Source organism: Leucobacter sp. Ag1 (assembly GCF_000980875.1).
GTDB classification, from domain to species: Bacteria; Actinomycetota; Actinomycetes; order Actinomycetales; family Microbacteriaceae; genus Leucobacter; species Leucobacter iarius.
Window position 1 is genome coordinate 1 of the sequence record NZ_LAYO01000093.1, and the last position, 57,671, is coordinate 57,671.

The following is a 57,671-nucleotide window of genomic DNA, read 5'->3' on the forward strand; positions in this document are numbered from 1 at the left end:
CCGGTGCCCGGAATCGAAGGAGAGCACGAGCATCTCACCGATCTGCGGTTTCGGCGGCGCGGGAGCGATCGGGGCGTCGACCGCGACGACCCCGGCCGGCAGCGGAGCGGACGCCGGTGCCGGTGCCGGTGCCGCACCCCCGTGCGGCGCGACGGGTGGAGCCGGCTGCGCCGGAGCGAACGGAGCGATCGGCGCGGACGGAACGGCCGGAGCCGTCGCGACCGGCTGAGGCGGGTGGGCACCGGCGGCGGGCACCGCGGCCTCCGCCACGGGCGCGCTCTGCGCCCACACCTCGGCGTTGCGCGACCAGGCCTCCCGCTCGGCCTCCGACGGGACGCGGACGACGAGCGTGCGCCCGGCGCGGTCGGCCCAGCTGCGCCCCATGCGCGTCGGATCCGCCGCGCTCGTGGCGACCACGATCCACCCGCCGATCAGGGCGACCAGGCTCGCGGCCCCGGTGATCAGGCCGCGCACGAGGTTCCGCCCGACACCGGGCGAGAAGGGGGCGTCGTCGCGGGCGGTGCGCTGCCGCAGCAGGAGGTTGCCGAGCGTGGCGCCAGTGCGCGCTTCGAGCACGAGCTGGATCACCGCGACCTCGAGCAGCACGAGGACGCCGAGCAGCGCGCTGCGGGTGAGGCCGCCCACGACCGCCGCGATCACCAGGGTCACCGCCGCATCGATGGAGAACGCGGCGATCCGAGCGCCGGTGCTCGCGGGACGCGCCCACGCACGGGAACGCGCCAGGGCGTTCGAGAGACGGGCCGACGGATCGGGCCGGCTCCCGCGGGGAGCCGCGGCGTCGCGCCCCGCCTCCCGAGCGAGCCGCTGCCGGGTCCGCTGGGTCTGCTGAGCGGTCTGCGATACGGGCGCCTGCACGGGGTTCGAGCGCCGACGCGGACCGGCCGGATTCGGCGTGTAATCGGACATCAGGTGAGCACCCCTCGCAGCAGATCCAACGTGCCCGCGGCGAGCAGTCCGGCCGGGAGCACCAGTGCGATCGCGAGACTATCGACGATGTCGCCCGTCCGCGACCACCCGAGCGAGCGTTCGCCGCGCGCGAGCGGCAGCACCGCGGCCGCGGCGACGAGCGCGGCGAACAGCAGCGCGCCGGCTCCGATCGCGGCTCCCGCCGCCGAGGCCTGCGGCACGACGACCGCTGCGAGCAGGAGGAGCCCGATCACCGCCGCGGCCCGGGGCGGGATGCGCAGCGCGGGCGCCGCCGTGCGCCGGGAGGTGAGCAGCAGCGCCAGCACCGCAAGCAGCACGTAGACCATCGCGGAGATCCGGGCGACCGGATCGGGACCGACCAGCGCCGGCGCCGCGGCGGGCAGCCCGGCCCCGGCGAGCACCGCGAGCATCAGGATCGCCGAGTCGAGACGGGCTTCGGCTGCGGCGACGATCTCGCGCACGCGCTGCTCGTCGATCCGGTCGATCGAGACGGGGACGCGGCCCCGCACCGTCCACCGGAGCACCATGAAACGGCCGTAGTCGATGTGATAGCCCGGCTCCACGCCGACGAGGAGGCTGGGCGCGGCCCGGATGCCGACCACCGCGATCGCGGACGCCGCGATCAGCAGCTGATTCGGCGCCCATCCGAGCATCGGGCCGGTCAGCGCCAGAGCCGCGAACAGCGCCGCGATCACAACGACGGGGGCCGCCGCCGCGCGGGCGCGCGCCGTCCGCGCGACGACCATCAGCAGGGCGGCGAGCACCGCCATCGCCGCGCCCGCGACCGCGAAGGCGAGCACCGGTGCGTCCACGAGGATCGTCAGCGCGCCCAGGCACGACCCGATCCCCGCGAGCACCAGGGAGGCGGCGGCGCCGATGTCGCCGGTTCCGCCGCGCGCGACGCCGAACACCATCGAGACCAGCGCGGCGAGCGCGAGCACGCCGGCCGTCGGCCACCGCAGCCGCTCGTCTCCGACGGCGAGCATCGCGGCGACGATCCCGAAACCGACCAGCGCCCAGGGCAGCGGGTTCACGGATCCGCCGGCCGTCGCGCGGTCGATCCGCCGGGCGGGCGTCGCCGCGGGTCCGGCGACGGCGTACAGGCCGCCCTCGAGCAGCTGCGCGGCGGGGGTGCCGAGATCCACCGGGGATCCGTCCGGTCCCTGGACCCGGGAGCCGGCCCCGAGGTGCACGCCGATGGACGCGAGAGCCCCGACGAGCGCCTCGCCGCGCGGCATCGCGAGGTCGTGACGCCGTCCGGCCACATCGATCACGATGCGACGCAACTGCGGCATGGGGTCGGTCACGCGACTCAGTGTAGCGTCGGGTCCGACGGGATCGGGGCCGGATCCGTATGCCGGAACCGGATCCCGCCCCGCCATCCGGCCCGAGAAACCGGGTTAGGATACTTGCGCGCGGAGCAGCCGATTTCGTGTCGACATCACACAGGAGGTACGCGTGAGCGTTGAGGCAGTCGACCCGAGTGCCGTCGTGCGGCTCTCGGTCGTTCACGCCGAGCGCCGCATCGACCTGGCCGTGCCCGGGCGCCTCCCCCTGCTCGAGGTGCTCCCCGGCGTCGCCCGCGGCCTCGGCGTGCTCGACGCCACGCTGCTGCACGGAGGCTATCGACTCACCCGCTCGGACGGCACGGAGCTCGATCCGACCCGCGGCGCGATCGCGCAGGGCATCGACCAGGGCGAGATCCTGACCCTGACCCGGGGCCAGCTCGTCGCGGTACCGCGTCGCTACGACGACGTGGTCGAGGCGGTGGTCGACGCGACCTCCGCGCATCACGCCGCCTGGCGCCCCGAGGACGCGGCCCGCACGGCCGTCGCGATCAGCCTCACCCTCGTCGGCCTCAGCGCGATCATGCTCGCCCTGCAGCCCGCGGGCTCGCTCCTGCCCGCGATCATCGCCGGAACGGGCACGATCGTCCTGCTCGCCCTCACGGCCGCGCTCGGCCGGCTGGCCCAGCCGGAAGCCGGGCTGGCGTTCGGGATCGCCGCAGCGGGATTCGCCGGCCTCACCGGATACCTCCTGGTCCCGGGCGGATCCCTCTGGGGGTTCCCGCTCGCGGCGGCCGGACTCGGGGGCATCGTCGGCGGCGGCGCGGCGTTCCTGCTCGCGGCGAAACCGGCCGAGATCCTCGCGCTCCCGATCGCGCTCGGCATCGCGGTCGGCCTGCCTGCGGGGATCGTCGGCCTCACGGGGGTCGACCCGACCGGGCCCTACGCCGTGATGGTGGCGTGCGCCGGGCTGCTCGCGGGCGCGCTGCCCTGGCTGACGCTCAGCAGCACCCGGATCCGGGTCATCTCGCCGACGACGGAGCTCGAGATGTTCGACCCGCCGCAGCCCATCGATCCCGAGCGCGTCGCCGCCCGGGTCGACGCCGGGCATCGGCTGCTCGTGGCCCTGCGCGTCGCCTTCGCCCTCTCTGTCCTGATCGCCGCACCCCTCGTCTCGGGCTCGGGCTGGATCGGCACGATCCTCGTGCTGACGTGCGGGACCGTGCTGATGTTCCAGTCCCGCCAGTCCGCACGCCGCGCCTCCGTCATCGTCCTCCTCGCCGGCGGGACCGCGATCCTCGCCGTCGGCGGGCTCGCGGCGATCCTCGACCAGCGCGAGCAGGCGCCCCTGCTGCTGATCGCGCTGCTGGTCGCGACGGGCATCGTCACCGGGCTGACCCTGCTCAGCACCCGGGTCCGCATGCGCCTCACCGCGCTCGGCGACACCGTCGAGGTGATCCTGCTGGCGCTGCTGCTCCCGCTCGGTGCACTCACCGCTGGGCTCGCGTAGGCATGGCGACCAAGAAGGACCTGCTCGAGGCGCAGAGTTTCAGCAAGGCGCGACTGCTCTCGGCGTTCGTCGGCGGCGCCCCCGGCGGTAAGGAGCTCGAACCCGCCAAGCCGCTGCGCGCCGTGTTCGCGGGCATCGCGCTCACGGCCATGGTGATCCTCGCCGGCGTGTTCATCGGCCTCAAACAACCCTCGCTCCCGAGCGGCTGGCAGAACAACCGCCTGATCGTGGCGAGCGACACCGGTGCGCGCTACGTCAGCGTCGACGGCACCCTGCACCCCGTGATCAACACGGTCAGCGCGCGCATGCTGATCCCCGCGAACGAGTTCGCCATCATCAGCGTCAAGCAGCAGTCCCTCGACGGGATCCCCATCGGCGGGACGCTCGGGATCCTCGGCGCACCGGACACGCTTCCGAAGGCGAGCGCCCTCGACGGGACGGGCTGGCGCGCCTGCTCGACGGCGGAGACCACCGAGGTGCGCGTCGGCGGCCAGCCGCGGACCGCCGCCCGCGACGCGGAGGGCATCGTCGTCGAGGCCGACGGCAAGACCTACGTGGTCACCGCAGGCACCAGCCTGCTCGTTCCGGCGGAGCACCGCACCGCTGTGCTCCGGGCCATCGGCCTGGACACCGCGACCCCTGTCCCGGTGCGCGGCGAATGGCTGGCCCTCTTCGCGAAGGGCGACGACCTCTCCCCCATCGTGCGCGCGGGCGGCGGCACGGTCGCCGGCGTCGGCCTGCCCGCGGGATCCGTGATCCACTCCGCCGGAACCAGTGAAGCCAAGCAGTACCTGCTCACCGGCGACGGGAAGCTCGCCCCGCTCAGCCCGCTGGCGTATCGGCTCTACCGCCTGGGCCTCGGAACCGGGCCCGGCGGTGGCTCGCTCGGGGAACCCGTCGAACTGAGCCCGGCCCAGATCGCACCGCTGCCGACGGCAGATCCGGTCGCGCCCGAGGGCTGGCCGGAGGACGGTCTCGTGCCGCTCGCCGGCGTCTCGGCGCCCTGCGCCACGCTCGCGGGTGAGCGCTCCGATCAGCGCACGGTCCTCGCCGCGGCCGGCGGATCGCGCAACGCCTCCTCTGACGCGGCGGCAGGCAGCACCGAGGTCACCGTGGCGAAGGACGGCGGAGCGCTCGTGCGCGGCGGCTCGGCCGGTACGCTGACCCTCGTCGACGGCAGCGGCACCGCGTACGCGATCCCGGGATCCGTGAAGACCGGTGCCGCCCGGCTCGGCTACCGCAGCACCGATGTCGACGTGCTCCCCGCGCCGTGGCTCCAGCTGCTGCAGGCGGGACCGGCGCTCACGCCCGAGGCTGCCGGTGCGACGCCGGAGGGCCAGTAGGACCGCGGCGTGGACCGGAAGCAGACCCGTCTGAGGATCGCCGCCGCGCTCGTCGCGCTGCCGATCCTCGGCACCGCGCTCACGGGACCCGCCTCCCCGCTGGCGGTGCTGTCCCCGCTGGCACCCGTTCCGGCGTCGGCGGCGGACGAGTGCACCATCGGGGTCATGGCGCGCCTGCCCGGACCGCCCGTGGCGTTCGCCGAGATGGGGCTCCCGGCCGACGGACGACGGTACACGGGCGCCGGCATCACCGTCGCGATCGTCGACTCCGGGGTCGACGCCTCCCGCCCGCAGCTCACCGGCGCCTTCGCCCGGGGCAGCGAATCGCTGATCTCGGACGGCGAGCGCTCCGACGGGCTCGGAGATTCCCAGGGCCACGGTACGGCGCTCGCCGGGATCATCGCGGCTCGCCCCAGCCCCACCTCCGGCGTGGTCGGCATCGCGCCCGACGCACGGATCATCTCGCTGCGCGTGTTCCGGGACGACAGCCAGCAGAGCATCGACAAGGGCCTCGGACCGGACGCCGGACGGATCGCCACGGCGATCCGGAAGGCCACCGACCGCGGCGCACGCGTGATCACCGTCGCACTCAGCGACGACGTCGACACCCCCGCGCTGCGCGATGCGACGAACTACGCGACGTCGCGCGGCGCGCTGGTCGTCGCGAGCGCGGGCAACCGCGACACGACCAAGCAGACCGAGGATTCGCCTCGATTCCCGGCAGCCTATCCCGATGCGCTCGCCGTGACGGCGGTCGGCCCCACCGGCCTCGCCACGGCCTCGTCGATCCACGGACCGCACATCGACGTCGCGGCCCCGGGCCAGAACGTGCTCACCACATCGAGAGAGGGCGGGGACTGCCGCTACGCGACGGAGTCCCCATCGTCGAGCTTCGCGACGGCCTACGCGGCGGGTGCTGCGGCCCTCGTCGCCCAGGCCTACCCGAGCGAGACCCCGCAGCAGTGGGCCTACCGGCTCGAGGCGACGGCGGATCGTCCCGACCCCGACGCGCGCGATGACCGGATCGGCTGGGGCACGATCCGACCGGCCGCGGCCCTCGGTCTGCGGCCGAGCAGCAGCACCCGGGGCCCGGTCAGTCCGTTCGTCGACACCAGCGGTGCGGCACGCGCCTCCGTGTCCACTCGGGTCACCGCGCACGAGACGCGCGCCGACGACATCACCTTCGTCGCGGCGCTCGTCCTCGGTGCCGGAGGTCTCATCGCGGTGTTCGCGCTGGCCGCACGGACCCGGCGCCGCCCGGGCGAGGGACGGCGGGACGGCGGCACCGCGGCCTGACTAGCCGAAGGCGAGGACCGCGACCCCCCAGAGGCCGAGCACCGAGACGACGACCGCGACGCCGAGCCCGATGATCGTGCCGAGCCCGAAGCGCCGGTTCGCGCGAGCGGTCGAACGCAGCCCGTCACGCTCGGCCGAGAGCGGCTCCGGCACCGACGCCGGCGGCGGACCGAAACGCTCCGAGAGGGTGCCGCCCTGGCTCGCGTCCGCCTCGCTGAGGCTCCGCACCGGGCTCAGGACCGGGATGCCCGGGGCGACGCCCCGCCGCGGCAGGGTGTGCTCCTCGGGCGGGGTCGGCGCGTCGGGGATCCGCAGCTTCGCGTCGAGCGGCGACTTGAACATGCGCGCGACGACGTCGGCCGGCAGCTGCCCCGCGGACGGCTCCTCGATGGGCGGTGCCGGGTTCGCCGTCCCGCTGCGGGTCGACCGCCCCGAGTCCTCCCCGATCGGCGCGGACCGCGACGTCCGATCGGGTTGCGGCGCCTGATCCGGTTGAGGCGTCTGATCGGATCGCGGGGGCCGCGCGACGACGATCGTCCCATCGTCGTCGCCCACCGGAGCGGGGCCCGCGCTCCGCGGCGGGCGAGCCGCCACGATCGTCGCGTCGTCCGGCGCCGCCGGTTCTACCGGCGCCGCCGGCGCTGCGGGTTCTGCGGGTTCTGCGGGTTCTGCGGGTTCTGCCGATGCTCCGGCGGGTCCCGCGCCCTCCGCCGCGATGCGGGCGCGCGGCGCGACCACGGTCGCGTCGAGCTCGTCCTCGCCGTTCTGGCCGGCGCCCGGGCCGAGTCCGCTCGGGCCGGCGCCGGTTCCGGCTCCTGCGCGTTCTTCCGTCATCGTCGGTTCCCTCCGCGCGGTCGTCGTGAGCGCCGGGCCCGTGCGCGACGCGATTCGGGCAGCAGCGAGCGCAGCGAGAACCGCGCGCGCATCCGCCCCCAGAACCCGATGCGCTGGCGCCGTTCGAGCAGGGCCTCGTCGACCACGGCCCAGACCTGCTCGGCCTCCGCGTCGCCGATGCCCTCGCGGGCGTAGACCGCGCGGTCCACGGTCCAGGCGGCCCAGTCACCGCCGGGCACCCCGAGCTCTTCGGCGATGTCGCGGCGGCTCCTCCGGGATCGGGGTGCGGCGCCGCTGTCGGCGTACCCGTCGACGAGTTCGTCCCAGGCGCCGAGCGCGCGCACCTCGGGGGCGGCGGTCTGCCGCCTGCGGCGGACGCGCAGCCGCTTCGCGACGGGGACGAAGAGCAGTGGCAGGGCGAGCAGCGCCAGTGCCAGCGCTGAGAGCCCCACGCCCTTCAGGATCGGCCAGAGCGCCGCGAAGCTGCTGCGCTGCGGGTCGGGCACGGGATCGGTGGAGTCGCTGCTCGATCCGCTCGGCGGGTCCGCGACCGTCGCATTGCGGTCCTCGGGCACCGTCGGGAACTCGGGGAGCTGCTCGCCGCGGTCGAGCGTGACCGGCGGCATCGCGACCTGCGGGCTCGTGTCGATCGGGGCCCAGTCGCCGCCGTCGCCGCGCACCTCGATCCACGCGGCGAGATTCTCACCGGTGCAGGCCTCGGCGCACGCCGGGACTCCGGGTACTCCGGCCCGTTCGCCACCGAGCCGCACCCCGAGCACGACCCGGGAGTCGTAGCCCATGGCGCGGGCGATGAGCGCGGCTGCGGCCGAGAACTGCTCGTCGTCGCCGATGCCCGAGACGAGCGCGCGCTCGTCGCTCGTCTCGCCCGCGGCCGCCTGCTGTTCGTTCAGCTGTTGGAAGAGCTGCTCGATCCGAGCGATCGAATGCCCGCCGGCGCTCGGCACGAAGCGCGTGCCGTACTGCGGCGCGAGCGCGGCGATCCAGTTCCGTTCGCCCTCGCCGTCGGTGAGCGAGTGGCTGAGGTAGCCGCGCTGGCGCAGCCGGTCGATGGCCTCGAGGAGTCCGTCGCGGTCGGCGGGGAGCCGCTGCTCGTCGAGCCAGCGCTTCAGCTGCGGCGTGCGTTCGAGGTCGATGAGCGGCTTCGCGTCTGCGGGACGCTCGGCGGGCTTGACGTCGCCGGCGGTGCTCATCCGGGCCGAGTACTCGTCGCCCGCGCGCAGACCGCTGCCACCGGGCACCGCGATCGCGGCCCAGCTGCCGCGGTTGATGTAGAGGCTGTCGCTCAGCTCGGATGCCCGCGGCCCGAGGAAGGCGGGCGGTTCGGCGAGCGGTGGCGCGACCGGCAGCCAGATCCCCCGGTAGCCGTCGATCCGGATCCGGACCTCGGCCGGTTCCGCGATGGGGTCGCCGCTCGGGAACCGGGTGAACCGACCGTCCCCGCCCGGGTCCACGAAGAAGTCGACCCCGTCGTAATCGTCGAGCACGGCCATGCGCAGCCGGGTCGGCAGCGTCCCGTTCCCCGACACGGTGAACAGGGTCCGTTCGAACTCGTCGTCCCGCTTCGCCGACCGGTAGGAGGCGAGGGGGCTGGTCTGCTGACGTACGACGAGCTGCGGGTCGATGCTGTCGCGCGGCACCGTGCGGTCCGCGCCGACGGCCGGCGCGATCAGCGCCCCCGCCCCGAGCGCGACGACCGCGATCACCGCGGCGCTGAGCGCGCGCATCGCGGTGTTGCGCCGCACCCCGCCGGAGCGCTCCGCGGGTTGGCCGAGGCGGCCCAGCCTGAGCGCAGCACGGCGTTCGATGCCGGACGACCACGCGACCCAGACCGCACCGATCACGCAGGCCCCGGCCCACAGGGCGAGCTCCTTCGGCGCCTGGATCCGCAGCGGTCCGAGGCCGAGGGGAGCGCTCACCTGAGAGGCGCCGAACACGACGCCGAAGAGGACGGGCACGAGGACGGGCAGCGCCGCGAACGGGGCCGTGCGGCGCCCGGAGAGCGCGAGCGCGACGATCGCCCCGGTGGTGACCATCGTGACGACGAGCAGCGGGACGAGCACCGCCTGGTAGCTGCCGACGGGCAGCGTCAGGGTGAGCAGTTGCTTCCAGCCGAGCGCGACCGAGGCGAGACCGTCGCTCAGCCCGCGCACCCAGCCGGCGGGACCTGTGGACAAGGCGCCGGGGACGGCGAGCGGCACGACGGCCGCGACGAACGAGACGATCAGCGCCACCGGGGTCATGAGGCCCCAGCCCCACCGGCGTCCGCACCACACGATCCCGGCGGCGAGCGCCCAGCCGACCCCCGCCACCAGCCAGACCTGCGGGGTCCGGTAGATCGGCATCGCCGAGGCGGCACCGAGCGCGGCAGCGGCCGCGCTCAGCAGCAGCGCGCCGAGCGAGATCGCCGCGGACGGTCGTCTCGACGCGTTGGCACGTCGTGCGCGTCGCCGCGAGGCGGACCGCGCTTCCCCGCTCACGCGAAGCCTCCGCGCACCATGAGCTGCGGCAGGTCGTCGAGCGCGCCGACGGTGAACATGGTCCCGGCGTCGAACAGTCGGGCTGCGGGGTCGGCGAGCCGTTCGCAGCGCACCACGAGCACATCGACGTCCTCGGCGAACGCGGCGGCCGCGCGACGCAGGCGCGACGGGTCGGGGACCGATCCGGTGACGAGCATCACGATCGAGAGCGGACGCCGCGACTCGGCGAGGTGGCGCGCCAGGCGTTCGATCGGCAGCGGATCCTCGGCGGCTTCGAGCTCCGCCCAGGCGTCGAGCAGCTGGGTCGGCGTCTGCGCGGGCAGTTCTTCGAGCCCGTCGATGCTCGGGCGGATCCGGCCGGGGGCCCACTGGGAGGCGATGAAGCGTTCGCGGCCCTCGCGCACCGCGAGCAGGCCGAGGGAGGCCGCCGCGCTGACGCCGAGCTCGAACTCCTCGTCGTCGCTGTAGGAGGTGCGGTCGGCGTCGAAGAGGATCGCGGCCCGCGCGGTCTGGGACTCCTCGTACTGCCGCACCATCAGGGTGCCGGTCTTCGCGGTCGACTTCCAGTGCACGTGTCGGAGCGCATCGCCGTGCACGTATTCGCGGACGGCGTGGAACGAGAGGTCGGAGTCGGTGAGCCGGCGGCTCGACGCCCCTTCGAGATCGCGCACGAGTCCGACGGACCCTGGCGGGAGCAGCACCGTGCGCGGGTGCACGTGGATGAGGTGGCGGTCGCGCCAGGTGATCTCGCGGCGCACGAGCCCGAGCGGGTCGCGGCGCGCGAGCTTCAGCGGCCCGACGCCGATGACTCCGCGCGCGGTCGTCGCGATCTCCACGGGGATCGTCGTCTCGCCGTGCGGTCCGATGAACGGGATCGCGATCTCGCGCAGCGCTTCACCGACGGGCAGTTCCGCGGTCGCGGGGAGCGCGGGCCGGGCACCCGCGTTCTCGACCTCGATGCCGAGGCGTACCCGCCCGCCCGCGGTCACCCGGGTGCGGTCGACGGCGATGCGGATCAGGTAGGCGCGGGATCCCAGCAGGAACGGGAGGCCGAGCAGCAGCAGGACGCCGAAGACCGCGGCGACGAACCAGGCCTCGATCCAACCGAGGGTCGCGGCGAGCACGAGCGAGAGGATCGCGGCGCCCAGCACGAAGTAGCCGGTCGGCGTGATGGTCTCGACCGTCCGACGCATGCGGCGTCGATTGCGGCGCCACCAGCGGCGCGCGCGACGGCGCCCCGCGCCGAGGTATCCCGTCGAGCGCTGGGTGTCGCCGAAGCGCGTGCTGGTGCTGCCCCGGGTCGCCGTGCCGGTGTCGGAGATCGGGGCGCGTGAGGTGTTCTGTCTCACACCGAGCCGTTCTCCTGGGGTGCGGCGACGTCGAGCAGGATCTGGCCGAGCACCTGCGCCGCCGTCACCCCGTCGAACTCGGCCTCGGGCTCGAGCACGAGGCGGTGCGTCAGTACCGGCATGGCGAGGTCGCGGACGTCGTCGGGAGTGACGAAGTGCCGACCGCTCGCGGCCGCCCAGGCGGAGGCGAGGCGCACGAGCGACAGTGCACCGCGCACGCTCGCGCCGAGACGCACCTCGTTCGCACGACGGGTGGCTTCGACGAGGCGCACCGCGTACTCGGCGACGAGCGGGCTGACGTGCACGCGGTTGATCAGGTCCTGCGCCTGGGTCACCATGCCCGTCGTGACGACCGGTGAGAGGGGCTGCTGATGCGAGCGGTCGCCCTGCAGGATCCGGGTCATCGCCGCCTGGTCGGGGTAGCCGATGGAGGTCTTCACCATGAACCGGTCGAGCTGGGCCTCGGGCAGCCGGTAGGTGCCCGCCTGCTCGACCGGGTTCTGGGTCGCGATGACGAGGAACGGGCTGCCGACGTCGTGCGAGGTGCGGTCGACCGTGACCCGGCCCTCCTCCATCACTTCGAGCAGCGCCGACTGGGTCTTCGGGCTGGCGCGGTTGATCTCGTCGGCCAGCACGACGTTCGCGAAGATCGGGCCCGGATGGAATTCGAAGGCGCCCGCGCGCTGGTCGAAGACCGACATGCCGGTGATGTCGCTCGGCAGCAGGTCCGGGGTGAACTGCACGCGCGAGAACGAGCCCTGGATGACTTCGCCGAGCGCGCGGGCGAGCGCCGTCTTGCCCGTCCCCGGCACGTCCTCGAGCAGCACGTGGCCTCCTGCGAGCACGCAGGCGATCACCAGCTCGACCACGCGGCGCTTGCCGTGGATCGACTGCTCGATCGCGTCCGCCGTGGTCGAGAACAGGCGCGCGACCCACTGGGCCTGCTCGGGTGAGATCGCCGTCGAGTCGGTCTGGGGCTGCGTGTTCATGCTGGGCCTTCTGCTGGGGAGAGGTGGGGTGAATCGAGACTACGGGGTGGTGCAGACGTTGAGGGTGGCCTGTTGCAGTGCTTGGAACGAGCCGCCCCAGGTGATGGTCAACGGGATCAGCCCGTTGGCAGGCGTTCCTGCCTTCACCGTCGCGTCCGGGGCTGCTGCCGCCGAAATCGTGAGGTACCCCTTGAGCTCGTCCGAGCTCGGATTTCCGGCGGATCCGTTCGTCAACGGGATGCATTGGCCGTTCGGCTTCGCCGTCACGATGGTCGGCGCGTTCCGCCATCTGACGTTCGCCTCGGCGGAGCAGGGGCTGTCGCCGTAGCACTGCTTGACTTTGAACTCCGCGGCCGAGGCAGGATCGATCGTGAACTCCTCGGTTCCCGTGTTGCTGTATATGAGCTTCGTGTCGGCTTCTTTCCCCTGCAGATCGAGCTTCGGAGTGCCATCGGGATTCTTGAGGAGGTCATAGATGACGCCGTCACCTGCCGCGGCCGGCGCGTTCGCGATCGTGTAGGTCACCTGCGGGGCTTGCAGCTGGCGCCCGATGAAGACCGGGTCGGACGTCCCGGAGCTCATACCGTAGTCGCTGCGTAGGCAGGCCATGGCGCTGATGAAGCTGTACTTCCGCAACCCGTCGAAGTCGGGGCTGCTCTGCCCATCTGCGAAACAATTCTTGGGGCCCTGGATCGCGTTCTTCCCGATCGTATAGCTCGCCGTGACGACCTCGGACGACTGTGCTCCGCTCCCGGAGTAGCTGACGTGCGCGGAGGTGTCGCCCGTGCTCGCGAGAGACACGGCGCCTATCACGGGCGCGCCGATCACCGTGCCGTCCTTGCGCGTCGCTTCACCCGTCCCGCTACCGCCTCCAATGTTGGGCAGATCGAACCGAGTGACCGGAGTCACCGTGAACGAGATCTCCCCCGCAGCCTGATCCGGGAAGTCCTTGGTGCCACCGGGTCCGGCGAGAGACCCTGCGTCCTGGCCGTTGAGTTGCAGCGCGAACTGCTTCGTGTCGTCGGACCCGCTCACGGTCAGGCGGACCCCGCCCCGGTCGGTCCTCGTGTTCTGCGGGTTCTTGATCGGAGTCACCGTCACGGTCGGAGCCTTCGGCGGATCGTACGCCCACGCCGTCACGGCGGTCGAGGCCTGCGAGGATCCGACCGCGTTGACCGCCTGCGCGGTGAACTGGTGCTTCTGGCCGTTGCTCAGGTCGCCGGCCGTGCACTGGTAGGTCGCGGGTCCGACCGCGGCGCAGGATCCCGATCCGCCGCCCAAGAGGGTCACGCTCGTGACCGCCGGGTGCGCCTGCTGCGAGCCGAGCGTCACGGTGAAGCTCGCGCTGCTCGCCGTGTACCCGGTCTGCTGGATGCTGGGCGTGCCCGGCAGCCCCTGCGCATCGAACTCGACCGTGCCCTCGCCGGTGCGCCCCTGCGCATCGCGCACGGTGAACCCGACCCGGCAGGTGCCGCCGATGCCGCGCGCGTTCGGCCAGGACACGGAGATGCCCGAGTCGCCCACCCGAGAGAAGGAACCGAAGGTGCAGGAGTCGCCGTTCACCGAGGCGAGCTTGAGGCCGCCTCCCGTCTTGCCCGCGAACGGGTCGTGCTCGCCGGCGACGCCGACGAGCTGCGCCTGGCAGGAGCTGCCCACGGTGCACTGCAGCGCGACGGTCCCGCCGCGCGGCAGGTCGCGCGGGGCCTGGCCGACCTGCAGGGTCAGCGGGGCTCGCGAGTCGCCCGCCCCGCTGACGGCGATGGACACCGTCTCCTGCGTGCCGGGTACCGCGTCCGCGCGCGCCGTCACGCGCAGCGAACTGCCGTTCTGCTGCACCTCGAACAGCGAGGTACCGCCCGACTCCGCGAAGCTCAGCTTGCCCGTGTCACCCTTGCGCCCGCCCTCCCAGGTCACCATGTCGGTGAGCGAGATGGTCTGCGTCGCGCCGGGATCGACGGTGCGGGTGAGCGCCTGCGCCTGCGCCACCGGCTGCTTGGGCACGATCACGACCGGAACCGGAAGCGCGGTCCAGCGGTCCTGACCGACCAGTCGGGCATCGATGAGGCAGCTGTCGGTCCACGGAGCCTCTCCGCCGGCCGAGTACCGGAGCCGGTCGCCCGAGACCGCCTGACAGCTCGCCTGCGCGCGTCCGACCACGAAGGAGCCCTTGCGCAGCTCGACCCGATCGCTCGGTCCGACGTCGACGAGGTCCGTCACATCGACCTCGGTCTGCTGGTTCTCGTCGACCGTGAGCGGCTTCAGGCCGGGCTTCAGCGTCAACGGCAGCTCGTCGAGCGGCAGGATCACGAGCAGGCCGTAGGTCGCGACCTGCTTGCCCGAGGCGTCCGCTCCGCTGAGCTTGAACACCACGGTGTCGCCCTCCGCGCGGTACTGCCCGAGGATCCGGGAGCCCTTCACCCGGTAGTCGGCGGCCCCGCTCCCCCAGATCGAGAGCTTCAGCTTCGACACGTCGCCCGTGGCCCAGCGGGTCTTGCCGGTGAGCACATCGACGCCCTTCGATGCGAGATCGGCCCGGTCGCGGACGTTGAGCACGGTGTCGCTCACCGCGGGCGCCTGCGCTCCGACGTGCTCGGAGGTCTGCACCACGATCAGTCCGTCCGCCGTGCTCTTGGTCTTGGCCGAGCGGACCGTGTAGCGGAACGAGTCGGTGCCGAGCTCGCGGCCGGGCTCGATCGAGACCCGGCCCTGCTTCATCTCGGAAAGGTCGAGGCGCCCGGCGAGCGCCCGGTACGCGGGGTTCGTCTTCCCGCCCGGAAGATTCGGGGTCACGGAGGTGAGTTCGAGCGTGCCGCCCGACTGATCGACATCGTTGTCGAGCGGACTCAGAACGACCGCGTCGCCGCCCGGACCCACACGGAGCGAATCCGTCGTCGCGACGATGCCCGCAGCTTCCTGCTCGGGCAGCACGACGACGCCGAGCTTGCCGGTGCCGCGGGCGCCCGAGGGATCGACGACGGTGTACTTGAGCTGCTTCGTGCCCGATTTGGCGCCGGCCGCGGCGGAGACTTCGATCCCGGTGCCCGTGTCGTTCAGGGCCGCCACGATGCCGGATCCTTCTTCGGTCTGCACACCGGTGAGGCGCACCCGGTCGCCGTCGGGGTCGACGCCCGAGAGCGGGACCGCGACCTGGGCCGTGGCCCCCGCTGCGACTCGCGCGGTGAGCGCCGCCGGCTGCGGATCCCGGTTCGCTCCGGTCGGCAGCACGGTCACGATCACGGCGCCGACGTCGCCGGAGGTCGGATCGCTCGCCCCGTACGCGGTGTAGCTGAGCCGGTACGTGCCGGGCTTCTTGGGCGCGAGGTAACGGAGCACGTTGCCCGAGGCGAACGCGAGTTCGCCCTTGGTTCCCGAGCCGACGATCTCGGGCTGCAGGACCAGGCGCTCACCCGGAGCGGCCACATCGTTGTCGAGCACGCGGATATCGACCACCGAACCGGCGCGAACGGTCGCGGTATCCGCGACGGCGATCACCCCCGAGGGTGCGTTCGCCGCGACCTGGAACACGGTCAGCTTGCCCGTCGCGGTCGTGCCGCCCTCGGCCACCGTGACATCGACAGCGCCGATACGGCCGGGCGCTCCGTCCGGGGTGCTTCCGGACACGTGCACCTTGGAGTGGTCGATCACGGAGGCCTGGAGCTCTCCACCGCCCGACTTCGCGCTCTGCACCGCGAGCGAGCGGGACCCGGCCCCGGGGATCGCGTCGAGGATCTCGACGGTCGTGTCGGTGAGAGGACGCACGAACGCGCGCAGTTCGGGAAGCGCGAGCGGCGGACCGGCCGGGGTCGCCGTGACGCGGAGCTGGCCCGTGACCTCGGTCCCGGTGGCCGTATCGCGGACCATCACCGAGACGGTCGTGCTGCCGGCCTGCGAGGCCTGCAGATCGATCGTGCCGTTCGACGTGTGCGGGGTGACGCGCAGATTGGGGCTCGGCGAGGTCGCGTCCAGCAGCGCGAAGCTGCCCGAACCGCCCGCCACCCGCTCGAGCGGCCGCACGGTCATGGTCTGGCCCACCCGCACCGTCGTCGCCGACGCGGTGAACTCGGCCGCCGCTCCCGGCTGCGCCGAAACGCCCAGGTTCCTGCGGGTCTGCTTGCCGCGGCTGTCGGTGACGGTGACCCGGAGCGTCATCTCGGCCGCCCCGGCGTTGGGGTCGGTGTGCCGCAGCGCAAGACGCCCGTCCGCGGTCACCATGGCGCGCAGCGGATCCTCCTTGCGCAGCGGCTCGACGCTCGTGAGAGTCATCACGTCGCCCTCGGGATCGACCCAGCCGTCGAGCAGCGGGGCGACGAGCGTGCCGCCGGGGGCGAGCGGAGGCACACGCCACTCGCGTCGGCAGCCATCGACCGGGCACCACGCCGGCGCGGTGTTCTCGGCCTCGGGCGCGACCCGCAGGGTCACCGTCGCCGGGTTCGAGGTCAGCGCGCCGTCGGTCACTCGGTAGGTGAACGTCGCGGTTCCGCTCGCCTTCGCGGCGACGCGGACCATGAGGGACTGCCCGTCGGGCATCAGCTCGAGCGAACCGAACGGCTTCGGCAGGCTGCTCGCGCCGAGGGAGTCCGGCACGACCGTCAGCACATCGCGCTTGTTGGGATCGAAGTCGTTGAGCAGGACCGGGAGCGGCGCCGATGCGCCGGCTCGCACCCCGAAGGTGTCGTTCACCGCGGTCGGGGGTTGCTGATCGGTCACGTCGGTCACGACGACCGAGCCGCGATCCTGCTTGGGCGGATCCGAGATGCTCCACTGGGAGAGCGGGATCCGCTTGCCGTCGGGCAGCGTCCAGAGCATGCCCGTGCGCATCTCGTTGAGCACGGCCCGGGAGCCGTTGCTCCGGATGGTCGGCTGGAGGTCGCCGGATTCGCGGGCGGCGTCGTCGAACGCCAGCGGCTTGTCGCCCTCGTTCGAGTTCCACAGCGTGCCCGCGCGCTGCCCCAGCCAGGCCGCGTAGACCGCGCCCTCGACCGCCGTCGGCTGCGCCGGCGCACCGTTCGCCTGCAGCACGCGCTTCGCCGTGCCGCCGGAGGACACCGCGAGGAGTCCGCCGGTGTCGGCGATGAGCACCGCATCGACCGCGGCGTCCTGGCCGCTCCGGCGTTCGCCGGCCGAGACCCGCTTCCGCTGCTCGGGATCGAGGCTGCCCTGCAGCACGCCGGAACCCTCGAGCTTCACCGTGGTCTCGCCGCCGCCCGAGCGCCACAGTCGCCCGCTCTCGCCGTCGAGCAGCACCCAGTCGTCGCCGAGCAGCGCGAGCTGCGGGGACTGGAGCTTCCCCGCCGCATCGGGCACCGGGTCCGCGCGGCCGACGGGTTCGCCGGCGGCGATGTCGAATCTGAGCACCGAGCCGTCGGAGCTGGAATATGCGCCGATCACGCCCGCCGAGGTGAGCGTGATCGCCGCAGCACGATAGCCGGCGTCCGCTCCGGCGGAAGGCTTCTTCTGCCCCTCACCGGAAGGATCGACGCGAACCAGCGACGACAATCGCCGCTCCAGATCCGCGGTGTCCGCAGTGCTCACGGCTGCGGCGTTCGCACCGAGCCCATCCGTTTCGGACGGCGCGAGCTCGCCCGCGTAGACGGCCCCGGACTCGGTGCGGATCGCGACGAAGCGGCCGGCGCTCACGATGTCGCGAGTGCCCTCGGGCATGCGCACCGACTCCGCGGAATCCTGGGACTGCGCGGACTGGTTCGAGGCCGGCTGCGCCGACTTCGGGGGCTGCTCCCCGCCGCTCGTCGCGGGCTTGACGTCGAGGTCGACCGGGTTGGAGGGGTCGAGGCTCCAGGCCCTGCCGTTCCCGTTCGAGAGCACGGCGCCGCGACCGCCGCTCTGGATGATCCCGCTCGGGTCCGAGACCTTGCGGACGAGATCGAGCTCCCCGGTATCGGTGTTCACCCGGGCGTACTGGCCCGATTCGCGCGCGACCCAGACCCCCGGTTCCTCACGCGGAGTCTGCCTCGCGTCGTATCCGCTCGCGATCACGGCGACCGTCACGACCAACGCGGTCACGACACCGCCGGCGATCCACCACTGCAGTCGACGGGGACCGCGCCGCTCGCCCGAACCCGCCGAGGTCATCCGGCACCGCCGGTCAGCGCCCACACCACGACCGCGATCGCGGCGACGCCGGCGAGCGCGGCCCCGGCACCGATCAGCCCGGCGCGCAGGGGCGAAGCGGGCCGGTCGAGCAGCAGGCCGTCGTCATCGGTGCCGCGCTTCTGCGCGAGCATGTCGGCTCGGGCCTCGGCGCGGGTCGCGCGACCGACGGAGGTCACCACAGGGCCACGGGTGCCGGTCTCGACCGATTCGGTGCGCGGCACCCAGGCGTCGGGAGTCACCTCGAGCGGAGTGACGTCGAAGCCGTAGGCGCGCTGCAGCGCCTGCAGCGCCTCGCCGAACTCGGCCATCGACGCGTAGCGCTCGTGCGGCAGCCTCCGCAGCGCACGCGCGATGACCTCGTCGAAGTGTTCGTAGCCCTGCGCCCCCGGGATCCCCTGGTAGACCGCTTTGGCGATCCGCTCCGACAGCTTCGCACGCGTGTTCTGCGCACGATCCGCGAGCTCGAACGGCGAGCGCCCCGAGGCGAACGAGTACAGGGTCGCGCCCAGCGACCACACCTCCGTCGCAACACTGCCGCTGCTCTCGAGCTGCACGACCTCGGGTGCGGACCACGGGATCGACATCGCGAGCTCGCCCTCCGCCTGCCGACCACCCAGCACGTGCGCGATACCGAAGTCGGACAGGGCGGGCTTGCCCAGCGTCGTGAGCAGCACATTGGACGGTTTGATGTCGCGATGCAGAACCCCGGAACGGTGCGCCGTCTCGAGCGCCCCGGCGATGCGCACTCCGGCGTCGAGCACGTCGACGAGCCGCGCCGGCTTGCCCTTGGTCAGCTGTCCGAGAGACCCCGGGCAGAACTCCATCGCAAGATAGGGGTGCCCTTCGAGCGAGATGCTCGCCTCGTAGATCGACACCACCGAGGGGTGGCTGCTGAGGCGGGCCATCACGTCCGCCTCGCTCTCGAACGTCGCCCGCAGCTCGGCACCGGCGCCGTCGCCCGCGACCGACCCGTTCAGCACCTTGATCGCGACCAGGCGGCGAGGCATGTCCTGCTCGTAGAGGAACACCTGCGCGAATCCGCCGGCGCCCAGCGGACGCACGTAGCTGAAGCCCGGAATCGCCGGTGCGTTGATCGATGCGCGCGCGCTCACGACAGCCACCGTCCGTGACCGCAGCGGGGAATGCGAGACATCATCAACTCATACTAAACGGTACCGGGAGTCCGGCAGCGCCCGCCGGGAATCTGTGGAAAAGCCGGAGGCCCCGGCAGTCGAAACTGCCGGGGCCTCCGATTCCGATCGCACGTCCTGCGGACGCGCCTCGATCAGATGTTGTTGACGTCGAGCGGGATGCCCGGGCCGAACGTGGTCGAGACGGCACCCTTGATCAGGTACTTGCCCTTCGACGACGCCGGCTTCAGACGCACGATCTCCTCGAGCACCGAAGCGATGTTGTCGTTCAGCTGCTCGGCCGAGAACGAGGCCTTGCCGACGATGAAGTGCACGTTGGCGTGCTTGTCGACGCGGAACTCGATCTTGCCGCCCTTGATGTCGGTCACGGCCTGAGCCGCGTTCGGGGTGACGGTGCCGGTCTTGGGGTTCGGCATCAGACCGCGGGGGCCGAGCACCTTACCCAGACGACCGACCTTGCCCATGAGCTCGGGGGTCGAGACGGCCGAGTCGAAGTCGGTGTAGCCTGCGGCCACCTTCTCGATCAGCTCGTCGCCGCCGACCTCGTCGGCACCGGCAGCGAGAGCCGCCTCAGCCGCGGGGCCGGTCGCGAACACGATGACGCGCGCCGTCTTGCCGGTGCCGTGGGGCAGGCTGACGGTGCCGCGGACCATCTGGTCCGCCTTGCGGGGATCCACACCGAGCTTGACGGCGACCTCGACGGTCGAGTCGGTCTTGGTGGAACCGGTCTCCTTCGCCAGGGCCACGGCCTCGGCGGGGGAGTAGAACTTGCCTGCTTCGATCTTCTCGGCAGCGGCGCGGTACGCCTTGGACTTCTGTGCCATTTCCGTACCCCTTAGCCTTCGACCGTGATGCCCATGGAGCGAGCGGTGCCCGCGATGATCTTCGAAGCCGCGTCGATGTCGTTCGCGTTGAGATCGGCCTGCTTCTGCTCGGCGATCTGACGAACCTGCTCGGCGGTGACCTTCGCGACCTTGACGGTGTGCGGGGTGCCCGAACCCTTCTGCACGCCGGCTGCCTTCTTCAGGAGCTCGGCGGCCGGCGGGGTCTTCAGGACGAACGTGAACGAACGGTCCTCGTAGACGGTGATCTCGACGGGGACGATGTTGCCCCGCTGGGATTCCGTGGCCGCGTTGTAGGCCTTGCAGAATTCCATGATGTTGACGCCGTGCTGACCCAGCGCAGGACCCACGGGGGGTGCGGGGTTGGCGGCGCCGGCTGCGATCTGAAGCTTGATCAGACCGGTAACCTTCTTGGCCTTTGCCATGATGTTTCCTTTCCTCGAACGCGCGCGCTTCCGCACGTGCTCTCCCGCGACTTCCGGCCGTTCCGGAACGCGGTGCGCGGTTCGCATCGGCGCTCGCTGCTTCGGGAAGCAGGATCACGCGGACGCAAACCACAACAGTGTAGCAGGGATCGGGGGTGCGAGCGAGGTCGCGGCGGTCGGACGCAGTCCACCAGCGGGCCGCCCGCCAAACGCGAACGCCCCGCTGCTCGGGAGCAGCGGGGCGTTCGGCGAATGCGGACCTCGAGGGTCAGACCATCTTGGTGACCTGGTCGAAGCTGAGCTCGACCGGAGTCTCGCGCTCGAACAGGGAGACGAGCACGGTGAGCTTGCCGCTCGCCGGGTTGATCTCGCTGATCGTGCCGGGCAGGCCCTCGAAGGAGCCCGACTTGATCGTGATGGTCTCGCCGACCTCGAAGTCGATCTCGACGTTGCCCTGCGCAGCGGCGGTGGCCGCGGCCTTGCCCTTGGCGGTCGCGACCGGCTCGAGCTCGACGGTGCTCTTGAGCATCTCGAAGGCTTCCTTGAAGCGCAGCGGCACGGGGTTGTGCGCGTTGCCGACGAAGCCGGTCACGCCCGGGGTGTGGCGCACGACGGACCAGGAGTTCTCGTTGAGGTGCATACGGACCAGCACGTAGCCGGGGATCCGCACGCGGGTCACCATCTTGCGCTGACCGTTCTTGACCTCCATGACCTCTTCCATGGGGACCTGGATCTCGAAGATGTCGTCGACGGCGCCCATGGTCTCGCGGCGGTTCCAGAGGTTCGACTTGACCTTGCGCTCGTAGCCCGCATAGCTGTGCACGACGTACCACTTGCCCGGCTTGACCCGCAGCTCGCGCTTGAACGCGGCGTAGGGGTCCTCGGCATCCGCTTCTGCGTCCGCAGCGGCCTCGCCGTCCGCGGTGGACTCGGCGATAGCGGTCGCCGCGGCATCGGCCTCGGCCGGCCGGTCGATCTCGAGCGCGTCCTCGACCACGGCGTCCGCCTCGGGGTCAGCGGAGCGGGCCAGCGCGTCGAGGGCAGCGTCGAGGTCGGACTCGGGGGTGTTGTTCTCGGTCGTCATCTGACTTTCTTGCTCTCTCGCGAAAAACGAAATCTCTGGGATCGGAGCGCTAGTTGAGCGGAGTTCCGAAGATGAACAGGGTGGCCGCACCCGCCGCCAGGTCGAGGACCCAGACGAGCGCCATCATCACGACGACGAAGCCGATCACCACGAGGGTGTAGTTGATGAGCTCCTTGCGGGTCGGCGTGACGACCTTCTTCAGCTCGGCGACGACCTGCCGGAGGAACAGGAGAATCCGACCGAACCAGCCGCGCTTGGCACTGTCGGCCTTGGCGCGCTCGACGAGGCCGCCACCGGACTCTTCGATTTCACTGCTGCTCACGGATTCCCGTCCTTTCATCGCCCCGTCGCTTTCGCGACCGCGATGCGACGAGGTGTGGCAGGGCGGACAGGACTCGAACCTGCAACCTGCGGTTTTGGAGACCGCTGCGCTACCAATTGCGCCACCGCCCTATGGAGTGCTTATCCGCCGAATTTCCGACCCCTTCGGGCATAGGAAATTCTGGCAGAAGTCAACTACCGCTGATGAGTCTACGGGATCACCGCCCGGATGTCGAACGCGGCACCGTCATCCCGGGCGCGCCGCGCACCGATCGAGGGCCCGGATCCGGCTCTCCCAGCGAACGCATGCGAACGGACCGCACCCTCCGCCGTAGGATGGATACGTGAGCCACATCTCCCGTCTTTCAAAGAAGATCGGCGCCATCGCCGAGTCCGCAACGCTCAAGGTCGACGCGAAGGCGAAAGCCCTCCAGGCCGCGGGTCGTCCCGTCATCAGCTACGCCGCGGGCGAACCCGATTTCGCGACTCCCGCGCACATCGTCGACGCGGCCCGTGCCGCGCTCGACGACCCGAAGAACTTCCGCTATACCGCGGCCGCGGGCCTGCCCGAGCTGCGCGAGGCGATCGCGGCCAAGACGCTCCGCGACTCCGGGCTCGAAATCCCTGCATCGCAGATCATCGTGACGAACGGTGGCAAGCAGGCCGTCTACGAGTCATTCCAGGCGCTGCTCGATCCGGGCGACGAGGTGCTGCTCCCCGCGCCCTACTGGACCACCTACCCCGAGGCCATCCGCCTCGCCGACGGTGTGCCCGTCGAGGTCTTCGCGGGCTCCGAGCAGGGCTACAAGGTGACCGTCGAGCAGCTCGAGGCCGCACGCACCGATCGCACCAAGGTGCTGCTCTTCGTCTCCCCGTCCAACCCGACCGGCGCCGTCTACTCCCCCGAGGAGACGAAGGCGATCGGCGAGTGGGCCGACGCCAACGGCCTCTGGGTCATCTCGGACGAGATCTACCAGAACCTCACCTACGACGGCGTGCGCGCCGTCTCGATCGTCGAGGCCGTCCCGGCGCTCGCCGATCGCACGATCCTCGTGAACGGCGTCGCCAAGACCTACGCCATGACCGGCTGGCGCCTCGGCTGGATGCTCGGCCCCGCGGACGTGATCAAGGGCGCCGCGAACCTGCAGTCGCACCTCAGCTCGAACATCAACAACATCGCGCAGCGCGCGGCGATCGCGGCGCTGAACGGCCCTCAGGAGCCGATCGAGCAGATGCGCCAGGCCTTCGACCGTCGCCGCAAGACGATCATCGCCGAGCTCAACAAGGTCGACGGCTTCCACGCCCCGACCCCCGAGGGCGCGTTCTACGCCTACGTCGACGTCGCGGGCGCGCTCGGGCGCGAGATCGACGGCGTCACGCCGACCACCTCGCTCGAGCTGGCCGACCTGATCCTCGACCGGGCCGAGGTCGCGGCGGTCCCCGGTGAGGCCTTCGGCCCGTCCGGCTTCCTCCGCTTCAGCTACGCGCTCGGCGACGATGCACTGCTCGAGGGCGTCCAGCGCATCCAGAAGCTGCTCGGCACGAACTGACGCGAGCGCATCATGCGTCGGCTCGAAGGGCGGCAGGATCCTCGGATCCTGCCGCCCTTCGGCGTTCCGATCGCAGCGCACGGCCTCCGGTCGCGCCGGGGCCATCTGCTCTCGCTGCTGCTCGTGCTCCTGCTGCTGGTCGCCGTATTCGCGGTGCACGAGACGCTCGCCAGGGTCACCCCGGCGGCCGGGGCGACCGGCACCACGACCCAGGGCGCGACCGTACGGATCGCCGCTCCCCTGCCCGGTCCCGACCCCTCGACCCCGATCGCGGAGACCTGGCGCGCCCCGGCCGACCTGCCGAAGCACGGCGCGGTCGTGCCCCTGAACGGCGCGCTCCAGATCCCGTCGACCGCCGGTTTCTCCGCACGCTCCGCGTCGCTCTACCTGCCGCCCGCCGCGCTGACGCGGGACCCGCCGTCGCTGCCCCTCGTCGTCTTCATGATGGGACAACCCGGATCCCCGGATCCCGGACCGATCAGCGAGGCCATGGACCGCCTCGCCGCGGAGCACCACGGCCTCGCCCCGATCGTCATCGTCGCCGACCAGCTCGGCGCGATCGACAACAACCCCGCCTGCGTCGACTCGGCCGCCTTCGGCGGCGTCGAGGAGTACTTCACCACCGATATCCCGCGCTGGGCCCGGGCGCACCTCCGGATCCTCTCGAACGCGTCGTCCTGGACGATCGCGGGCTTTTCGAACGGCGGCGGCTGCGCGCTGGACTGGGGCCTCGCGCACCCCGAGCTGTGGGGCAACGTCGTCAGCCTGTCCGGCGAGTCCTATCAGGGGACGGAGTTCCCCGAGCAGGTGCTGCAGCAGGTGTTCCGCGGCGACGAGGCCGCGTACGAGGCGGCGAAGCCCGCGACGAAAGCGGCGGAGAACACCGGCGGCTACGCCGGGCACGTCGCGGTGTTCACGGCGGGCGATCAGGACGCCCAGTTCACGGAGCAGACGCAGCTCGCCGCGCAGATCGCCCGCGACGCGGGGTTCGAGACCTCGTGGTTCGCGATCCCCGACGCGGACCACAGCGGCGCCCTCGTGCCCGGGCTCCTGAAGGCGTTCCCGGTACTGTTCCCGCGCATCGGGCTCACCGCGGCCCACTGAGCCGCGAAGCGCGGCGCAAACCGCGGGATCAGTGCGCGCGCAGCACCTGGTCGAGCACCTGCTCCATCGACTGATCCTGCCGGAACAGCAGCCAGTCGAGGCAGGCGCCCGCGAGCGCGCCGAAGAAGGCCGCGCCCGCGATCTCAGTCACCTCGTCCGCCGTGGGGTCCCCGGCGACCCGGCGGGCCTCGCGCAGCACGTCCCGGAACCGCACCACCACGGACGACCTCGCCAGATCCATGGCCGAAGCCCACGGCCGATCCGTGCGGAACACCTCGGAGGCCATCAGCTTCGCGAGGTCCAGGTTGCCGCGCAGCGTCTCGAGCGTGGCGCCCGCGACCGCGCGCGGCGCATCCGCCGGGGCGACACCCTCTCGCGCGGCGTCGATGGCCTCCGCCAAGTGCTCGAACCCGCCCTGGATCACAGCCTCGAAGATCGCGTCCTTCGACGCGAAGTTGTAGTACAGGCTGCCCTTCGCAACCCCGGCGGCCTCCGCGATCTGATCCATCGAGGCGCCGCTGATGCCGTGCTCGGCGGCCACGCGCACCGCCGCGTCGCGGATGAGCTGCTTCGTGTTCACGCGTGCCATGCGTCCATCCTCCCCTACCGCGGGTGCCGCCGTGCCTCCGTGCGGAGATCCGCACGATCCCGGATCCGATTCCCGTGGAATCTCCGATCTCGTGCGGATCTCCGCGCGAGGGCCGCAACCCCTCCCGCTAGATCGCGAGCTCCGGGTGCAGACGCTTGATCGTCCACACCTTCTGCCGACGCGCGGCGACCGCACTGATCGCGAGCGAACCGATGAGCACCGCGAGCATCACCAGGAGCGACCCCCAGAATCGACCGTCGATGCCGCCGCCGATCAGCTGCCGCAGACCGTCGACCACGTAGGACGCGGGCATGAACGGGTGCAGCACCTGGAAGAATCCGGGCGTCGTCTCGACCGGGTACGTGCCGCCCGACGACGAGAGCATCAGCATGAGCAGCACGAGGCTGACCACGCGGCCCGTCGCCGTACCGAGCACCGCGATGAACATCTGCTGCAGCGCGAGGAACGCGAACGTCGTCAGCAGCATGAACAGGCTCATGCCGATCCAGTGCACCGGCCGCAGGCCGATCCCGAACACCAGCACCGACATCATGATGATCACCTGGCCGACGCCGATCAGCGCCGCAGGACCGAAGCCGGTGAGCACCGAGCGCAGACCCGAGACGTTCGACGCCAGCGGGCGGCGCGGCATCGGGCGCAGGATCAGCCACGTGATGAGCGCACCGACGAAGGACGCGAGCGCGATGAAGAACGGGGCGAAACCGCCGCCGAAGCCCTGCACGCCGTTCTCGGTCGTCTCGTCGAGCTTGACCGGAGCGGCCATCGTCTCGGAGATCTTCGCGGTCTGCCCCTCTGCGAAGGTCGGAGCCTCGGCGGCGCCGTCCTTGAGCTTCGACGCGAAGGTGCCCGCGCCGTCGTCGACCTTCGTCGCGCCCTTCACGAGGTCCTTCGACTTCGAGCTGGCCTCCTGCGCGCCGTCGTTGAGCTTCGTCGCGCCGGCGGCGAGCTCGGGCGTCTTCGACGCCAGCTGCCCGGCGCCGTCCGAAAGCTTCTGAGTGCCGGCGGCGAGCTGCCCCGCACCCGACGCGAGCTCCGGGCTCTTCGCCGCGACCTGCTGCGCGCCGGCCGCGAGCTCGCCCGACTTCTGTGCGAGGGTGCCCGCACCGGCCTGGAGCTGCTGCAATCCGGCCTCGAGCTGCTTGGCGCCGGTCTGGGCCTGGGCCGCCTTGTCGGGGAGGACCGAAGCTCCGGTGTTCAGCTCCGTGAGTCCAGCAGTGAGTCGCTGAGCGCCGGTCGAAGCTGTTCCCAACCCGGCCGCCACCTGCTTGGATCCTGCTGAGAGCCCGCTCAATGAACCACCTTGCGCAGCGAGTGCCGCTTCCAACTGGGCGAGCGTCATATCGGGATTGCTTTGAGCCAGCCCCGCGATCTGCTCCAACGCACCGGAGACGGTACCCGCCCCCGTCTGCAGCCCCGAAAGGCCGGTGGAAAGCTGCTGAGAGCCTTGCAACGCGCTCTGAGTTCCCGCAGAGAGCCTCGGCGCCTGCTGTGCCAGCTCGTCCATCCCTGCGCGCAGCTGCGTCGCGCCCGCAGCTGCGGCCGGGAGCTTCTCGCTCAGCGTCTTCGCACCCGCGGACAGCTGCGTCGCCCCGTCGGATACCTTGCCGGTGCCCTCGGCGAGCGCCTGGCTGCCCGCGGCGAGCTTCGCGCTGCCGTCGCGAGCTTCGCCGGCGCCGTTCGCGAGCTGCTGCGCGCCGTCGACGAGCTGCGGCGCCTTCTCGACGATCTCGGCCGTGCCGTCGGCGAGCTTGCCCAGGCCGACGCTGAGCTTGCCGCTGCCCGTGGCGAGCGCCGAGGTGCCCTGCTCGAGCGTGCCCGCGGCGTCGGCCGCGGTGCGAGTGCCGTCGCTCAGCTTCTCGACGCCCACGAGCACCTGCTCGGCGGCGGTCTGCGTCGCCGTCTCGGCGACCGCGCCGCGCAGCTGCACCATGGCCTGCTTGCCCAGCGTCGACGCGAGGAACGAGTTGTTGTCGTTGTAGACGACCTGGATCTCGCCGGCCTTCGGATCGTCCTGGAGCCCGGCGAGCGTGCTCGAGAAGTCCTTCGGGATCGTGACCGAGAAGTAGACGTCGCCGTCCGATACCGCCGTCGCCGCCTCGTCCGCGTCGAGCGTCTTCCAGTCGAGGTCCTTGCGATCCTGCAGCTGCTCGACGACGTCGTGGCCAGCGGAGAGCTTCGACCCGTCGGGCTTCTCGGCGGACTCGTCGAGGTTGACGATCGCCACGGGCAGCTTGTTCATGTTGTCGGTGGGCGCCCAGAACGCCCAGAGGTACAGGGCGCCGTAAATGAGCGGGATGACGAGGAGCACGACGAGCGAGATCTTCGGCAGGGTGCCCTGCTTGAAGCGCTTCAGCTCGGTGCTGCGAGTGAGGAGTGACATTGCGGTTCTTTCGACTATCGGTGACGTTCGTCGGTGCTGCGGCGCGGCCGGAGCGGAGGGATCAGAGCTCGACGACGGTCGGCTCGTGGGCGGCGAAGAGCTCGGCGTCGCCCGGGTCGCTGGTGGCGAGCACCACGCGGATCCCCTGCGTCGCGAGGGCGCTCAGGCGTTCGGCCACGACGGCGCGCTCCGCGGGATCCCGCACGGCGTCGAAGTCGTCGACGACGAGCAGCTCGGGTCCCTCGATCAGGGCGAGCGCGATGCGCACGAGCATTTCTTCGGCGGCGCCCAGCTCGCGCACGAGCGTTCCGGGATCCGGCTGCTCGAACTCGCCGAAGGCCGCGGCCAGCAGCTCGGACGAGAGCTCGGGGGTGATGCGGGGCGTGCGCCGGTACCAGGGCATCGCCCAGGCGAGGCGTTCGCGCAGGATCGCACCGAGGGTGACGGCGTGCTCGAGCGCGTCGACGGCTTCGAAGCCGACGACGCCGGTGCGGCCGCGGATCTCGCCGAGCCGGGTCTCGCCGAGCGTGGTGAGCTCGCCCCCGCTCAGCTTCATGCGGCCGGAGATGCTGAGCAGCAGCGCGGTCCGCCCCGTGCCGCGGGAGCCGAGCACCACCGACACCGGGCTCGCGCTCGCGACGGTGAGCGGACCGAAGACGGTGCCGCGGTCGGCGGTCACAGTCGCGCCGCGCAGCTCGAAAGCGGGGCGGGTGGTGCCGGCTGGCCCGGCGACGGTCGAGGGCGCGGAGGTCCCGGTCGGCCGATCGAGTTCCAGGATCTGGGTCGGATCCGATGCGTTCACGGAGATTCCTCTGGTTCGATGCATTTCTAAACTGACTAGTCAGTCTAAAACGATGAACCTGGGAGCGCAAGTAGGTCGATACGGGGCGCGGCGCACACCAGCGCCCTGCGCCCTGCGCCCTGCGCCCTGCGCAGTACCTTGGTACGAGAGGCTGTAGTCTTCCCCCAGACGCCGACCCCCAGGAGCCGATGTGACGAACGAAGCTGCCCCAGCCGCCCGATCCGACGCGACACCTCAGCCCGATGAGCGCGGCTCAGGCGGCGCGCTGCGATCCGAGAGGACCTGGCGCGTTGTGAGCCGGAGCCTCCTCGCCGCTTGGATCGTCGCGATCGGACTGCTGCTCTTCATGCCGCCGAGCATCTCGTACGGCTCGCAAGCATTCGCATGGTGCCGCCCGCTCAGCCCCGGCACGGTGAGCGATGCGACGATCAACGGTTTCCCGAGCTACACGGAAACCCGGCGCGGCGTCGAGGCCTCCCTGAAGGACTGGTCGACCGATAGCACCGAAATCGACCGGCTACAGGCGAAGCTCGGAGGCGCCGAGGCCTGCTCGGACGCCCGAACCAATCAGCAGACCCTGCTGACCGTCGTCCTGGCCGCCGGCCTCGCGGTCATGCTGGGGATCACGATTCGCAACCAGCGCCGATCGCTCGCACAAGTCGCCGCACTCGGTGCGACGATCTCAAAGGACTGAAGGGAGCCCCTCGTGGGAAGCACTGCCGTCACGGCCGACCAAATCGGGAAGCTGAAGCGCGCCGCCATCGACGCGTGGATGAAAGGCCAGAGCGTGCCGGTTCTCGGCACCTTCTCCATCTCAGACGGGCACTATTCCCTCACCGGCCCGGGTGCCTCAGTGCTCGTCGACCGCCCCGGGTCGGACGGCAGTGGCGGCGGAACCGGGACGCAGAGCCAGACGGTCTCGGCCGGCCCGTTCTCCAGCCCGCACACCACGGTGAGCGAGGCCGACTACACGGCGCAGTTCGACACTATTCGAGCGCGCGTCGACGGGCTTCTCGAAGCATGGACGGAGCTGCCGACCCCCTCCGAGCTGGAGGGGTACGTCGAGAAGTGCCGAACGGTGTCGAGCAGGCTGTCTCGCACAGCCTGGAGCGACGGCGGCGGCGTCCACCGCGGAGCCGGCACGGAGATCGACAGCCTGCTCCGAGAAATCGACGCGGACACCGAGGACTTCCGCGGAGAGACGGCCCGGAGCTTCCGGAAGGAGATCCTCTACAAGCTCCCCGCCGTGCTCGAGAACCACCTCAGCCTCACGCTCACCCGAGGCGGTGCGATGTACGGCCAGCAGAAGCTCTGGGCCGGGGCACGTTCGGACATCGAGAATCTCGTCTCGAGCACCACCTCGGTCCTGAACGCGATCGCTCACGACGGCAACGGTCAGGCGAAGCGTTCCCTCGAGGTCGTGGACATGATGCTCGAGGGCATCAAGCTGTTCACGCCCGGCGCGGTGGGCAAGGGCATCGACCTCGCGAAGCTCGGCATCAAGGGGGCGACGAGTTCGCTTCCGAAAGAAGTAACCCTCGACGCCACAAGCTACGAGGACGCGATCGGCCAGCTGGAATCAGCGCTCAAGACGCTGAACCAGCACATCTCGGCTGAGGAGCTCACCGCGAGAACCGCGATCAAGAACCATGCCGAGGTGACCCGCGACGGCGAGACGCGCGGCGACTACGACCTGGAGAATCCCGACCTGCCGGGCCACTCGATCATCGGGCTCGATGCCGAGAAGCTCCGCGGGATCGCGGATTCGACGCTTCCGTCACTGGCCATGGAGCTCAACTCGATCGCCGACCTGAACCTCTCCTGCTCATCGCCCATCGCGGTCTCCCGTGACGGGAGGATCGGCCTGGGCGCCAACGGCCCCGGTCGCGACGTGGCGGACTTCGATCAGTACATTCACAACCTCATCGAGGAGGCCGCGGGCGACGCGCTCGACGGCGCCGTGCACCTGACCAACGCGATCAACGACTTCCAGGAGACCGAGGAGGAGATCATCCGGCGGCTGAACCAGCACCTCCACGGCATCGATGGGGTGACCGCCGACCGGCTCCCGAAGAGCCCGATCGACAGCCCCTACCCCAACACCGCCTGGCACCCGCCGATGGCGGTCGACGCGCAGCCGTCCGATCCGGCATCTCCGTTCTTCGGGCTTCCGCTCGACGAACTCATGGGCAAGGATCCCTCGAAGAAGCCGTAGCGACGGTCGCCGCTACACCGCGTCGCCCGTCGCGATCGCCTGCGCCTCGCCCTCCGCACTCTCGTGCGGGGTCGCGCCGACGCGGTGCAGCAGGTGCCCGACGCTCGCGAGCACGACGATCGAGACGACGAGCGACGCCGCGCCGATCCAATAAGGAGCCGCAGCGCCCAGACCCGCGGCGATGGGTCCGGCGACGGCTGGCGCGATCGCGCCGCCGATGAAGCGCACGGCCGAGTAGGTGGAGGATGCCACATTGCGCGGCAGGTCCGTCGCCTCCATGACCGCCTCGGTGAGGGCGGTGTTCATGATGCCGAGCAGCAGGCCGCTGACGATGATCACCACGACCAGACCGGCGAAACTGCCGACGAACACTCCCAGCAGCGCGAGGCAGACGGTGAGCCCGCCGAGCATCGTGAAGAGCACGGGGCGCAGGCCGAAACGACGAGTGAGCACGGGCGCGACGAGCACCGAGGTGATCGCGAGCGCGAGGCCCCAGCCGAAGAACACGAGGCCGAGCTCATGCGCCCCGAACGCGGTCATGCCTGCCGCCTTCGCCGCGGCCTCCATCGGATACGGGCTGTAGGCGAGCAGTACGAAGAAGCCGAAGTTGTAGAAGAAGGCCACCGCGGCGAGCGCGAGCAGCGCCGGGTTGCGGAGCGCCCGGAAGCTGGCCGTGAACGAGGGCCGCGCCGCACGCGCCACCGCACGCTCGGCCGCGCTCTGCTTCGGAGCGCGCAGCAGCACGAGGATCGCGATGAGGGCGATCGCCATGAGCGCCGAGGTCCCGAAGAACGGGCCGCGCCACGAGATCGACCCGAGCGCGCCGCCGACGAGCGGACCGATCGCCATCCCGACACCCAACGCGGCCTCGTAGAGCACGATCGCCTGCCGGGATCCGCCCGATGCCGCGCCGACGATGGCCGCGAGGGCGGTCGAGATGAAGAGCGCGTTGCCGAGGCCCCAGCCTGCCCGGAATCCGATGATCTCGTCCACGGTGCCCGAGAGGCCGGCGAAGGCCGCGAACACCACGATGAGGATCAGCCCGAGCACCAGGGTCCAGCGCACACCGAGCAGGCCGGAAACCCAGCTGGTGAAGAACATCGCGATGCCGGTGATGAAGAGGTAGCTCGTGAAGAGGAGCATCGTCTGCCCCGAGCTCGCGCCGAGCTCGTGGCTGATCGCGGGGAGGATCGGGTCCACGAGCCCGATCCCCATGAAGGAGATGGCGCAGGCGAAGGCGATCGCCCAGACCGCGGTGGGCTGGCGCAGGATCGAGGCCTTGCGGGGCACGGCGGCCCGGCCGGCCGCGCGGGCACTGCCCGGGCTCGGCACCGGTACGGATCCGGTGGATGGCTGGGGATCGGTGAGCGTACTCGTGATGACTCCTTCGGAACTGGTGGTGGGACGACGGGTCAAACGCGGTCGACGCCGTCGGCGAGCTGCTGGAGCAGCTCGGACGCGCGCGCGAGCGTGGCCCGGTCGAAGTCGGTGAGGTCGGCGAGCAGCGGACGGAAGCGTTCGGACGCCGCACGCCGGTAGTCGGCGAGCGCCGCGGATCCGGCAGCGGTGATTTCGATGCGGGTGGCCCGCCCGTCGTCCGGATCGGGTCGGCGGTCGACCCAGCCCTCGGACTCGAGGCGCTGCACGAGCGCGGTCATGGAGGGCTGCGCGATGCGCTCGCGCTGGGCGAGTTCGCTGACCCGGGCGGGGCCCTGCAGCTCGAGCTCGGCGAGCACCCGCCACGCCACGGTCGAGTAGGTGCTGCCCGGGACCCGACCCGCGAGCCGAGTGAACCTGGATGCCGCCCGAGTCAATTCGAGAGCCAGGTGATCCATCTGTCCACCGACACCGGCGCTGTTCTCTTCCACAGCAAGCAACTGTAGCATCATTTACATAGCTTCGCTATGTAAATGATGCTCAAGCCCATTCTGTTCGAAACTTGCCGTTGACAAGTTTGCTTGTTTTTTGCAAGCTATTGACATCGGGTAGGCCCGAGTCACCGAACGCACAAGGGAGTCATCGTGATCTTCGTCAACCTCACCACCAAGGACCTCGAACGCAGCAAGGCGTTCTACACGGCGCTCGGCGCCGGCATCAACCCGCTCTTCACCGACGAGAACGCCGCGTGCATCGTCTGGGACGAGAACACCTACTTCATGATGCTGACGCACCAGCACTTCTCGCAGTTCACCGAGAAGCCGATCGCGGACCCCGAGACGAGCGCCCAGGTGTCGGTCGCCTTCACCCGAGACTCCCGCGAGGCCGTCGACGCGATCGTGGAGGCCGGCGTCGCCGCCGGCGGCTCCGAGGCCGGCGAGGCCAAGGACTACGGGTTCATGTACCAGCGCGGTCTGCACGACCCCGACGGCAACATCATCGACTTCAACTGGATGGCGCAGGCCGCCGCCGAGCAGGGCCCCGAGGCATACGTCGCCGAGCACGGCGCAGGCCCGGATCCGGTCCCCGGATCCTGAGATGGCCGCGCGCAGCTACGGCCAGTACTGCGGCGTCACCTCCGCCGTCGAGCTGGTCGGGGAGCGATGGGCGCTGCTCATCCTCCGCGACCTGCTCGTCGGCCCCCGCCGATACACCGATCTGAAGCAGGGCCTCCCCCGCATCCCGACCAACATCCTCAGCACCCGTCTCAAGGAGCTGCAGGAGGGTGGTGTGGTGCGTCGGGTCCCGCTTGCCCGGTGCGGCCTCGTCTACGAACTCACCGAGTACGGACGCGCGCTGGAGCCGATCATGATCGCGCTCGGGCGCTGGGGGTTCCAGACCATGGGCGATCCCGAGGACGGCGACATCGTCACCCCCGACTCGCTCAGCATGGCGCTGCGCACCTCGTTCCGCCCGGAGCACGCCGCCGACGCCGACTACGAACTCCACGTCGGCGAGGTGGCCCTCCGCGCGACCGTCCGCGATCGCGCACTCGCCATCGCGAGGATCGCGCCGGATCCGACCGTTGCGGGCAACCGCATCCCCGACGGCGACCCCGACGGCGTGATCGTCGCGGGGCCCGGCATCCGACGCCTCATCGGCGGCGAGGTCGACGCCGCCGAGGCACTCGACCAGGATCTCGTCGCCGTGGTGCGGGGCGACGCCTCACTGCTCGGCACCTTCGCCGAGACCTTCCGCATCGATCGCATCATCCCCGCGCCCGACCGGGACGTCGCCGAGCGCGCACTCACCTGAACGGAGTCCGCCATGCCTGAGCAGAATCCGGCCGGTCGCATCGTGATCGACCTCTTCACCACCCTCGACGGAGTCGCCCAGGCTCCGGGCGGGCCCGACGAGGATCCGAGCGGCGGCTTCCGCTTCGGCGGTTGGCAGGCGCCGTTCGCCGACGACCTGGCCGGCCGCACGATCCTGGACGGGATCCGGAACATGGACGCGCTGCTCCTGGGCCGCCGCACCGCCGACATCTTCACCGCCTACTGGCCGCTGCACGACGACACCGAGATCGGGAGGATCCTCAACTCCCTCCCGAAGTACATCGCTTCACGGGATCCGGGGACGCGGCTCGATTGGGACGGCAGCACTCGGATCGGGGACGACCTCGAGAGCGAGATCGCGGCGCTGCGCGCCCGGCACCGCGAAACGCACGTGATCGGCAGCATCGACCTGGCGCAGACCCTGTTCGCGGAGCGGCTCTTCGACGAACTGCGGCTCTGGGTCTACCCCGTCGTTCTCGGGGAAGGACGCCGCGTGTTCCCCGATGGCGCCGCGCCCCGCAATCTCCGGCTCGTCGAACCGCCGGTCTCGGGGAGCGCCGGTGCCCTCCTGCTGCGCTACGCGCCGCTCCCCGGGGAGCCCGCGATCGGAATCATGAGCGCTTCCGACTCGCCCGAGTAGCCGGATCGTCCTACACAGCTCGGGTCCGGCACGAGTTCTCCACAGATTGCATTCGGCGGCCGCAAGGCGCGCCGAACGCGCCTAGCCTGGCTGGTATCCACCCATCCGACCGACCGAGGAGGCAGTTTGGAGCTCAGCGCGCTCGTCACCGTCCTCGTCGGCTTCGTGACGCTCGGCGCCACCCTCGGCGGCATGATCCTGACGACCAGCCGACGCTCGGAGGGGCGCCTCACCCATCGCATCGACGGTCTGGAGCACCGCATCGACGCGGTCGGAACCGCCCTCACCAACCGCATCGATGCAGTCGAGACGAAGCTCACCAAGCGGATCGACCAGGTCGAATCCCAGCTCGGCAAACGAATCGACGCGGTCGACGCGAAACTCAACAAACGGATCGACCAGGTCGAGACGAAACTCGGCGACCGGATCGACCAGGTCGAGACTCAGCTCGGCAAGCGGATCGACCAGGTCGAATCCCAGCTCGGCAAACGAATCGACGCGGTCGACGCGAAACTCTCCAAGCGAATCGACCGAGCGGAGAATCGCTTCGGGGCGCGCTTCGACCGGGTCGACGATCGACTGTTCGCCCTGGCGACCCACACGGGACCCCTCGACTTCTCCCACCCGGAGCAGTTAGGACCGAAACCGCGATCCGCATAGGCGGCGGACCGCTCAGCGCTTCGCCCGAGACGGCTTCGGCGCCTTCGGTGGAAGCGTCGCGACGTGGGCCAGCGCCCGCCCGATCCACTCCGCCGCATCCGCGTCCGCCGGCAACGTCAGGTACCCGCCCATCGGCCGCTCGACCGGCCCGAACGGCCCGCCACCGGACGCGGCCAGCACCGCCGCGTCCGGTTCGGCGAGCTTCACACCGAGATCGGGCCCGAACAGCCCCGCGAACATGTTGCCGTTCACGAACGCCCCGAGCTGGCCGAACATCGGCTTCACCTCCACCTCGGGAGCACTCGCGCCCACCTCCGCGATCAGATCGCGGAAGCGCTGCTTCTGATCCTCGGAGGCCTTCGGCATCTGCATCTCGGATCCGCCCCTCGGCGCGCTCGACGCCGGCTCAGCCGCCGAAGACGGAGAGCTTGCCGTAGTGCTGCGCGAGCAGGTAGTAGACGGTGAGCCGCTGCTTGTGGCCGGGCACCTGCTCCCCCACCTTCGCGATCGCCGCGTCGATGTCGGCGTCGGAATCAGCGACCCCGAGCTTGCCCTTCACGAAGCTGTCCCGCACCGTCTTCAGCTCCGCCGGATCACTGAAGGAGACCTGGCGCGCATCGGCGTCGCGCAGCGCGAGCGCATACGTCTTCTCCATCGCGGCGACCACCGACTCCTCGGCCTGCGGGGCGTACTTCCTGATGTCTTCCAGAGCGCTCATCTGCATTGATCCTTTCGGGACTCTCGACCCGGAGCGGGCCTGGCATCATTCTGTCCCCAGGTCGCGCCCGCGTCGAGAGTCGGATCTGAGAATTCACCGACCGCCCGCGAACGACGACGGGCCCCGAAGCCGAAGCTCCGGGGCCCGTCGCACGAACGGTCGCTCGGATCAGGCCGCGACGAACCCGTCGGCGACGTCGAGCGCCGCATCGATGATGTCGAGACCCCGGACCAGGTCCTCCTCGCTGATGACGAGCGGCGGCGCGATCTGCAGGCGGTTGCCCGCAGCGAACGGCCACAGGCCCGCGTTCTTGCAGGCCGCGATGACCGCGTTGTATCCGTCGCCCTCGAGCGGAGCGCGCGTGCCGCGGTCGGTGACGAGCTCGAGCGCCCAGAACAGTCCGGTACCGCGCACCTCGCCGATCGACGGGTGCTTCTCGGCGAGCTCGCGCAGGCGGGGCTCGACAACCCGAGCGCCCAGGTCGCGCACGCGCTCGATGATCCCCTCCTCCTCGAAGATGTCGAAGGTGGCGACGCCCGCGGCGCAGCCCAGGGGGTGACCGCTGTAGGTGAGGCCGCCGGGGAACGGCTTCTCGACGAAACTGTTGTGGATCTCCTCGGAGATCACGACGCCGCCGAGCGGCACGTAGCCCGAGTTGACGCCCTTCGCGAAGCTCACGAGATCGGGCTTCACGTCGAACGCCTGGTAGGCGAACCACTCGCCCGTGCGCCCGAAGCCCGCCATGACCTCGTCGCAGATCAGGACGATGCCGTACTTGTCGCAGAGCGCGCGCACACCGGCGAGGTAGCCGGGCGGCGGGACGAAGATGCCGTTGGTGCCGGTGACCGTCTCGAGGATGATCGCGGCGATCGTCGCCGGGCCCTCGAGCTGGATCGTGTGCTCCAGGTGGGTGAGCGCACGCTCGGCCTCCTGCTCCGGGGTCTCCGCGTAGAACTCGGAACGGTACTGGTAGGGGCCGAAGAAATGCACGACGCCTGCGTCGGGGGTGCCGTTCGCCCAGCGGCGCGATTCGCCGGTCAGCGTGATCGCCGTCGCGGTGGAGCCGTGGTACGAGCGGAACCGGGCGAGCACCTTCTGACGGCCGGTGTGCTGACGGGCCATGCGCACCGCGTACTCGTTGGCCTCGGCGCCGCCGTTGGTGAAGAACACCGAGCGGGCGCCGTCGAAGCTGCGCTCGACGATGCGCTTCGCGAGCTCGCCCCGCACATCGTTCGCCATCGCGGGCTGGATCGTCGCCAGGCGACCGGCCTGCTCCTGGATCGCCTTCACGAGACCCGGGTGCTGGTGCCCGAGGTTCAGGTTGACGAGCTGCGAGGAGAAGTCGAGGTACTCCTTGCCGTCGTAGTCCCAGAAGCGCACGCCCTCGCCCTTGGCGACGGGGATCGGGTCGATCTTGCCCTGCGCCGACCAGGAGTGGAAGACGTACTGGCGGTCGTTCGCGCGCACCTCGCGCTGGGCGTCGGAGTCGCCGAAGCTCTGCTCGGCGCCGTTCTGGTCGATGAAGTCGCTCATGGGTTCTGCTCCGGATCCTCTTCTTCGTGGTGTCTCGCTGCGGGAAGCGGGCCGCGCCGACTGCACGGCCATCGCATCCGCGCCGCCTCGGGCAGTTTGTTCGACCTCGAACGCGGCGCACTGTCACCAGTATTTCAGGGAGGATCATCGCTGGAATCACGCAAAGCGACCGCACTTCTCAAGCCGACCGGACACTCTGTATGATAGCCGCGTCGCCCCGTTCGGGGCGGAGTCCTGGAGCGAGCGGAGCACACCATGGCCGACCCCCTCGAACGCCCCCCGCTGCCGAGCGTGCGCTCGGTACTCGCCCTCCCCGAGCTCACCGACGGACGCCTCGAGCTGATCGCCGGGCGCGGCGGGCTCGACCGCGAGGTGCGCTGGGCCCACGTGGTCGCCGGCAGCGGCGCCGATGGCGGCGCCTCGCTGCTCGACGGGGGCGAGCTCGTCCTCACCACGGGGGCGGGCTGGCCCCGCGACGAAGTCGGCCTGGCCCGTATCGCCGAGGCCCTCGTCGCCGCCGACGTCGCCGCGATCGTGCTGGAACTCGGCGTCCACTTCGCCGAGGCCCCGGCACCGCTCGTCGCCGCGTGCGAGCGCGACGGGATCCCCCTCGCCGTGCTGCGTCGCGAGGTCCGCTTCGTCCAGATCACCCAGCGCGTGCACCAGCGGATCCTCGCTGCTCAGAACGAGGCGCTGCGCGCTCGAGCGCAGGTGCACGACATGCTCACGGAGCTCGGACTCAACCGCAGCCCCGTCGACTACGTGATCGAGCGGCTCGCCGAGACCATCGGCGCCCCGGTCGTGCTCGAGGACTCCGCGCACCGGGTCGTCGCGTGGTCGGGGCCGGGGCACCCGCCCGAGGAGGTCCTGTCGGCCTGGGTCGCATCGGACGGACGCGGATTCGAGCTGCCGGCGAGCTGGGTCCGAGTGCCCGTCGAGGCCCGGGGCAGCCGCTGGGGGTTCCTCACCGCGCTCCCCGGCGCGCCGCACCCCGCAGGCCGGCGCACAGTGCTCGAGCTGGGCGCGTTCGCCCTCGCGCTCGGGCGCCTGGCCGATTCCGACGGCGACGCCTGGGTGCGGTTCTCATCGAAGCGGCTCGTCGGTGCGCTGCTCGGCGGCAGATACCGGCACGAGACCGAGCTCGCGGCGCAGCTCGCGGCCGGCGGGCTACCCGTCGCGGGCCGGGTGACCGTCGGTGTCACGCTCCGCGGCGCCGGTGATTTCGGCGGGCCCGCCGCCAAGGAGCGCTCGGTGCTGGAATCGGCCCTGCGCCGGGCCATCGCGCCCGAGGGGCGAGCGCTCATCGCGGTCGACGACGGCGAGCTGTCCACGTTCGGCCCCGGCACGCCAGGCGGCGGGCCGGGCGACGCCGGGGTGCGGGGAGCGAGCGGTGAGCGCCCCGTGCTTCTCGCCCTCCTGTCCTTCCCCGACGGCGACGCCCGGGTCGCCCCGACCGGGGACCGCGGGATCGCCTCGCCCCTGGCCGCTCGGCTCGCCCGCGAGATCGATGCCCTCGCGCCCGCCGCCACACCGGCGGGCTGGCGCGCGCACCTCGGCCTCGGGGTTCCCGCCCGGCGCCTGCGCGGCGCCATCTCATCGCTCGAGACGGTGCGCGCGGTCGGGATCCTGCCCGCGGCCACCCGCGCGGGTCGGGTCAGCGTGCAGCAGGCCGAGCGCCAACCGCTCGCGTTCCTCGTGCGCGAGCTGTCGGGCACCCCCGAGGTGCAGGAGTTCGCGAGCGACGTGCTGTCGCCCCTCGTCGAGTACGACCGCGAGCACCACGGCGATCTGGTGCGCGTGCTCGACGCCGTGACGGCGCACCCTGCGAACCGCTCGCTCGCGGCGCAGCGGGCGCGGCTCTCGCGCTCGGTGTTCTACCAGCGGATCGCGCTCATCGAGGAGCTCCTGGGCGTCGACCTGACCGACGGCATGACCGTCGCGACGCTCACGGTCGCGCTGCTCGCCAGCCGCGAACGGTAGCGCTCCCGCCCCCGGTCGAGGAACGGGCTGCCGAGCCTATGCTGCGCGGTTCCAGAGCGACGGGTAGTCGTGCCCGAGCTCGCGCACGAGGCGCCGGAACGCCGGCAGCGAGAGTCCGATCACGCAGCTGGTCGCGCCCTCGACCCGCTCGATGAAGGCCCCGGCGAGGCCGTCGATCGCGAATCCGCCGGCGAGTTCCAGCGGCTCGCCCGTCGCGACGTACGCTTCGAGCTCCGCGTCGGTGACGTCGGCGGCCAGCGACACCGTCGCGGTGTCGACGGCGCCCGCCGCCCCGCGCGGGGATCCGTCGGCCGCGACGTCGACGAGCCAGTGCCCCGAGTGCAGCACTCCGCTGCGGCCGCGGTGCTGCTTGGCGCGCGCGAGCGCCACCTCGGGCAGGTGCGGCTTGCCGAGGATCTGCTCGTCGATGAGGAACGCCGAGTCGCCGCCGAGCACGAGTCCACCGCCGAGCTCCGCGATCTCGGCGGCGTGCCGGCGCACCACGTCCTCGGCCTTCAACCGCCCGAGGTACTCGACGAGCTCGGGCGCGGTGAGCGCCCGCCCCAGCTCCGCCTCGCGCGCGACGACCTCGGCCTCCTCGTCGACCTGCGGCGAGAAGCAGACCGGCTCGATGCCGGCGGCGCGCAGCACCGAGAGACGGGCGGGCGAGGTCGAGGCGAGGATCAGACGCATGCCGCGAGTTTACGGCGTCCGCCTCCGCAGGGTCGCTGCGGCGAGCGCGAGGGCGACCACCGAGACCGCCGCGATCACGATCAGCGGCCCCCAGAGCGTCCAGTCCTCGTCGCCCTTCGTGACGGCGGTGACCGCGTCGATCGCGTAGCTGAGCGGGAGCCAGTCGGAGATGGCGTGGAGCACGTCGGGCATCTGATCGCGCGGCATGAACAACCCGCCGAGCAGGATCTGCGGGAACACGAGCACGGGCATGAACTGCACGGCCTGGAACTCGGTGCGGGCGAACGCGCTGGCGAGCAGGCCGAGCGCGGTACCGAGCAGGGCGTCGAGCACGGCGACGAGACCCAGCTGCCAGACGGGGCCGGTCGTGCTGAGGCCGCAGACGATCACGGCGAAACCGACGGTGATCACGGCCTGCAGGGTGGCGGCGAGGCCGAAGGCGAGCGCGTAGCCGACGATGAAGTCGGCTTTGCCGAGCGGGGTCGTCATGAGCCGCTCGAGGGTGCCGGATCGTCGCTCGCGCAGCGTGGTGACGGAGGTGATGAGGAACATCAGGATGAACGGGAAGAGCGCGAGGATCGGTCCGCCGAGTCGGTCGAAGACGCCGGGCTGGTCGCTGAACAGCCAGGAGAAGAGCCCGACCAGCAGCGCCGGGGCGATGAGCACGAGCGCGACGGAGCGGGGGTCGTGAACGAGCTGACGCAGCACGCGCGCGGCGGTCGAGAGGGTGCGTGCGGGGTTCACGGCGTCCGTCCTTCCCCGTCGGGCCGTGAAGGGCCCTCCGCGTCGGCCGCGATGACGGCGAGGAATGCGGATTCCGGGTCCTCGGTCCCGGTGCGCCGCATGAGCGCGCCCGGGGTGGTGTGGGTCAGGATCCGCCCCTCGCGCATGAGGAGGAGGTCGTCGCAGCGGAGCGCCTCGTCCATGACGTGGCTGCTGACGAGCAGGGTCGTGCCCCCGTCGGCGAGGCGGTGGAACAGTTCCCAGAGCTCGGCGCGCAGCACGGGGTCTAGCCCGACGGTGGGCTCGTCGAGGACGAGCAGCTCGGGGGATCCGAGCAGGGCGGCCGCCAACGAGACCCGGTTGCGCTGTCCGCCGCTGAGCGCGTCCACTCGACGGGAGGCCTCGGATTCCAGTCCGACGAGCGCGACGACCCGCTCCGGATCGTCGCGCGGGGCGCCGACGGCGCTGGCGAAGGCGCGGAGGTTCTGGCGCACCGTGAGGTCGTCGTAGACGGAGGCCGCCTGGGTGGCGTAGGCGACCCGGCGGCGCAGCCCGCGGGAGCCGGCTGGCTCGCCCAGCACGCGCACGCTGCCGCTGACCCCGGCCTGCGCGCCGACGACCGTGCGCATGAGGGTCGACTTGCCGCATCCCGACGGCCCGAGGAGTCCGGTCACCCGTCCGGCCTGCACCAGGAGGTCGAGGTGCTCGATCACGGCCCGCCGCCCGCGACGCACGCCGAGCCCCCGGATCTCGATGGCCGCACCGGCCGGGGCGCTGGGCTTCATGGCCTCAGCGTAGACCCGGCGGGGCGATGGCGCGAGCCCCGCCGCCGATCCGTGCGCACCGGCGCAGGAGGGATGGGAGAATGGGTGCATGGCGAATACCTCACCCCTGCAGCCCGGCGACGAGATCGAGCTCGAGATCACCAACATCGCGCACGGCGGGGTGAGCGTGGCCCGGCACGACGGCCGCGTCGTCTTCGTCGCCGACGCGATCCCCGGCGAGCGCGTGCGTGCGCGCGTGACCGAGGCCCGCAAGAAGTCGTTCGCGCGCGCGGTCACCCTCGAGGTGCTCGAGGCGTCGCCCGACCGGCGCCCCCACGTCTGGCCCGAGGCCGCCCTGGAACGCGATCCCGAGGAGCGCGCCGGCGGCGCCGAGTTCGGCCACATCGCGCTCGAGCGCCAGCGCGCCCTCAAGGCGCAGGTGCTCGCCGAGTCCCTGCAGCGCTTCGCGGGCGTGGAACGCGACGTGACCGTCGAGGCGGCGCCCGGCGACGACGAGGCGAACGGTCTCGGCTGGCGCAGCCGCGTGCGCCTGCACGTGGACCCCGAGACCGGCGCCGTCGGCCCGTACGCGGCGCGCAGCCGGACCATCGTGCCCGTCGAGTCCCTGCCGCTCGCGGTCGAGGGCGTCAACATGATCGCCCCGCTCGACGAGCCGATGCACCACCTGGTGTCGATCGACCTGATCGCTCCCAGCGCCGACGATCCCCGCATGCTGATCACGGCGGAGGAGGACGTGGCCCGCGCCGGCGAGAACGACGCCGTGCGCGAGCTCGTCGGCGACCGCGAGTTCCTGGTGCGCGCCGGAGGGTTCTGGCAGGTGCACCGCGAAGCGCCCGAGGTGCTCTTCACCGCCGTGCGCGACGCGATCATCGCGCTCGACGAGGCCGGACGTGTCGATGCCGGCGCGGCGAACCTCGACCTCTTCGGGGGCGCGGGCCTGCTGGCCGCTGCGATGGCCGAGGCCGTCGGCCCCGCGCTCAAGGTGACCACGGTCGAGGCCGACCCCGGCGCGACCGACGATGCCGCCGAGAACCTCTCGGAGCTCGTCGGAGCGCTCGCGGTGACGGCCCGCGTCGATCGTTACCTCGCCGACCTGCTCGCCGCGCCCGCGGCGGTCCGCGACCGCTTCCGTCGCTCGACCGTGGTGCTCGATCCCCCGCGCTCGGGTGCGGGCGGAGCGGTGAGCCAGCAGCTCGGCGAGCTGGCGCCCGCGAACATCGTCTACGTGGCCTGCGACCCGGTCGCGCTGGCCCGCGATACCGCGACGCTGCTGGGCCTCGGCTACGAGCTGGGACCGGTGCGCGCGTTCGACCTGTTCCCGCACACGCACCACCTCGAGGCGCTCGCGGTCTTCACCCGGGTCTGATCCGGGCCGAGCCGGCTCAGTCCGCCGTGCCGTTCCCGGTATCGGCGGGCTGCGGCGTGCCCGGGTCCGCCGGGGTCGCGGGCGATCCGGGATCCGCCGGCGTGGCCGGATCCGAGGCGGGGATGGCGATGCTCTGCCGCACCCCGAATCGCGTGCCGGATCCGTCGCCGTCGCAGTAGGCGAACACCAGCGCCTTCGTTCCGGAGGGGTACAGCACCAGCCCGCGCTCATAGGTGCCTCGCGAGTCCAGCTGGATCCTGGGCGACTTAGCGGTGCCCGTGCTCACGCAAACCGTCGCACCGGGCACGCCGCCGGTGATCGAGACGGTCGCGGCGAAGCGGGTCGTGTCGATCGAACGCACCGGAAGGGCGGTCAGTTCGACCTTCGGTGCGGTGAGCGAGAAGGTGACGGGTGCGGCGGGCGACACGTTGTCACCACGGGTCTGAGTGATCTCGGCCCGCTGCGCACCCGGTCGCAGGTCCAGATCCGCGAGGTCGACGGCCCATTTCCCGTCCGCGGCGACCGGTGGCAGGATCCGCGCGCCCGCGACGGCGACGGCGATCTTCGTCCCGGGTTCCGCCGTGCCGCTGAGGCGCGGCGCGATGGTTCCCCCGGCGTCGCCGGAGCTCTGGACGGTCGGGGTCGGGAGCGCGGGGAGGTCCGGGCGCTGCGTCGGCGGAGGGTTCGGAGGGCCCACCCGGTCGCCTCCGTCGGGCTCGGGCTTGGGCCTCAGCGGAACCTCGGGGAGGAGCGAGTCCTCCCGCGGGACGACCTCGTCCGCGAGCTGCGCGGGACGCCCGTCGGTCTGCTGACCGGCAACGGCCCCGAGGCCCGCCCCCGGCTCCACTCCGGCCGCGGCGCCCGAGGTGCCGGGACGCTGCTTCGCCGGAGACCGGGGCGCGCCGCCGGTCGCCGATCCGTTGTCCGACGGCGCCGCATGCTGCCCGGTGCTCCAGCCGCTGCCCGCTTCGAGGGTGACGGGCTGCTGGGGGTCGAAGGGGTGCGCGAGCACCACCGTTCCGGCGATCGCGGCCGCGGCGAGCGTGGATCCCAGCACGAGTCCGGTCGATCCGATCGCGACCTTGCCGCCGACGGCGGTCGCGAGCTTGCCGAAACCGGCGCGGAGTCCGCCGGCCTGCGTCAGCACGGCGAGGGGGCGGATCATCGCCGCTCCGTGCACCGCGGTCGTCCCGCCCGTCGCGGCGAACGCCGCCGGAGCGACCGGATCCGCCGCCCGCAGCGCCGCGGTCAGCGCGCTCCCCGCGCCTCCGAGGAACAGCACGCCGAGGATCCCGCCGCCGAGACGCCGGTTCGCCTCGAGCAGTTGCTGCTCGGCGGAACGGCACTGGCCGCAGCCGCGCAGGTGCGAGCGCAGCAGCGCGGCCCGCTCGCGGGGCAGGGAGTCCCGGACGTACCGCGGCAGCGCTTCGAACACTCGGGCGTGCTCGATCCCGCCGGGCGGCGTCGGTAACCACTGCGCGAGCCAGGCGACGCGAAGCCCCTCGGTCGCGCGTCGGCCGAGCACCGAGACGGAGTTCGGACTGATCCCGAGCCGCCGGGCGGTCTCCGCTCGGGGCAACCGCTCGACGGAACGCCACTGCAGCACCTGCTGCCAGCGGTCCGGCAGCGCGGCGAAGGCGCTGAGGATCATGGCCCGCTCTTCGACCGACTCCATGGCGTCGCCGACGCTCGGGTCCGGCACCTCTTCGACGGCGGGCACCGGGACGACCCGTCGGCCGGCGCGGAACCACCGCGCGGAGATCTCCCGCACGGTCTCGAGCAGGTGAGCGCGGAACGCCTCCGTCGGCGCGGAGTCGCGCTGCAGCCGAGCCCAGATCGTCGCGTAGGCCTCCGACACCACGTCGTCGGCGTTGCCCGGCGCGACCGAGCGGGCGACCGCGTAGGCCGCGCCCCGGTGCAGCGACCAGAGCTCGGCGAACGCGTCGGCGTCGCCGCGCGCCGCGGCATCGAGCAGGCGGGCGTCGGTATCGGGATCGACCGGGTCCTCGGCGAACGCGGATCGGGCAGGATCGGGCCCGAGCACGACCGCGTCGCGCTCAGCCGTTCCCGACTCGCTCATCGTCTCGAATAGCCCGGTTCCAGATCCTGCGCCGCCGAATTACGGCACCGGTCGATTGTGCACCCCGAAACCGCCTACACCAATACTGTTTGTGGGGTTCCCGCAAGAACACGGGGAAACCTGCCCCGGAACGCGCACGTGCGCGGGTGCGAACGGGCTGTTCGCCCATTCGCACCCGCGCACTCGTCGCGTCGCGCTATGCCGTTCGGCGCAGTCGCCTCACCGCCAGCAGCGCACCGCCGCCGAGCAGGAGCACACCCGCCAGGCCGAGCACGCCCGCGGCGGTCGCGTCACCGGTATCTGCGAGTCCGCCGCCGTTCGGCTTCTTGGTCGTCGGGGGCGTCGTCGGCGGAGTGGTCGGCGGCGTCGTGGTCGGCGGCACCCGATCGACGGTTCCCTTGCCGTACCAGCTGTCCTTCGCGGGGTCCACGGTCAGGTCCGCATCCGTCCCCGTCGCGGTTCCGGACACCGTCACCGTGTTGACGTAGTCCCCCTTCGGCAGCTTGCCCGAGGCCGCGTAGGCGATGGAGGCTCCGGGGGCCAGCGTGCCGTCGAACCCGTTCGGCGCGGCGATGGTGCCGAGCCGGTCGTCCTTCACGCTGTCGACGCGCACGGGCACGTTGCCCGTGTTCGTGACCGTGTAGACGAACGGAACCGTCTTCTTCGTGGAGACGCTGTGGCGGTCCGCGGCGGTGGCAGCGCGGACGCCGTCACCCGTCTTCACGACCTGCAGACCCGCGGTCGCGCCGAAGCCGTACCAGTCGGCCTGCACCGGCTGCAGCTCGTTCGGCACGCCCGCCTCGGTCGCCTTGACAGTGACCCGGTTGTGGTAATCGCCCTCGGCCACGGGCCCGCTCGCGGTGAAGACGACCTCGTCGCCGACACCCAGCGTGCCGCTGAAGCCGCTCGGCGCGGGGATCGTGCCGAGCACGCTGTCCGTCACGTCGTCGATCTGCACCGGCACGTCGCCCGTGTTCTTCACGGTGTAGGCGAACTGGACGGTGGATCCCGCCGCGACGTGCAGTGCGGAGGCCTGCGTGCCCTTCTGCTGGCCGTTGCCGGTCTTCGTCACCGAGATCGACGGGTGCGAGAGCGGCGCTCGCACGGTCGCGACCGCGGTATCGCCGTTGCCGGCCTCGTTCCACGCCGAGATGCGGAACTGGTAGGTCTTCGCGGGGTCGAGGCCCGAGACGGTCCGGGTCGCGGAGGTCGACGCAGCCGCGGGCACCAAGGTCCAGGTGGCTCCGGCGTCCTCCGACTGCTCGATCACGTAGTCGCGCACCGGCGCCTGCGCATCGGCGGTGACGCCGGCGGGCAGCGCGTTCCAGGTGAGATCGACCGAGGTCTTCGCCGGGCTCGTGTACTGCGCCGCGAACTGCGTCACGGCGTCCGGGGTGCGGGCGAAGATCACCACGCGGGTCGCCGAGGACCCCTCGGCGACGGTCGCGTAGAGGAAGCCGCGCTCGTCGAAGGCGAGACCGCGGACCGTCGAGAGCTGTCCGTTGCCGGTGCCCGAGCCGAACGCCGAGAACTTGCCCTTCGCCGTTCCGTCCTTGGCGAAGACCGAGATGAGCCCGCCGCGCTGCCCGACGTAGATGTCGCCCGTGCGGGGCTCCACCTGGATCGCGAAGGTGGCGTTGGTCTGCCCGTCACCGGTCGCGAGTGCGCCCACGCCGATCGTCTGGGTGACGGCGCACCGGTCGCGCGAGGATCCGGTCGGGTTGCCGACGGCCTCCGTGGTGCAGGAGTTCTGGTCGACGCGCTGAATGAAGGTCTTGTTGCCGTTGCCCGGATCGATGAAGCCGACGAGCAGGGTGCCGTCGGCAGGATCGACCGCGATCGCGTAGGGCGAGCGGAAGCCGCCGTCACCCGCGTACACGGTGTTCGCCGGCTGGTTCAGGTAGATGTTGCGCACGAAGGTGCCGTCGGGCTTGTACTGCTTCAGCAGTTCGGGCGTCTGGCTGGTGACGATCATGTCGCCGTTGTTCATGCGCGCGACGCCGACCGCGTAGTCGAAGGTCTCGGGGTCGTAGCGGTTCGCCCAGCCGTTGCCGCTCGGCCAGCTCGACTTGCCGATGGCTCCGGCTTCCGTACCGCCGGGAGCGATCATGCGGACGATCTTCTTCTGGTTGTTCAGCCACCCGGCCTGGCCGTCAGCATCGATCGCCCACGCCGTGCCCGCCTGGGTCACGGCGATGCCGCGCACACCGCCGAACTTCCCGCTCGGCATGGTGCTGCCGTCCCACACCTGGGAGTCGGCGATCTTCGCGTAGTTCGCACCGACGCCCGCGTTGTCTCCCGCGGCGACCGTTCCGTACGCGCCGTTGCCGGTGTATTGACCCGCCGCCCAGTCCGGCGTCGCGGCCAGCTCGTGCCGCTGCACTCGGGACTGACCGCTGTAGCAGGCCTTGCCGTTGTCGACGAGCACACCGCCCTGGGTCGAGCAGAAGAGCGTCGCGAGGGTTCCGTACGCGATCTTGGCGCTGTCGGTCACCCAGAGGCTGCCGTCGGACGGGCTGGTCGTCACACCGTAGCTGTAGACGAGGTCACTCGTGCGGGTCCGGACATCGCCCGCGTACCCCCAGAGGCCGCTGCCGCGCGCCTTGCCCGCGGTCTGAGCGACGCTGGTGGTGCCCGGAGCAGTGGTGGCGACGGTCGGGTCGCCGACGACGGCCGAGGCCGCGGTCGCTCCGAGCGCGCCGAGCGGGAGCGCGATCAGCGCTGCGGTCGCCCATGCGGCCGCGCGCGCGAAACCGCGGCGAGGTGGTGCTGCTGTATTCATGAGGTTCCCCACGTGTCAGGAGCGCCGGCCCCCTCCGACCGCTCGAGCTGTCCGGGAGCGTTGGCACGGCCCCGACTTCGGCGAAGCGCCGTGCGCCCCCGAGCGGCACGGCAGAATACTTGAAACTTCCCCGAATCGAGTTGAGCGTACCTGGGGATCGCGCGTTCGTCCAGGACATTCCCTGACTTCGGTCCGGATTTGTGATCCGGAAGCTCCGGAGCTGGTGCTCGCGCTCCGCGAGGCCGCACGTTCTGCGGTCTGCCGGGCAGGTCGAGACCGTCGAGCGTCCTACCCGGGCAGGACCGCGCGGAACGCGTGAGTGACGTAGGGCATGCCGATCGACTCGCCGTCGCGCAGGCCGAGCCCGTCGAGGATCCGAGCGAGCCCGGCGTCGAGCTCCGCGCGTTCGACCGGGGATCCGGTGATGTAGTAGCTGCGGGAGCGCAGCATCCCGCCCAGCGTCGCACACGTCGCCGGATGCTCCCAGGCCCAGCTCGCGTGCTCGGGAGCGCCGAACGGGGGCGCCAGTTCGGGACCGCCCGCGGCCATCGTGTCGCGCGACCCGCTCGACCGCACCAGCGCTTCGAGCTCGGCCGCCCACGCCGTGCGGGGATCCCGCAGGTTCCAGACGAGGCCCAGCACACCGCCCGGACGCAGCACCCTCTCGATCTCGCGGGACGCGAGCACGGGATCGACCCAGTGCCAGGCCTGCCCGAGCACGACGGCGTCCGCGCTCGCGTCGGCGCAGGGCAGGGATTCGGCGGTGCCGATCCCCGTCGGGACCCCGGGCACCGAGTCGCGCAGCTGCTCGAGCATCTGCGCATCGGGGTCCATCGCGGTGACCCGGCATCCGGCCGCGACGAGGCCGCGGCTCAGCTTGCCGGTGCCCGCCCCGACGTCGAGCACCCGCGGCGATGCGGCGGTGCCGCGGACGGGCGCGAGCATCCACTCGATGGCGGCGGCCGGATATTCGGGGCGCCCCTGCTCGTACAGCTCGGCCACCGAGCCGAACGACGTGGCCCGCGCTTCCTGATCCGTCATCGCGACCCCGATTCCCGATTCCCCGGTGGAGCGGGCCGCATCCGACCCGCGCTGACCGCAGGCTACTGCAGCAGGCTCCGCACCCGCTCGATCGACAGCAAGCCGTCGATCATCGGCCCCGCGACGACGCAGTAGATGAGCGCGAGGAACACGGCGTAGGTCACGGTGAAGCCGGCGGCCGCCGCGATGTGGTCGCGCGTGCGGAAGTGCGCGAAGAACTTGCGCAGGAACGAGACGGGGTGGCGCAGGTCCCAGGAGTTGAAGCGCAGGTAGCGCCCCAGGTACATGCCGAACCCGAGCAGCAGCATGACGACCCCGACCGCCCCGAGCGCGCCCGGTTCCAGGAAGCTGCGCGCCGAGTCGCCGTACACGCTCGTCGTGAAGAACATGTGCGCGAGGAACACGTTGAAGACCGTGTTGATCACGCCCGACATCGCGAGGGTGATCACGAGGATGATGTCGTACCAGAGCGGCACCGGGTCGTCGTCCCGCCGGTGCGACTGGTTGAGCTCGGTGATGAGGTAGCTCGCGTTCGGCAGCATGAGCAGCCAGAGGATCGCCGTGACGGCGAGCACCGCGAGTCCGACCGCGGGAGCCGCGGCGAGCAGCGCGAAGCCGAACAGTCCGCCGATGCCGAGGATGAAGACGGGCAGGACCGAGAGCAGGATGTTCCAGAGCATCGGCCGGTACAGCGGCGTGCGGTACACCCAGGCTCGAGCGAGCACGAGGATCAGGGCGTAGACGTTCAGCAGGACGGCACCGACGGGGAGGAAGAACACGGAGACGATTATCTCGTGGAGCCGTCGGGTCAGCTCGCGCGGATCTCCATGCCGAAGTGCGCGGCGAAGATCGGGGCGAGGTCGATGGCCTGCATCTCGGAGACGATCGCGCCGCGCAGGCCTTCGAGACCCTCGATGCTCGAGAACTCGAGGCCGCGCAGGTCGAGTCCTTCGGATCGCACGCCCGTGAGCACGAGCTTGCCGACCGTGCACCCCTCGAACGCCATGCGGGTGATGCGCGCGCCGCCGAGGTCGAGCTCTTCGATGTGGCAGCCGCGGAACAGCACATCGCGCAGCTCGGAGGCGCGCAGGTTGACCCACCCCAGCTTCGATCCCTCGAAGAGCACCTGGTGCAGCCCGGAGTCGTACAGCTCCGCCGCGCCGATGCGCGAGGAGAGGATCTCGACGTCCTTCCAGGTGGTGCGTCGGGCCTTGAGGTTCGGCGCGTCGAGGCGCTCGAAGCGGGTCTCGACGAACCGGGAGCCCTGCAGGTCGGTGTCGTGGGCCCGCAGGTCGAGCAGTTCGCACTCCATCAGGGTGAGCCCGGCGGCGGCGCGACCCGAGAGGTCGCCGCCCGCGAAGCGCTCGCCCTCGAACACGCGGCGCGGCCCGATCGCCTCGGGATCGCCGTCGCGGAGCTCGTCGAGTCGCACCGGATCGAGGCGGGGCGTGGGATCGACCCTGCGCGTGCGTGCGACCATGGCGGCTCCTCTGCGATCGAAGTATCGGGACGGGCACGACCCTACCCCCGGCCACCGACACCGACCCGCGCGAGGGCCCACCCCGCGGGTAGGGTGGGCTCGGTTGCGGGCCGCCGCGTGGGGGACGGCCCCGGACCCGACCCGGAGGATTCCCGTGGCACTTTCCCGTTTCCGTTCCGCCGTAGCGGCCCTGCTCGCCGGAGCGCTGATCCTCGGGATCCCGATGCTCCCGGCGCAGGCCGCCGTCGCCGATCCGGCACCCGCGGCACCCGCGGCACCCGCGGCGCCCGCCGCGACCACCGCATCGCCCATCTCCGAGGTCGCGCTGCAGCCCTACCTTCCCGGCGAGCAGAGCTGGCCGTCGAGCTTCGCCCCCTCGTTCGCGCTGGTGATCCGGATCGAGACCGAGTACGCGCAGCCGGGCGCGCGCTTCTCGCTCGCGCTGCCGGAGCACCTCATCGCCGTCGCGGATCCCGGAACCGTGACGGACGGGGCGGGCGAGACGATCGCCGACTACCGCGTCGACGCCGACGGCCGCACCGTTCGCTTCGCGTTCGCGCCGGGAGTCGCCTCGAAGAAGGACCTCCGGGCCCGCATCGCGCTCTTCGCCAACCTCGACGACGTCGGGGCTGCCGGGGGTTCGTTCACCGGTGAGGCGCGCAGCGGATCCTCCGTCTTCCCGCTATCGCTGAGCTACGGTGCGATGTCGTGGACCATGGGCAATATCTCCTCCACCTGGGTGCCCGGCCCGAACGGCGAGGGCGCACGACTCCGGGTCCGCGGCGCCGTAGCCGGTCACGCGGCCAACGCGGCCGAGGGCGGCCAGTGGATCGGGGCGCGCGGGGCCGATTCCTGGCCCGGAACGCTGCGCCCGGTCCCGGGGACGACGCGGCTCTTCGCCTTCGACGAACTGCCGAGCACCTCGGGCGCGCTCGGTGATCCTGCGGCGGCCGTGCCGGCCTCGGCGTACTCCGTCGCGGCCGAGGGCCAGGCGCCCGGCACCGTCACGATGGGCGTCACGGTGCCGGCCCCGCGCGACGGCTTCTATGTGATCGAGCAGCTGTTCTCGCTCGATTCCCCGGGCCCCTCCCTCTTCGAGGCCCCCGGCGAGACGCTCCCCAAGGGGGCGCGCTTGATCTATGCGACGGGCTCGCAGGTCGACACGAGTTCCGTGCTCGCGCACGCGCAGAGCGGGGGCGCCTCGAACGGAAGCTCGAGCCTGGCGTACTTCGTCTCCTCGGGCGCCGACGGGTCCGCCGCGGCGGCGAAGCCGTCCCTCGGCGCGGTCCGCACGGTCGCGACCGAGTCCTCGCCGTCGCGCGCGGTCGCCCGGGTCGACCTCGCCGTCACCAATTCGGGGAACACTCCCCTGCACGCGACCGCGGTCGAGCGGGTCACCGCCGACCGTGCCGCGGTCTCGATCGACGCGGCGACCGCCGATCGGGGAACGGTGCGCGTGGTGGGCGGGGCCGTCGAGTGGTCCGGCGACCTGGAGCCCGGTCAGCGGGCCCGCATCGCCTACACCGTCACCGCGAAGCACGCCGGCGGTTCGGCCGGAGAGATCACGATCAGCGGTACGACCGAGGGCGAGACCCCGTCGGGGCAGGAAGCCGACGCCGAGGTCGCGGACGACACCGTGACGGTGCCGTCCGCGCCGACGGACGGCACCGGCACGGATCCGACCCGGACGCCGCCGGCCACCGGTGCCGGGGCCGACCCGACCGAGCTCGCCGCCACCGGTTCGGAGCCGCTGGACGCCGCCCCCTGGGTGATCGCCCTGCTGTTCGCCGGGGCGGCCTGCGGGACGCTCGGGTTCAGCCGCGCGGCGAGAGGATCCCGGCCGGGATCTGCTGCGTGATGCAGTGCGGACCGCCGCCACCGTACCCGATGGTGCGGCCGGGAACGCCCACGATCTCCCGATCGGGGTAGATGCGCTGCAGTACCGCGAGCATGCCGGCATCGTGCTCGTCCTCGCCGATGGGGACGATCACGGCGCCGTTCGCGAGGTAGTGGTTGGCGTAGGCCACCTGCCCCTCGGCGGGGACGTCGACCTCGAGCACCTCGATCCGGCGCCCGCGCGCGTCCGGCCCGGCGGCGAGCGCCGCGAGGTTGGCGCGCGATCGCTCGTACTCGGTGGATGCCGGATCGCTCGGCACTTCGAGCAGGATCCGGCCGGGACCGACGAGCTGGGCGACGCCGTCGATGTGCCCGTCGGTGCCGGCGGGGCCCGTGTCGAGCGCGTGCCCGTAGGGCAGCCAGACGACGCGTTCGGCCCCGAGGCCCGCGCGCAGTTCCTGCTCGATCTGTTCCCGGTTCAGCTCGGGGTTGCGGTTCGGGTTCAGCAGGCACTGCTCGGTGACGTAGACCGTGCCCTCGCCGTCGACGAAGAACGCACCGCCCTCGAGCACGAACGAGGTGCGGAAGTGCGGCAGGCCGAAGTGGTCGGCGAGGCGCACCGCGAGCTGCGCGTCCTCCGCGTGCGGCCAGCGCTCGCCCCAGGCATTGAAGCGGAAGTCCATCACGGCGAACTCGCCGGTCTCGTCATTGCGGAGGAAGATCGGGCCGCTGTCGCGGGCCCACGAGTCGTCGACGGGCACTTCGATGGGTTCGACCCCGGGGCCGCAGGCGGCGCGCACCTCGTCGGCGAGCCCGGGCGGGCACACCATGAACACGGGTTCGAACCGCGCGACGGCGTTCGCGACCGCCGCGTAGTCGCGCTTCGCGGCGGCGAGCTGCGATCCCCACAGCTGCTTTCGGAACGGCCACACCATGATGCAGCCGTCGTGCGGTTCCCACTCGGCGGGCATGGCGAATCCGGCCGCGGCCGGGGTGCTCTGGATCTCGGTCATCATCACTCCAAAATTTGGTTCTCAACAAAGTTTTGCTGAAAACCAAATATTGCGCAAGCCCCGATCGCTCGCCGAGCACCGGATATCGAGCGGGGGCCGGACGATGCCGCGGGGAGGATCCGGAAGAAGTTGGATATCCGGCGGAAGAAGGCCGCCAGGAACCGTCGGGAACGGCCGGGAGCCGCAGGGATCAGGCGTCGCGCAGGCCGAGCAGTGCGGCGACCGCCGCGTCGGCGATAGCCCGGATGCGCTCGGGGCCGTACCCGGGCGCCTCCAGCACGAGCTGGATGGAGAGCCCGTCGAGCATGCTCGCGATCGCGGCCGCAGTCGCGTCGGGGTCCTCGGCGCGGAAACTGCCCGCGGCGATGCCCTCGTCGATCACCTGGCGCAGCAGCGCACGCCACTCGCCGTCGAGCGCGTGGTGCGACTCGGTGATCTCGGGGTGCAGCGCGGCACCGGCCCAGACCTGGAACCAGAGCAGCCAGCCCGGATCCCGCACCCGGTCGGCGAGCGACAGGTCGATCAGCGTGCGCAGGCGATCCTCGGGGCGCTCCAGGCGCGCGAGCGCCGCGCGGGCGTCCTCGATGAGCCGGCGCTCGCTCATCTCGATCGCGCGCCGCAGCAGCTCCGACTTCGAGGGGAAGTAGTAGCTCAGATGGCCGGCGGTCATGCCCGCGCGCTTCGCGATGTCCGACAGGCGGACCTCCGAGAAACCGAGTTCGGCGAAGGACTCGATGGCCGCTTCGAGCAGCGCGCGCTCGCGGCTCTCCCGATTCGTCTCCCGTGCTCCCACGGCTCCACAATACCGATCCGCGCCCGACGCCCCGCCACCCGCCGTCACACGGCGGGGAGCCTCGGGGCCGACTCGAGCAACCGGCGCGAATACGCGTGCCGGGGCCCCGCGAAGAACGCCTCCGTCCCGCTCTCCTCGACGATCTCGCCGGCGCTCATGATCACGAGCCGGTCGCTCACCTGCCGCACCACCGCGAGGTCGTGCGTGATGAACAGCAGGGTCAGCCCGAGCTCCTCCCGCAAGTCCCGCAGCAGGGTCAGGATCGAGGCCTGCACCGAGACGTCGAGCGCGGCTACGGATTCGTCCGCGATGAGGATCTCGGGTTCCAGCGCGAGCGCCCGCGCGATCCCGACGCGCTGCTTCTGCCCGCCCGACAGGCGACCCGGCACCGCGTCGGCGAGCTCGCGCGGCAGGCCGACCGCGTCGAGCAGTTCGAGCACCCGCCCCTCGCGCCGATCCGCCGGCACGATCCGGTGCACAGCCAGGAGCTCCGCGAGGGTCTGGCGCACCGTGCGCCGCGGGTTGAGCGACGAGGACGGATCCTGGAACACCATCTGGATCCGTCGCTGCAGCGATGTCGGCCGCCGCGCGGGCATCGGCTCACCGTCGAGCAGGATCTCGCCGCTCGTGGGCGGCACCAGCCCGACGAGGAGCTTCGCCAGGGTCGATTTGCCGCAGCCGGACTCCCCCACGATCCCGACGGCCTCCCCGCGCTCGATGCGCAGCTCGGCGCCCCGCAGCGCCTCGCGCTCGGTCCGGCGGAACAGGCCGGCGGGGACCGGATAGCTCTTGCGCAGCGCGCGGGTCTCGAGCAGTGCGATCACGAGAACACTCCTTCCCCGGCTCCGGGCCGGATGCATGCGGTCGTTCGGTCAGCCCCGACGGCGCGCAGCTCGGTCCGGGCCGAGCGGCAGGCGTCGTCGGCGAACCGGCAGCGCGCGGCGAAGCGGCAGCCGTCGGGGAACGCCCGCGGATCGGGCGGCGTCCCGGGGATGGGCAGCAGGCGATCCTGCCGGTGGTCGAGCGCGGGCGCCGCCGCGAGCAACGCCGCCGTGTAGGGGTGCGCGGGTCCGGCGAGGATCTCGCCGAGCGGACCCTGTTCGACGATCTCGCCCGCGTACATGACCGCTACCCGATCGCACAGCTGCGCGACGACACTCAGATCGTGCGAGACGAAGACGAGCGCGAGACCGCGCTCGCGCCGCAACCGGTCGAGCAGGGCGAGGATCTGCGCCTGCACGGTGACATCGAGCGCCGTGGTCGGCTCGTCGCAGAACAGCACGTCGGGCTCGGCGGCGAGCGCGACGGCGATCATGACGCGCTGCCGGAGCCCGCCCGAGAGCTCGTGCGGCCAGTCCCGCGCCCGCTGCTCCGGCTCGGGGACGCCGACCTGCGCGAGCAAGTCCACCGCGAGCGCCCGGGCCGCGCGCGGTCGCACTCCCCGGGCCCGCGCGGCCTCCGCGATGGCGTCGCCGACCCGCATCGTCGGGTTCAGCGCCGAGAGCGGCTCCTGGAAGACGAGCGCGGCGCGCGCCGGGACGCGCGATCCATCGGCGGCGACGGTCTCGAGCGCGACGGTTCCGCCTCGGCTCCCGCCCTCCGGCAGCACGTCGAGCAGGGCGCGCATGGTGAGGCTCTTGCCGCTGCCGGACTCGCCGACGAGTCCGAGCGCCTCGCCGCGGCGCACCCGCAGGTCGATCCCGCGCACCGGAACGATGGTGCCGGATTCGAGCGCAAGGCGGACGGAGAGCCTCCGCGCGTCGAGCACGGTCGGGGCTGCGGGTTCGGTGCGCACGACGGCGGTCATCGGGTCCTCCTCGAGTTCAGGCCCTCGGCAGCGAGGGAGAGGCCGACGCCGAACACGAAGACGGCGAGGCCGGGCACGGTGGCGAGCCACCACTGCTCCCGCAGGTAGGGCTTGCCCTGGGCGATCATGGCGCCCCACTCGGCGGTGGGCGGCTCGACGCCGAGCCCCAGGAACGACAGCGCGGCGAGGCCGAGGGTCGCCCCGATGATGTCGGCCGGCAGATAGAGCACGGCCTGCTGCAGCGAGTTCGGCAGCACGTGCCGCCAGAGCACCCGGCGGTCGCCGAGGCCCGCGACCCGGGCCGCCTGCACGAAGTCCTGCTCGCGCACCCGCAGCACCTCGGTGCGCACCAGCCGGGCGTACGCCACCCACGAGACGAGGGTGAACGAGATCAGGATCGACACCGGTCCCTGCCCGAAGACGAACACGAGCGCGATGATGAGGATGTAGCTCGGGAACGCCTGCACCACGTCCGACAGCCGCATGATGAGCGCGTCGGCCCAGCCGCCGAAGTAGCCGGCGATCGCGCCCAGCGCGGTGCCCGCCACCGCGGGCAGCAGCGCGCCGAGCAGGCCGATGCCGAGGTCCACCCGCGCCGCGAAGATGAGGCGGCTGAGTACGTCGCGCCCGAGCTCGTCGGTGCCGAGCCAGTGCGCAGGGCTCGGCGGCGCGAGGATGTTCAGCACGTCCTGCTCGTTCGGGCCGTGCGGCGCGATCAGCGGGGCGGCGAGCGCGACGAGGACGAATAGGGCGACGATCGAGCCGCCGATGAGCAGTCCCGGATTCAGCCGGTGCCGCACGGCTCGCTCGCCCGGTTTCGCGGGCATCGCGGTCGTCAGCGCCTCGGTGCGCGGGAAGACGCTGGTCGGACGTGTGGGTTCGGACATCAGGATTCCACCTTCACGCGGGGATCGAGCGCGGCGTTGACGACGTCGGCGATGAGATAGACGAGCACCACGATGACGGCGAACAGCAGGGTGTAGCCCTGGATCGCCGGGATGTCCCGCTGCTTCGCGGCGAGCACGATCCCCTGCCCCACGCCCGGCAGGGCGAAGGTGCTCTCGATCACGACGGCGTCGAAGAGCAGGAACCCGATGTTGAGCGCGAACAGCGAAACGCTCGGCGCCGCGGCGTTGCGGAGCACGAAGTGCCGCATGGTGCGGGATCGGCTGACGCCGAGGGTGCGCGCGAGCGTGACGAAGTCGCGCTCTCGGGTCTCGAGGATGCTCTCGCGCAGGCTGCGGATCTGCAGCGGCGCCACCGTGATCGCCAGGGTGACCGCCGGCAGGATCAGCGAGCGGAGATGATCCCCCGGGGTCTCGCCGATGCCCCCGGCGGGGAACCACCCGGTGGGCAGCGCGATCACGAGCACGAGCACGATGCCGATCCAGAAGGAGGGCAGCGCGAGGCCGCCTATCTCGAGGGTCGACACGACCGCCCGGGCGGCCCCGCCGCGACGGCGGGAGGTGAGGATCGCGACGGGGATCGACACGAGGAGCGAGATGAGGAGCCCGAGGCCGAGGAGCCCCGCGGTGACGGGGAAACGGTCCGCGATCATGCCCGCGACGGGTTCGCCCGACTTGAACGACATGCCGAGATCGCCGCGCGCCACCCCGAAGAGGTAGTCGAGGAACTGCACCAGGACGGGCCGGTCGAGCCCCATCTCGGTGCGCACCCGCGCGACGTCCTCAGCCGAGGCCCGGAGGCCGACGACCTGGCGCGCGGGGTCGCCGGGCGTGATCTGCAGGATCAGGAAGACGAGGAGGACGATGGCGACGAGCAGCGGCACCGCGAAGATCAGCCGCCGCCCGACGAAGGCGAACCGGTTCATCTGCGCCCCACCTCGATCGTGTCCAGCGCATACATGCCCCACGGCGTCGG

49 protein-coding genes and 1 tRNA gene (1 of these 50 running past the window's edge) are annotated in these 57,671 nt (G+C 71.6%); 14 read left to right on the forward strand and 36 right to left on the reverse strand.

Annotation, left to right across the window (positions count from 1 at the left end):
• Together XM48_RS18645 and XM48_RS07995 are read right to left on the reverse strand one after the other, a co-directional pair.
• Positions 1-927 (reverse strand): RDD family protein (locus XM48_RS18645; RefSeq protein ID WP_046455287.1); only part of this gene is annotated, 927 nt, incomplete at its 3' end.
• A complete protein-coding gene (locus XM48_RS07995) occupies positions 927-2,255 on the reverse strand; it encodes a hypothetical protein (protein ID WP_046455288.1) in 1,329 nt (442 codons plus the stop codon). The genes XM48_RS07995 and XM48_RS18645, both read right to left, overlap by 1 nt.
• Positions 2,256-2,406: 151 nt before the next feature.
• On the opposite strand from XM48_RS07995, the gene eccD reads away from it, so the two are divergent.
• Genes eccD through XM48_RS16930 form a run of 3 tightly spaced genes read left to right on the forward strand, consistent with a single transcriptional unit; the run spans position 2,407 to position 6,383 of the window.
• Complete coding sequence (gene eccD / locus XM48_RS08000) at positions 2,407-3,744, forward strand: type VII secretion integral membrane protein EccD (RefSeq protein ID WP_046455289.1); 1,338 nt, start codon at positions 2,407-2,409, stop codon at positions 3,742-3,744.
• Between the two features lie 2 nt (positions 3,745-3,746).
• Positions 3,747-5,087 carry a type VII secretion protein EccB gene (gene eccB, locus XM48_RS08005; RefSeq protein WP_046455290.1) on the forward strand — a complete coding sequence of 447 codons (1,341 nt, stop codon included), beginning with the start codon at positions 3,747-3,749 and terminating at the stop codon, positions 5,085-5,087.
• 9 nt (positions 5,088-5,096) lie between these two features.
• Positions 5,097-6,383, forward strand: coding sequence for a S8 family serine peptidase (locus tag XM48_RS16930; protein WP_052961376.1), 1,287 nt, complete (start codon positions 5,097-5,099; stop codon positions 6,381-6,383).
• Here the strand turns inward: XM48_RS16930 and XM48_RS08015 are convergent, their stop codons facing one another.
• The 11 genes from XM48_RS08015 to XM48_RS08065 form a co-directional block, all read right to left on the reverse strand.
• Positions 6,384-7,217, reverse strand: a complete 834-nt coding sequence (locus XM48_RS08015) for a hypothetical protein (RefSeq protein ID WP_046455291.1) — start codon at positions 7,215-7,217, stop codon at positions 6,384-6,386.
• On the reverse strand, positions 7,214-9,715 hold the full coding sequence (locus XM48_RS08020; RefSeq protein ID WP_046455292.1) for a DUF3488 domain-containing protein: 2,502 nt from the start codon (positions 9,713-9,715) through the stop codon (positions 7,214-7,216). Before XM48_RS08020 ends, XM48_RS08015 begins: the two co-directional genes overlap by 4 nt.
• On the reverse strand, positions 9,712-11,064 hold the full coding sequence (locus XM48_RS08025) for a DUF58 domain-containing protein (protein ID WP_046455293.1): 1,353 nt from the start codon (positions 11,062-11,064) through the stop codon (positions 9,712-9,714). The genes XM48_RS08020 and XM48_RS08025 overlap by 4 nt, the downstream gene beginning before the upstream one ends.
• On the reverse strand, positions 11,061-12,053 hold the full coding sequence (locus tag XM48_RS08030; RefSeq protein ID WP_046455294.1) for a MoxR family ATPase: 993 nt from the start codon (positions 12,051-12,053) through the stop codon (positions 11,061-11,063). Before XM48_RS08030 ends, XM48_RS08025 begins: the two co-directional genes overlap by 4 nt.
• 39 nt (positions 12,054-12,092) lie before the next feature.
• Complete coding sequence (locus XM48_RS08035) at positions 12,093-18,143, reverse strand: Ig-like domain-containing protein (RefSeq protein WP_052961377.1); 6,051 nt, start codon at positions 18,141-18,143, stop codon at positions 12,093-12,095.
• Positions 18,140-19,276 carry a serine/threonine-protein kinase gene (locus XM48_RS08040; protein WP_046455328.1) on the reverse strand — a complete coding sequence of 379 codons (1,137 nt, stop codon included), beginning with the start codon at positions 19,274-19,276 and terminating at the stop codon, positions 18,140-18,142. Before XM48_RS08040 ends, XM48_RS08035 begins: the two co-directional genes overlap by 4 nt.
• A gap of 173 nt (positions 19,277-19,449) precedes the next feature.
• Entirely contained in the window at positions 19,450-20,139 is a 690-nt protein-coding gene (rplA, locus tag XM48_RS08045) for a 50S ribosomal protein L1 (protein ID WP_046455295.1), read from the reverse strand.
• Positions 20,140-20,150: 11 nt separating this feature from the next.
• On the reverse strand, positions 20,151-20,582 hold the full coding sequence (gene rplK / locus XM48_RS08050) for a 50S ribosomal protein L11 (protein ID WP_046455296.1): 432 nt from the start codon (positions 20,580-20,582) through the stop codon (positions 20,151-20,153).
• A gap of 268 nt (positions 20,583-20,850) precedes the next feature.
• On the reverse strand, positions 20,851-21,666 hold the full coding sequence (nusG, locus tag XM48_RS08055; RefSeq protein ID WP_046455297.1) for a transcription termination/antitermination protein NusG: 816 nt from the start codon (positions 21,664-21,666) through the stop codon (positions 20,851-20,853).
• Between the two features lie 49 nt (positions 21,667-21,715).
• Positions 21,716-21,988 (reverse strand): preprotein translocase subunit SecE, encoded by a 273-nt coding sequence (secE, locus tag XM48_RS08060; RefSeq protein WP_052961387.1) that lies wholly within the window; start codon positions 21,986-21,988, stop codon positions 21,716-21,718.
• Between the two features lie 55 nt (positions 21,989-22,043).
• Positions 22,044-22,119: transfer RNA gene (locus XM48_RS08065), tRNA-Trp, on the reverse strand.
• A gap of 212 nt (positions 22,120-22,331) precedes the next feature.
• Between XM48_RS08065 and XM48_RS08070 the strand changes: the two genes are divergently transcribed.
• Both XM48_RS08070 and XM48_RS08075 read left to right on the forward strand, forming a co-directional pair.
• Positions 22,332-23,537: a pyridoxal phosphate-dependent aminotransferase gene (locus tag XM48_RS08070; protein WP_046455298.1), complete on the forward strand. Its 1,206-nt coding sequence runs from the start codon at positions 22,332-22,334 to the stop codon at positions 23,535-23,537.
• Between the two features lie 12 nt (positions 23,538-23,549).
• Positions 23,550-24,641 (forward strand): esterase family protein, encoded by a 1,092-nt coding sequence (locus tag XM48_RS08075; protein ID WP_052961378.1) that lies wholly within the window; start codon positions 23,550-23,552, stop codon positions 24,639-24,641.
• Between the two features lie 28 nt (positions 24,642-24,669).
• On the opposite strand, the gene XM48_RS08080 is transcribed toward XM48_RS08075, so the two are convergent.
• The 3 genes from XM48_RS08080 to XM48_RS08090 all read right to left on the reverse strand — a co-directional run bounded on the left by XM48_RS08080 (position 24,670) and on the right by XM48_RS08090 (position 28,433).
• Complete coding sequence (locus tag XM48_RS08080; protein ID WP_046455299.1) at positions 24,670-25,230, reverse strand: TetR/AcrR family transcriptional regulator; 561 nt, start codon at positions 25,228-25,230, stop codon at positions 24,670-24,672.
• 127 nt (positions 25,231-25,357) lie between these two features.
• Positions 25,358-27,631 carry a YhgE/Pip family protein gene (locus XM48_RS08085; RefSeq protein WP_046455300.1) on the reverse strand — a complete coding sequence of 758 codons (2,274 nt, stop codon included), beginning with the start codon at positions 27,629-27,631 and terminating at the stop codon, positions 25,358-25,360.
• A gap of 61 nt (positions 27,632-27,692) precedes the next feature.
• Complete coding sequence (locus tag XM48_RS08090; protein WP_197074172.1) at positions 27,693-28,433, reverse strand: ATP-binding cassette domain-containing protein; 741 nt, start codon at positions 28,431-28,433, stop codon at positions 27,693-27,695.
• Positions 28,434-28,725: 292 nt separating this feature from the next.
• Here XM48_RS08090 and XM48_RS08095 point away from each other — a divergent pair, with 292 nt between their 5' ends.
• The gene (locus XM48_RS08095) at positions 28,726-29,127 is read left to right on the forward strand and encodes a hypothetical protein (protein ID WP_046455301.1); all 402 of its coding nucleotides are present in this window, start codon (positions 28,726-28,728) and stop codon (positions 29,125-29,127) included.
• A gap of 12 nt (positions 29,128-29,139) precedes the next feature.
• A complete protein-coding gene (locus tag XM48_RS08100) occupies positions 29,140-30,648 on the forward strand; it encodes a hypothetical protein (protein ID WP_046455302.1) in 1,509 nt (502 codons plus the stop codon).
• Between the two features lie 12 nt (positions 30,649-30,660).
• Here XM48_RS08100 and XM48_RS08105 read toward each other — a convergent pair whose 3' ends face one another.
• Entirely contained in the window at positions 30,661-31,980 is a 1,320-nt protein-coding gene (locus XM48_RS08105; RefSeq protein WP_046455303.1) for an MFS transporter, read from the reverse strand.
• 80 nt (positions 31,981-32,060) lie between these two features.
• Positions 32,061-32,516, reverse strand: a complete 456-nt coding sequence (locus tag XM48_RS08110) for a MarR family winged helix-turn-helix transcriptional regulator (protein WP_231580842.1) — start codon at positions 32,514-32,516, stop codon at positions 32,061-32,063.
• Positions 32,517-32,669: 153 nt separating this feature from the next.
• On the opposite strand from XM48_RS08110, the gene XM48_RS08115 reads away from it, so the two are divergent.
• From XM48_RS08115 to XM48_RS08130, 4 genes are all read left to right on the forward strand, one after another.
• On the forward strand, positions 32,670-33,122 hold the full coding sequence (locus XM48_RS08115) for a VOC family protein (protein WP_046455304.1): 453 nt from the start codon (positions 32,670-32,672) through the stop codon (positions 33,120-33,122).
• A 1-nt stretch (position 33,123) separates the two neighbouring features.
• Complete coding sequence (locus tag XM48_RS08120; RefSeq protein WP_046455305.1) at positions 33,124-33,840, forward strand: helix-turn-helix domain-containing protein; 717 nt, start codon at positions 33,124-33,126, stop codon at positions 33,838-33,840.
• 12 nt (positions 33,841-33,852) lie between these two features.
• Positions 33,853-34,500 (forward strand): dihydrofolate reductase family protein, encoded by a 648-nt coding sequence (locus tag XM48_RS08125; protein WP_046455306.1) that lies wholly within the window; start codon positions 33,853-33,855, stop codon positions 34,498-34,500.
• A gap of 126 nt (positions 34,501-34,626) precedes the next feature.
• Entirely contained in the window at positions 34,627-35,160 is a 534-nt protein-coding gene (locus XM48_RS08130) for a hypothetical protein (protein WP_052961380.1), read from the forward strand.
• Positions 35,161-35,172: 12 nt separating this feature from the next.
• Here XM48_RS08130 and XM48_RS08135 read toward each other — a convergent pair whose 3' ends face one another.
• The 3 genes from XM48_RS08135 to XM48_RS08145 form a co-directional block, all read right to left on the reverse strand.
• Positions 35,173-35,532, reverse strand: coding sequence for a TfoX/Sxy family protein (locus XM48_RS08135; RefSeq protein WP_046455307.1), 360 nt, complete (start codon positions 35,530-35,532; stop codon positions 35,173-35,175).
• A 34-nt stretch (positions 35,533-35,566) separates the two neighbouring features.
• Positions 35,567-35,878, reverse strand: a complete 312-nt coding sequence (locus XM48_RS08140) for a DUF2853 family protein (protein WP_052961388.1) — start codon at positions 35,876-35,878, stop codon at positions 35,567-35,569.
• Between the two features lie 168 nt (positions 35,879-36,046).
• Positions 36,047-37,411: an aspartate aminotransferase family protein gene (locus XM48_RS08145; protein ID WP_046455309.1), complete on the reverse strand. Its 1,365-nt coding sequence runs from the start codon at positions 37,409-37,411 to the stop codon at positions 36,047-36,049.
• A gap of 255 nt (positions 37,412-37,666) precedes the next feature.
• Between XM48_RS08145 and XM48_RS08150 the strand changes: the two genes are divergently transcribed.
• Positions 37,667-39,391 (forward strand): PucR family transcriptional regulator, encoded by a 1,725-nt coding sequence (locus tag XM48_RS08150; RefSeq protein WP_046455310.1) that lies wholly within the window; start codon positions 37,667-37,669, stop codon positions 39,389-39,391.
• 36 nt (positions 39,392-39,427) lie between these two features.
• Here XM48_RS08150 and XM48_RS08155 read toward each other — a convergent pair whose 3' ends face one another.
• The 3 genes from XM48_RS08155 to XM48_RS08165 are packed head-to-tail and all read right to left on the reverse strand — an operon-like array spanning position 39,428 to position 41,592.
• Positions 39,428-40,084 carry a nucleoside triphosphate pyrophosphatase gene (locus XM48_RS08155; RefSeq protein WP_046455311.1) on the reverse strand — a complete coding sequence of 219 codons (657 nt, stop codon included), beginning with the start codon at positions 40,082-40,084 and terminating at the stop codon, positions 39,428-39,430.
• Between the two features lie 9 nt (positions 40,085-40,093).
• On the reverse strand, positions 40,094-40,828 hold the full coding sequence (locus XM48_RS08160; protein WP_046455312.1) for an ABC transporter permease: 735 nt from the start codon (positions 40,826-40,828) through the stop codon (positions 40,094-40,096).
• Positions 40,825-41,592, reverse strand: coding sequence for an ABC transporter ATP-binding protein (locus XM48_RS08165; RefSeq protein ID WP_046455313.1), 768 nt, complete (start codon positions 41,590-41,592; stop codon positions 40,825-40,827). Before XM48_RS08165 ends, XM48_RS08160 begins: the two co-directional genes overlap by 4 nt.
• A gap of 88 nt (positions 41,593-41,680) precedes the next feature.
• Here XM48_RS08165 and XM48_RS08170 point away from each other — a divergent pair, with 88 nt between their 5' ends.
• On the forward strand, positions 41,681-42,958 hold the full coding sequence (locus XM48_RS08170; protein WP_046455314.1) for a class I SAM-dependent RNA methyltransferase: 1,278 nt from the start codon (positions 41,681-41,683) through the stop codon (positions 42,956-42,958).
• 16 nt (positions 42,959-42,974) lie between these two features.
• On the opposite strand, the gene XM48_RS08175 is transcribed toward XM48_RS08170, so the two are convergent.
• From XM48_RS08175 to XM48_RS08195, 5 genes are all read right to left on the reverse strand, one after another.
• Positions 42,975-45,038 carry a sigma-70 family RNA polymerase sigma factor gene (locus tag XM48_RS08175; RefSeq protein ID WP_046455315.1) on the reverse strand — a complete coding sequence of 688 codons (2,064 nt, stop codon included), beginning with the start codon at positions 45,036-45,038 and terminating at the stop codon, positions 42,975-42,977.
• Positions 45,039-45,234: 196 nt separating this feature from the next.
• Positions 45,235-47,820 carry a fibronectin type III domain-containing protein gene (locus XM48_RS08180; protein ID WP_156174980.1) on the reverse strand — a complete coding sequence of 862 codons (2,586 nt, stop codon included), beginning with the start codon at positions 47,818-47,820 and terminating at the stop codon, positions 45,235-45,237.
• Between the two features lie 288 nt (positions 47,821-48,108).
• Entirely contained in the window at positions 48,109-48,861 is a 753-nt protein-coding gene (locus XM48_RS08185; protein WP_046455317.1) for a class I SAM-dependent methyltransferase, read from the reverse strand.
• A gap of 62 nt (positions 48,862-48,923) precedes the next feature.
• Positions 48,924-49,640, reverse strand: coding sequence for a DUF1361 domain-containing protein (locus tag XM48_RS08190; RefSeq protein WP_052961381.1), 717 nt, complete (start codon positions 49,638-49,640; stop codon positions 48,924-48,926).
• Positions 49,641-49,669: 29 nt separating this feature from the next.
• Positions 49,670-50,341, reverse strand: a complete 672-nt coding sequence (locus XM48_RS08195; RefSeq protein ID WP_046455318.1) for a pentapeptide repeat-containing protein — start codon at positions 50,339-50,341, stop codon at positions 49,670-49,672.
• A gap of 154 nt (positions 50,342-50,495) precedes the next feature.
• Between XM48_RS08195 and XM48_RS08200 the strand changes: the two genes are divergently transcribed.
• Positions 50,496-52,199 (forward strand): hypothetical protein, encoded by a 1,704-nt coding sequence (locus XM48_RS08200; RefSeq protein WP_046455319.1) that lies wholly within the window; start codon positions 50,496-50,498, stop codon positions 52,197-52,199.
• Here the strand turns inward: XM48_RS08200 and XM48_RS08205 are convergent.
• The 7 genes from XM48_RS08205 to XM48_RS08235 all read right to left on the reverse strand — a co-directional run.
• Entirely contained in the window at positions 52,156-53,190 is a 1,035-nt protein-coding gene (locus tag XM48_RS08205) for an agmatine/peptidylarginine deiminase (RefSeq protein ID WP_046455320.1), read from the reverse strand. The two genes, XM48_RS08200 and XM48_RS08205, sit on opposite strands and share 44 nt — an antisense overlap.
• Positions 53,191-53,380: 190 nt before the next feature.
• Positions 53,381-53,983 carry a TetR/AcrR family transcriptional regulator gene (locus tag XM48_RS08210; protein WP_052961382.1) on the reverse strand — a complete coding sequence of 201 codons (603 nt, stop codon included), beginning with the start codon at positions 53,981-53,983 and terminating at the stop codon, positions 53,381-53,383.
• A 44-nt stretch (positions 53,984-54,027) separates the two neighbouring features.
• Positions 54,028-54,807 (reverse strand): ATP-binding cassette domain-containing protein, encoded by a 780-nt coding sequence (locus XM48_RS18265; RefSeq protein WP_052961383.1) that lies wholly within the window; start codon positions 54,805-54,807, stop codon positions 54,028-54,030.
• Complete coding sequence (locus tag XM48_RS18270) at positions 54,804-55,790, reverse strand: ABC transporter ATP-binding protein (RefSeq protein ID WP_052961384.1); 987 nt, start codon at positions 55,788-55,790, stop codon at positions 54,804-54,806. Before XM48_RS18270 ends, XM48_RS18265 begins: the two co-directional genes overlap by 4 nt.
• Positions 55,787-56,677 (reverse strand): ABC transporter permease, encoded by an 891-nt coding sequence (locus XM48_RS08225; protein ID WP_052961385.1) that lies wholly within the window; start codon positions 56,675-56,677, stop codon positions 55,787-55,789. The genes XM48_RS18270 and XM48_RS08225 overlap by 4 nt, the downstream gene beginning before the upstream one ends.
• Positions 56,677-57,621, reverse strand: a complete 945-nt coding sequence (locus XM48_RS08230; RefSeq protein WP_046455322.1) for an ABC transporter permease — start codon at positions 57,619-57,621, stop codon at positions 56,677-56,679. The genes XM48_RS08225 and XM48_RS08230 overlap by 1 nt, the downstream gene beginning before the upstream one ends.
• Positions 57,618-57,671 carry the final stretch of an ABC transporter substrate-binding protein gene (locus tag XM48_RS08235; protein WP_197074173.1) on the reverse strand. Its footprint extends 1,449 nt past the window's final position, so the window shows 54 of its 1,503 coding nt (coding positions 1,450-1,503); the start codon falls outside the window, past its right edge — the gene reads right to left on this strand; it ends in the stop codon at positions 57,618-57,620. The genes XM48_RS08230 and XM48_RS08235 overlap by 4 nt, the downstream gene beginning before the upstream one ends.

What these genes read in the sequence shown, in the direction of transcription:
- XM48_RS08125 (WP_046455306.1), top strand. Translation starts at nt 33,853, where the DNA reads ATGCCTGAGCAGAATCCGGCCGGTCGCATCGTGATCGACCTCTTCACC.
- XM48_RS18270 (WP_052961384.1), bottom strand. Translation starts at nt 55,790, where the DNA reads ATGACCGCCGTCGTGCGCACCGAACCCGCAGCCCCGACCGTGCTCGAC.
- XM48_RS08085 (WP_046455300.1), bottom strand. Translation starts at nt 27,631, where the DNA reads ATGTCACTCCTCACTCGCAGCACCGAGCTGAAGCGCTTCAAGCAGGGC.
- rplA (WP_046455295.1), bottom strand. Translation starts at nt 20,139, where the DNA reads ATGGCACAGAAGTCCAAGGCGTACCGCGCCGCTGCCGAGAAGATCGAA.
- XM48_RS08120 (WP_046455305.1), top strand. Translation starts at nt 33,124, where the DNA reads ATGGCCGCGCGCAGCTACGGCCAGTACTGCGGCGTCACCTCCGCCGTC.
- XM48_RS08230 (WP_046455322.1), bottom strand. Translation starts at nt 57,621, where the DNA reads ATGAACCGGTTCGCCTTCGTCGGGCGGCGGCTGATCTTCGCGGTGCCG.
- XM48_RS08035 (WP_052961377.1), bottom strand. Translation starts at nt 18,143, where the DNA reads ATGACCTCGGCGGGTTCGGGCGAGCGGCGCGGTCCCCGTCGACTGCAG.
- XM48_RS08170 (WP_046455314.1), top strand. Translation starts at nt 41,681, where the DNA reads ATGGCGAATACCTCACCCCTGCAGCCCGGCGACGAGATCGAGCTCGAG.
- XM48_RS08205 (WP_046455320.1), bottom strand. Translation starts at nt 53,190, where the DNA reads ATGACCGAGATCCAGAGCACCCCGGCCGCGGCCGGATTCGCCATGCCC.
- eccB (WP_046455290.1), top strand. Translation starts at nt 3,747, where the DNA reads ATGGCGACCAAGAAGGACCTGCTCGAGGCGCAGAGTTTCAGCAAGGCG.
- XM48_RS08150 (WP_046455310.1), top strand. Translation starts at nt 37,667, where the DNA reads ATGGCCGACCCCCTCGAACGCCCCCCGCTGCCGAGCGTGCGCTCGGTA.
- XM48_RS08135 (WP_046455307.1), bottom strand. Translation starts at nt 35,532, where the DNA reads ATGCAGATGCCGAAGGCCTCCGAGGATCAGAAGCAGCGCTTCCGCGAT.
- XM48_RS08175 (WP_046455315.1), bottom strand. Translation starts at nt 45,038, where the DNA reads ATGAGCGAGTCGGGAACGGCTGAGCGCGACGCGGTCGTGCTCGGGCCC.
- rplK (WP_046455296.1), bottom strand. Translation starts at nt 20,582, where the DNA reads ATGGCAAAGGCCAAGAAGGTTACCGGTCTGATCAAGCTTCAGATCGCA.
- XM48_RS08075 (WP_052961378.1), top strand. Translation starts at nt 23,550, where the DNA reads ATGCGTCGGCTCGAAGGGCGGCAGGATCCTCGGATCCTGCCGCCCTTC.
- XM48_RS08145 (WP_046455309.1), bottom strand. Translation starts at nt 37,411, where the DNA reads ATGAGCGACTTCATCGACCAGAACGGCGCCGAGCAGAGCTTCGGCGAC.
- XM48_RS08155 (WP_046455311.1), bottom strand. Translation starts at nt 40,084, where the DNA reads ATGCGTCTGATCCTCGCCTCGACCTCGCCCGCCCGTCTCTCGGTGCTG.
- XM48_RS08165 (WP_046455313.1), bottom strand. Translation starts at nt 41,592, where the DNA reads ATGAAGCCCAGCGCCCCGGCCGGTGCGGCCATCGAGATCCGGGGGCTC.
- XM48_RS08030 (WP_046455294.1), bottom strand. Translation starts at nt 12,053, where the DNA reads ATGAACACGCAGCCCCAGACCGACTCGACGGCGATCTCACCCGAGCAG.
- XM48_RS08140 (WP_052961388.1), bottom strand. Translation starts at nt 35,878, where the DNA reads ATGAGCGCTCTGGAAGACATCAGGAAGTACGCCCCGCAGGCCGAGGAG.
- XM48_RS08185 (WP_046455317.1), bottom strand. Translation starts at nt 48,861, where the DNA reads ATGACGGATCAGGAAGCGCGGGCCACGTCGTTCGGCTCGGTGGCCGAG.
- nusG (WP_046455297.1), bottom strand. Translation starts at nt 21,666, where the DNA reads ATGACGACCGAGAACAACACCCCCGAGTCCGACCTCGACGCTGCCCTC.
- XM48_RS08195 (WP_046455318.1), bottom strand. Translation starts at nt 50,341, where the DNA reads ATGGTCGCACGCACGCGCAGGGTCGATCCCACGCCCCGCCTCGATCCG.
- XM48_RS08080 (WP_046455299.1), bottom strand. Translation starts at nt 25,230, where the DNA reads ATGGCACGCGTGAACACGAAGCAGCTCATCCGCGACGCGGCGGTGCGC.
- XM48_RS08225 (WP_052961385.1), bottom strand. Translation starts at nt 56,677, where the DNA reads ATGTCCGAACCCACACGTCCGACCAGCGTCTTCCCGCGCACCGAGGCG.
- XM48_RS08015 (WP_046455291.1), bottom strand. Translation starts at nt 7,217, where the DNA reads ATGACGGAAGAACGCGCAGGAGCCGGAACCGGCGCCGGCCCGAGCGGA.
- XM48_RS08180 (WP_156174980.1), bottom strand. Translation starts at nt 47,820, where the DNA reads ATGAATACAGCAGCACCACCTCGCCGCGGTTTCGCGCGCGCGGCCGCA.